The following is a 57,671-nucleotide window of genomic DNA, read 5'->3' as shown; positions in this document are numbered from 1 at the left end:
CGGTAATTGTATGCGGCTCCAGAATGTACTGATACTGCGCATCGAAACCGATATCGGTAAAGCGCGTCACACCCTGGTCGAATATCGGGAACGCGTTCGAGTCGTTTGGGTAGATCTTCGCGTTCAGCCCGAACGTACCCACCATGACACTATTCGCACCCCAGTCGTGTGTTAGCGCGAGGCGCCAATACGGGTTATAGCCGCGCAGATAGGTCTGTGGGTGGGCGGTGTCTCCTTCCTTGCTGCCCTTGCTCAGGAACGACCAGATGCCATCGGCCGTCGCGTACGCGCTCAACTCCGCATACACCGTCTTGTTCCAGTACAGGTAGCCGCCGATGCCCGCCGCCTGTTGCGCGAGACTGCCTTCGAGGACAGGCAGAAACTGCGGCGCCCCGACTGCGCTCGTCGGCGACGAGAGATATGGATAGCTCCATGAAGGAGCCGTGTTCCAGACGTCCTGCACCGACGGGCTGTTGTTCAACGTCACGCCGAGAATAAGGTCCTTCGCATCTCCCATGATTCGGTCGACGTAGCGGATGTCCGTGTTATCCGTTCCCCAGTGACCGACCCAGGTACCGCTGGCGTTCTGGTGATCGTAGTTCGTGTAGGTATACTGGGCGAAGCCGCCGAGGTGGTCGGTGATCTTGCCAGCGAGGAAGATGCTCGCCGCGTCCCACGTCAGATTGCCGTCTTTGGGCGATATCTCGTTTCCGTTGATGTCGTGGTTGTGCCGGGTCTTGGTCACGTCGACTGTGCCCATGACGGCAAGCGGAATCGTGCGTTCGCCGAACGTATAGCCATTCAGCTTGAACATGCGTCCGTAGGGCGTGAGCTCCGGAAACTGGCCGCCGGCGTGACAGGCGACGCAGCTCTGCCCCGTCTGTCTCGCGAAAATAGGCAATGCGTGCGCGGGAAAGGTCTGCAACATACACAGCGCAGCGAGCGCCGCCGGCAAGCCCATGCGCAGCAGGCAATAAAGCGCTTGGCTGCCTTTCAAAGCCTGGTTCATGGCCGTCTCTCCCCCTGCATGCCGCGTGCAGCATCCGGTTGCCGCTGTTACCTGTAAAGGCAAAGACTGAAAGGGTATCCACATCTTGCGTCCACCGGCATCGCCATCGGCGTCGCTTCCCGATGACGCCATTTTGCTTTGCACGCATCCTTATTTTCTGAGGAGTCCAATTGGTGAGACATGGGTCGATCCCCCTTTCCTGCGATGGGGTAAGCACGCCAACGTGAGGTGTATCGCTGGACTTTTGTAAGAGGGAATCGGATCTTTGTAAGGAAACGCGCACACGTGCCGGATCAAGAGCCATCCAGCGGCGTCAGCTGCATTGTCAACAGACAGCATGGCGGGACGGTAGAGCTCATAGCCGAAATCGATACTGGGAACAGCGTGAAGCTTGTTCTTCCAGCGACGTAGGTCTAACGGAGCCGGACTGGTATGCGCGAGCCCCGTCAGTGTCGTGAGTTAAAAATTCATTGAATCATTCGCTGCCTGTAGTACGGTCTGGTGGAGCCACGTACTCCGGGAGGTGGCGATGAGCGGAAGACCTAAAGCGGGACTCGTGTTTAGTGAATCGGAGCGCGAACAACTCAATGCGTTGACGTTGTGTTGCAAGACAGCGCGGGCGTTGGCACTGCGAGCCCGGATCGCGCTGGCGTGAGCTGAAGGCATCGACAACTAAGCCGTTTCGCGAATCTGGCGCGCGTTCGGCTTGCAACCGCATCGGCAGGAGACGTTCAAGCTCTCCAGCGGTCCGCTGTTCGTCGACAAGGTTCGCGATATTGTCAGCCTGTACATGAATCCGCCGCTTAAGGCGATGGTGCTGTGCGTGGATGAAACGAGCCAGATCCAGGCGGTGGATCGCACGCATGCTGCCCCTCGCACCGGGCATTGCCAAGCGGCGTACCCACATGCGCCATGACACTACTACCTTGTTCGCGGCACTGGATATTGCCATCGGGGAATTGATCGGAGAGTTGCACTGACCTCCTCGCAGCAGCGAATTTGTGCTGTTCCTGCGCACCCTCGGCGCCAGTGTTCCGCGCGGATTGGACGTCCATCTGGTGACGGACAACTACGGCACGCACAGTACACCCTCGATCAGGAACTGGTTTGCACGTCATCCGCGCTTTCATGTGCACTTCACTCCGACTTCTACCTCCCGGCTCAACCAGCTCGAACGTTGGTTTGCCACGCTGACCGGGAAGTATCTTCGGCGCGGAACTCATCGCTCAAAAGGCCAGCTCGAAGACGCGATCCGCCGCTACCTTGAGGTCTATAACGCAAATCTGCGACCGTTCGTCTGGAGCAAGTCGGCCGATGAAATTCTGGCGAGCGTCGAACGGTTTTGCGCCCGTTGTCTGCATCGGAGTGAACGCAATGGACATCGATACTGCTGCTGTTGACAACGCAGCCCTTGCGCTTCGTTACCTAACGCTTCATGATCACGATCGTGTATGGAAAAACTTCGGCGGGGATGTGATGAACTGGCTTTATAGCATGATTGACGATCCCGTCAACAAAGCGAAGTCGGTCGTGCTCATCGACGAAGGTCTGTGCGAATCCAAGCACCTCTTTAAGCAACATTTCTCCGCTCCAGCAGCAAAGGTTAGTCATGAAACAAATTTCTAACTCACTACGCTAGAGAGCGTGTTTCGAACTGGTGCTTGCGGCCAGTTTCGGCCGCTCGCATGCGCCCGCGGGAGGACGCTCGAACTTCCATTCCACTCAGATAGCCGACCGTTGCATGTGATCAATTCTGAGGCAACCGGAATCTGTGAAAACTTCCGCCTTGCGTTTTTGTCAGCACTGACCTTTCGTTAGCTCCCGAACACATGATTGATATTTTCCCAAGTATCCTCAGAAAAAGAATACTAAATGAAACGGGTCATGAAAACGATTCTTGGATATTTGGACGCAGTGAAAGACCAATTGAATTTGCGGTCTGATAACGCCATATCTAAAGCCCTCGGCATTTCGCGCGCTACAGTGAGCCGCTACCGGTGCGGGATCTGCGTATTCGACGACGAAGTCTGTTTCACAGTCGCCAGGATTCTCGACATCAATCCACTTGAGGTGATTGTCGCTGCGCACTCTGCCCGGGCCCGGGATGCTCAGGAAAAAACGAGGTGGGCCAACAACTGGAAAGACTTTTCCGCGAATTTCGTCGTTGCCCGAGCTTCCTGCAGGGACTAGACAAGCGTTCGGTCTCGAAACGTTTCCAGGGTGTCGGGAAAGTGATGCCTTCCAAGCGTCATTCGGCAACGATGGTCGCATGCGACGTCGTCCCCCGAGCCGATTGGACTCTACACAGGATAGTCTGGTGGGCAGTTTGCAGCCGTCGAACCGAACAATGCCTATGCGACAGGCATGGTGAGTCACGCGCGGCATGACTGTCACAACCCTGGCCGGCCATGACCTGCGAGTTCGCCGACGTCACGGCGTTCAAGGGACGTCGTGAATGCCGCTTGACTGGCTCGGGAAACGAGATGCCAGATCCGCTCCCAGAGCGAAGCGATGGGTGTCTTGTCAAGTAACGGGTAGACAAAGCACCTGATAGTGAATAACACCTTGTTTTCTATGCGTCAGACCGGCATGTCTAGAGATCCTGAAGTTACAACGGCTATCCCTGACTTTTGGTGCGTGTTGAGGCCCACCGTCCTGATAAGGCGGTGGTTTTTTCATTCCGACCCGCGGACACGGCAGCGGATTGCCTGAGCTCCAAACGGTCGCTCGCGGACAACAATTCCAGAGCGTGGCGCGGAAGGCGCCTATGCTGAGGTAGCACGCAATACTCGGGGAACAGACGCCGAGCTTCCCGCCCTGACAGACAGTCAACCATAGTAGCTCCCTATCAGGTCCCTGGTTGCGACGTCATCGACCTTCCGCAGGCTTGTCAACTGCGGTCGACGCCGCGTGTCCGGCTTATCGGAAGATGAAAGGCTCTCACACCCTGTGCTGAGAGGCGCCGCCGATGGATTTCCGCACTCAAAGAGCAAAAGAAAAAACGCCGGCCCGGGGTATTCGGCCGGCGAACGAATCTTCGGAATCTTCGGACAACTGGCCGCGACCTCAGACGTCACAGGGACCCAGATGTCTGGAACCTGACAGCCAGGACCTGCCCAGGGAGCGATGGGTCCGCAGCGGCGACCGCGACTGCATCTTATTTTTCCGCTCCGGTCTTAATACAAAAAAGTTCCCAGAAGGCCGGATGCATCTCGCGTTCACCAAGCTCCCACTTCTGCCACAGACGCATGTCGACATGCAGCAGGCCTGCCGCTTCGATCTGATTCAGACCCGCGCGCTCGCGTCCGGCGCGGATATCCGCAGGTGCCGGGCTACATCTGCGCTGTGTGTCGGCCTGACGGGATTTCATTCAAGTCTCCCAACTTGCATTCGGGAAGCACGGCAATCGAGCCGGCTGCGGCCGTTCCCGCACTGAACAGGTGTCGACCCGCTGCTGTCGCTGAATCACATTGTGTCCTCACGTTACGCCAGTTTCACACGCCAGCTGGGCAGTGTGCCGTTCGGGACACCACATTTCAAACGCCTTCGCTGGTGTGGTAGCGCCAGGAGTTCATTGTCAGCGGGATAATGCGACACCACTGTGCTGAGGACGTGCGCACGCTGGTGCTCGGCGTGTATGAGAAGGACAGGCTGCGCCATGTTGGCGTTGTCAAACTGAACCTGCGCCCGACCCAGCTAGCGGCATTACGGGGTTGAAGTCGTTGGAGTGGACGCGCACCGGCTGGCTGAGGCGGCCCACGCTTCAAGGCATACGCTACGACAAGAATGCCCAAAGAGAACCGTTGTGCACTTTCGCTAGTGCCAGGCGAAAAGATGCGCGACTGCCTGAGACGCTGCCGCTTCGAATTGAGCAGGCGCAATGGAAATACAGGCGACCATGAAGGCTCCGAAGATGGCAAAGGCAAGGTATTTCATGCTGGTCCCCTGATGATTCGGACGTGGCGTGCGCCGAGGCTGGAGGAGCGCACGGGCGCCCGTGCTACATATCCGCAGCACGACAAGGGCATAGCCACACCACCGAGTTGGCCAGGCCGATCCCTGTATCCCGACATTTGAATGCTATACACAAGCGATGAAAGTCGAGAATGCGTCTAGACCCTGATTCTGCAGTGGGGCAAACCCTCAACATCGCTGCATGGCGCGCGGGCCGGGGTTCAAGCAGCCGACTCGCACGCCGACGCTCCGGCCATCGCATGGTCAAAAACTACGGCGAGCGTGCTGGCTTAAGCGTCATGGCGACAAATTCCGCCAGGTCCTTCCTGACTTGCGTCGCTGCTGTCTCGTTGTATGCCAGGGTCGTGCCGCGTTCAACGCAGGAGTCGCCGTATGAAAAAGGCTGCTTGGTCTTGGCATTAACGAACTGCCCGTGGTCTCCTTCCTCCACCTGGCAGTTTCGTGTCGTCAACGCTTGTGCCAGCACTCGCGGCGGATTGTACGCTCGAGCGTCGAATGTATGCCCAGCCCCTTGATACTCGATAAGCTGAACGTCTTTTCCCGTGGCTTTCAGTCTCTCGACGTAGGCCCGGCAAGCCCCAATCGGGGTGTAGTTGTCGGCAGTGCCCATAAACACGCGCACCGGCTGGGCAGAGATGTCATCATCGTCGTGGTATCGAAAGTTACAGCTCGGATAGAAAGCAACGTAGGCGGCGAAATGTGCCTCTGACGCGCCCGCATGCATGCGCTGGAAACGCATTAGGCTCGCGTAAAGCGTACTGTGTCCGCCTCTGGAAAAACCCATCAGCATCACACGTGTTGGGTCGATTCTCGGATGTCTTGCCAACAGCGCGAGCGCACGGTACGCATCCTGGGTTTGCGCCAGCTGGCCTAGCCGCGATGGGTCGTCGTTCGTATTGGCGATGCCGCGACTTGTGAAGCTGTCAATGACGAACGTCGCGGCACCCATTGCAAGCAATTCCTTCTCCCAATCCAGAACAAGGCCGCAGACGCCGCACGCCCCATGCAGCACAATGACGAGCGGAAATCGTTCCGCGCCCGCTCGGGGCAGGCGCAGTTCCCCGGCGATAGTCACCGGCTTGCCGTCCTCGCGCCCGGTCAAAAACTCCTGGTCTGTCAGCGTCAATGATTCAAACGGGATGACTTCCATCCTGGCCACCTGCGCTTCGGTTTCCCCAGGCAGAGCAGGGACAAGCATGCAGAACGCAAGAAAACCCTCCCGAAACCAGGTGCAGTGCCATCCGGGCTTGGTCATGGCAGATTCCTTGATAAGCTCGTATCACGACAATGACGTGCCGCAGACTACGTCGTTTTTATCCGTCGCGATTGTCTTCATGGTAGCTCTCCGGTAAAACATCTCGTAATCCCTGAGTTCTTCTTTCGGACGGTTAGCGGGTTGCCGCAGCCCCTGCGTCCAACTGAATCTCGGCGGCGACGAGAACCATTGGCCTTAAGAACTGCCAGCGAAACTGCCGACCAGTTGATAGCTCAGGGGGACGCTTTTCCGTCGGGAGCGCCGCGCAGGCCGAACGTTGTAGGAGGGAGTACTGCTCACCGAGCCAAATGTTCGTCTTGGTGTTAGCAGATATGCGCTTAATGGGGGAAACGCAGAAGTCTGCTCAAGGTGACCTCGTGGGGCAGCAACCACATTAAGGTCGTGGTTGCATGCTGTGTTATAGCCAGCTGACCTGAAGGCCAGCTTAAGAAATCGCTCGCATGTCGTCTTATTCTTTGCTCGCGTGTACCGAAGTCAAAAAAACGGACGGTCTCCGCTGGACAGTTCATCCGTCGATGGGCACAGTCGTTGTGACAATCGATGGGAAACGGTCTCCGCAGCTTCCAGTCACCTAGTACCAGCGTTCCTAATTGGGCACTGCCGTTATTCATAAGACAACAGCAACCGGCACCCCGACACATACTTATCGGCAATTCACGTCGACCTTTCCACTTCGACAATAAACCTTTCGGCTATTCCCGTAACCTTTCCGCACATAGATTCGTCGGTGGTATTCAAGACGAACACACGCGGCAGCGGGAAACCGGACTGTCGCCGACAACCAATATTCTCGCGGGTTGCAACAAACAAATCGTTGGCCTACGCTTCACTGTACTTCCGAAAGTACCCTCAGCGTCGTGAGTCAGCCAGGTGTCCGGGACGGTGTAGTGAGTCAAGACGAATTGGCGACTATGGTCACTTGCTTTCCAGTACATACGCTCGATACCCGTTGAGTAGCGCCTTGGCGCACGCTCTCCGGTGTAGGCGTGCGCGTGTCTCGGTCAATGACGCACAGCGGCCGGGAGATTGCGTTCGCTCGCTTCTCATTCCAGCCGGCGATAGACGTGGCATAGCACGACGTGCGAGGTCAGCTGTCACGTCATCAATTCGCCCAAGCTGCATCCCACCACGCCTCAAGGAGGTAGCGCCATGGACATTTCGCAGGCATTTGCCGCGTTGAACGGTAAGTTCGTCGATACAGTCAACGCTCACGATACGCACAGTTGGGCGGCCTTGTTTGCCGACGACGCCATTCTCATTCCGGCGGGCCAAGAAGCTGTGACTGGCCGAAAGGGAATCGAAGGATGGGCCGAAGTGGCAACGAAAGTCTGGAATCGTTTGGAAATCCAGCAACGGTTTTGCACATCTGATGGAAATGTGGCCTGGGAATCCGGAACCTGGACTGGGAATATCAACATACCGGACGAACAGACGATGGACGTCAGCGGAAACTTCCTACTCATCGCACAGAAGGAAGGCTCCGCGTTGCGCATCAAAGCGCACGCGTGGAACGTGAATCCCACGACGCCTTGACCGGTTGCATCCCTATCACGCCGACTTGACGACCCAGTCGAGTGGCGCACTACTTGACACACTCGACGCCCGACGAGCGCCCGTTTTGCCGCTGTTGCGACGGGTCCCCGCTATGTCCCAGCGGCAGCAACTGCGCGAGGTGCCGATACCTTTGGCGTTGATTTCGCAGCGGCAACGGTCGAAAAGGCGACGCGTCTTAACCCAAAGCCCATCTTCAACCTCGGTGTAGCGGCGGCAGAATGGGGAAGAGTCTCACGGTTGTGATGACTGCGGTTGACGAGAAAACACCTGGACACAGTCGTCCAAAGACACCCATGACGTGCGTCGTCGAGCTTGCATCCACCTGTTGTAGTTCGTCGGGATTCAGAATCCACACAGCGATGTCCGCGAATGGTAATCTGAAAAGTCGCTGTTTCGCCGGCACAAATGCGTCATCAAGGTCGAGCCACAAACCAAGACTATTGCCGTTGATAGACCGACACGCGGGACTATTTCGCGGAGCAAAACGCGGAAATTCCACGGAGCGCGCTTTACAAAAGACAACCGGCAAAGCTGGAAATGTGAAACACCGAATTTGATGTGGTTATCACGACTGCTTGCGAGGCGTCACTAAGTGCGACCTCTGCCTGGCGAGTCGCTCATCGACCGGCTCCGTGTCGAGACCGTGGAATTGCAGATGCCTGTGCAAGAAATTCCGCGACAAGAGAAGGCTTACTTCACCGGTTATTCCTGAGACTCCTGCCAGAGGCGGCATTCCGTCGGCAATCCATCCCTCGGCTGCGCGAATTGGCGGCAACTGGTTAAACGCAGCCTCCCACATGTAGTGCCCAAGCGCTTCGTCTGCAGCCTCGGCATGATGTTCGCCGCCGGCGTCGACGCCATCGGTCGTGCAAGCGACCCTCAGACTGTGCGATGCAAGCGAAACAACGAGACGCGGGTTACCGTCCAGAAGCTTTCCGGAGACAACTATCTCTTTCGGACGCACGGAAACCTGGTCGGCGACACTCGCGCGGAGACAGGCGTCCACCCATTGGGCCACCTGTTCATCCGACGGCTCGGTGGGAAGATACGCAAAAAAGAAAACCGGATTGGTTGAATGGACCTCTGTCAGTACGACACGCCATGCCTGCTGCTTCGGCAGACTTTTCTGCCACACAATCCTGTCACGGCGGAAGCCAACGTGCTTGCTCAGGCCGACAAGGAGCATGAGTCGTCGCTGTAGCGTCTCAGGAAGTTCCTTCATGACAGAGTCCATCAGTCGCCCCTCTCCCAATCACCGGCCGCACGCTACCATCCGATTCGGGCAGAGACCGGCCCGTGTCAGGCGTATGTGCAGGCTAGCCTGGCCACTTAGGCTTCGTCCCGCAAATCGTTGTCGCTCTGCCGTTCAGAACGACAACAGCCAGGCGGGGTTTCGCGAACGAGTCGGCCCAGTCCGCGAAAGACCCGCTATCAATTTGCGCTCTAGTGACCGCTGTCGGGGTTGCATTGTGGCAGGTGCCCACATCCCGGACGGGTCAGACCACCGCTCGCACTGGTATTCCCGGATACACCACCGTATCCGGAGGTACCTGGAGCGGTGCTGGTCGATGTGCCGGGAGAGGCATTGGTAGACGTCGATACCGATTGAGCATCCTGCTGCCCTGACGCGTCCTGAGCTTGCACTGCGCCCGCTAACGAGAATGTGCCGAGGAGCGCTGCAGATATGAAAAACGTCGTGTTCATGGCTTACCTCCGTTACGACATCAGGTTTCAGTTTTGCAGCCGCTTCACACAGGCAATGGGTGAGCGGCCGGCATGATGGACAGACGCCGGCGATTCCACCTGTTGCCGGAACCCGGTTGTGGAGGACGTTATTCCGGGCTTTGGTCGTCGACCGGGTTCAGGTAGAGACAGATAACGCGGGAATTCCGCGATTGGCGTTCGAGGAAACAGGCGTACCAGAGGAACCGCCAAGGGGCCGGTAAGCCCTGTGCGCAAAAGGGAGGCGCACGTTTTTAACCATACGTCGTCTTGCGGGAAAGATACTAAGCCTTTCGTTATATAGCGAAAGGTTTTCGTCATATGGCGACCCGCGAACTGGCTTTGCGGTAACAATCACCCGCCATGTTTCGTTTTGCGATGCAAACGTTCGCGATTAAGCGTCATTGGGTCTCTGACCTAGGAGCCCGTCTACGCACCAAAGCGATGCATCTGTCTGGTTGATAACCGCGGGTCTACCAGAGAAAGACAATTAGACTATCCTCATATATTTCGTTCGGACTGCGACGCGTTGCGTGTCGAGGTCAGTTTCTTAAACAACGTAAACTCAGGGGTTCGCTTTACACATCCGACCTCTGTCAGCAGAGGCCATCTATTCGTGAAACGAGCCGACTATTGCGAATACCATTGAAAGTTATTCGCATGCGTCTATCTACGCTTTCATGCTCGGCGTCCTTATTCCGTAGCGACTTCAGCCATATGCCGGTGCGGAAATTTTATGCCTCGTGGGTTGCAATCAACCAGTCGCTGCCCTAGGCTTTACCCATATATTGAAAGCACCCTCGCCCTCATCGTGAATTTGCTGTGGTGTCCGGAGCGATGTACTGAATGAAGACGAACTGGAGACTATGGACATTTTGTTCAGCATGTACTAACGATACCCCGTCAGTAGCGCGCTGACGCACGCGCCCTCTTCGGTGCATGCGTGCGCCTATCTCTGGGACTGATTAACACAGGGCACGGGCGATTCCGTTCGCTTGCTTCTGGTCTATCCGGAACCGACGACGCATGGCACGCCGTGCGAAGCCCGCTGTCACTCATCAATTCGCCCAAGTAGCAGTTCCGCAACTTCTCCGGCCAACTTATTGCGCCATTACCGTCCGGCATCTCACGTTGGCCGCTATCCGCCGCGCTTTAAAGCGACCACGCGATTCCGAACCACCCAGAAACACGGCTCGGCTCATTGGAGGTCGCTATTAAACACCTGGTCTCGCTCATCAAGAGAGCAATCGTCACCGCGGTCGCAACTGCATTGACCGGTTGCAGAGGAGCCGAATGTGATGCTGCGACTGGTTCGGCGGTGGCCAGTGACTCGGCACCGCAGTCATCCTCCATCAATCTTCAGATTGCCCCACATAACGCGACCTTCCAGGGAAAAAAACACAGCCAGTGGGAGGTTTGGCCCTGGCAACGGGTACTGATGCTGTCACGTGGACTTCTCACGCATCCGTTCGCTGACTGCACCCGTCCCATCTCGGCAGAGCAATCCGGCAACGTCTGGTATTGGTCTGCGCCCGACATCACAAACGAGACTTTATGCCGTATTCGCAGCGAACGTGCGCATACGAGTGATGCTACGGGCTGCCTGAGTCAAGGCCATTGCGAACATCGATTCGCTGTAGCCATGTGCTCCGCGCATCGCTTCCGTCTCAAATTGTGCAGTTCTTCGTCTCAACCTTTACCCTTCCCGTCCGGATGACGAGCGCGGGAGGTTGTTCAACAGCATGAAACAGGAAACCACATAGTAAATAAGGACACCTATCATGAAGGCACACACTATTGTATTGACAATTTCTCTATTATGCGCCAACCCTATCGTCCATTCCCAAGGGACTGACAACCGCGTCTACGCGCCCAATGAGCTTATTCTTGGCATGACCTACGGCGACTGGTCGGCCGCTTGGTGGCAATTCTATTTGCAAATCCCCAGTCAAAATCACCCGTTCTCTCCCAACACCTCCGATACCGCCTGTCATAACGGCAACCAGCCTGCCGCGCCCGTTTACTTCCTGGCAGGCGTCCTCTCTACAATGCAAGTCATTCGAAACTGCACGGTGCCAGCAGGCAGTCCGATTTTCTTTCCCGTTACGAATGCCGAATGGTCCAATCTGGAAATTTTAAGCAAACCCAACGAGGCCGTCCTAAATAATCCGAGCGGCGCCGACCTCCGTGCGGCGCTTTGCAACAACCCGTTCCCATGTCCGCCGATATTTTCGAAAAAAGCTTTGCCAAAATCGAGTACTTTGAATGTCACGCTCGATGGCGTGAGCATTAACTTTCTGGACCGATTCCATTTCCAATCGCCTGTTTTCTCTTTCGAGCCACCTGTGCCAGTCAGCAACTTTGTTTTCTATTCGAACATCGATTCGCCACCCGGCGGTACACCGATTTCCGTGTCGGATGGTTATTGGATTGCAATCAAGCCATTGCCCGTTGGCCAGCATACCCTGATTTTTTCCGCACCCGGAATCAGCAATCTCTACTATCTCAACGTCCAATAGCGCTCAGACGAAATTGCGGTATATACGGTTCTTTTGTGAAGGCTGCAGCGGCGCTGTAGCCTTACCCAATTACATGACCAACAACAGAAGTGATGGAAATTTTTGGATAGGTCGGTGCACTGGCGATGGTGGTCGGCAGATGAGAAGCCGGCAATGATGATTCGAGAGAGCCGTCGGGGGAGCAACAGCGAACCCCGCGGTTTGACTTACGCAGTCTTCCCACATAGCCAATGGGGACAGAATGTTTGGCCGGATTGACGGCGTAGTGCAGGCAACGGCCGGTCAATCGGCCGACAAGAGGACGGTCGTGGGCAACCTCGTGCTCACGGGCCGGACTGGAAAGATGCGGGGCATTCGAGGCACGTTGCACGTTTTGACCAACGTCGACCTGTCAAAAGGTTTGAATGACACCGGGTACGAAGGCGAATACTGGATAAAGAAGATTGACACCCTGCGCATTTGGCGCAGGAAGCAACCAATTGTGGAATGGGAGATATATCGTGGCAACTTATATCACCCTGTGGAACTTCTCGGACCAGGGCATCCGTGCAGTGAAGGACACCACGAAGCGAGCCGGCATAATGAAAGAGACGGCGCAGAAAGCCGGCGTGACCGTGAAGGACATCTATTGAGCCCTGGGAACCTACGACGGCGTGGTTCTTTTCGAGGCCCCAAACGAAGAAGCCATTGCCGCTCTTGGACTGGCGCTCGGCGCGCGGGGGAACGTGCGCACACAGACCGTGCGTGCAATCTCGCTCGACGAGATGAATGGGGTCCTTGGCAAACTGCCTTGAGCGCGATCTTGGGGCGCGTCGTCCGGTCGGCGGTCCGGGCTGAGGTGGGACTGAACACCGACGCGAAGCGGCTGTCCCGCTAGCCCCCTATCAGTGGGCGCAGCCAGGAACCGCGCGGAGCACGGGTGGCGTTCTTGTAGGCCATCCACAGTGTGGGCGACAACCAGGTCGAGGTCGGCGGAAGCAGTTCGACCCTAGCCGCCCGAATATGGGGCGTGTCGTTGAGTGCCCACTGCTCTGCGAAATCGCCGAACCATTCGTCCATCGTGTGGGTGCTGTCGTACCCTCGCAGATTGACGGTTCCCGTGTAGCCATCCCTGACCAGGTCCAGAACGTTGGGCAGCTCGTTGGGTACCTGCTGGTAGGCACACTCAAGGTCGAGCACCGGCCAGCGCTCCTGGACGGGATAGCTGACGCAAAGCGCGCGGACCCGCCTGTCGACGCTCGCCCTCACCGCCGTCGTGTCGACGAGCGGACTGATTTTCTGCTCGCGCAGTGCTTCGAAGAACTACTGGACTGTCAGTCTCTCGGCCATCGGCTGCCCCCTCTCGGTTAAACGGCGACGATGTGTTCGTAGAACCAGTCGTTGAATGCGTCGAAGCCCTGGACCGTCAGCCCGAGCCGATGCGCATTCTCGCAGGCCCGCACCAGCGTCCAGCACGCGGCTTCCTCGAGGTCAGCGTCGAAGTCCGGCGCTTCGGCTTTGTGAAAGTGGCGCAGTGCGTTGCTGACTCGGTTCTCGGCAGCCGCGAAGGTCGCCTTGTCCGGCCCTTTGCCGTGCAGGTCAGTGTGCATGAGGTCCGTCGCCTCGAATTTCAAGTCGAGGACTGCCGGCTTACCGCCGTGCCGCAACGCCTGGCCGAGGACACGTTCGGCCGCGCTGGCCACGGTGATGGCCGAGGCAAAGCGATGGCGCTCCAGGAACGCGTCGAGCGCCATCTCCAGTTGTTCGTGTGCGAGGTCAATTCGGTGGCAGGTTTGTGAGGTCATGCTCAGGCTCCCGGGACGCATGCGGATGTCTCAGTCTATCGCCGCTTCCGGTGCGTTTCCGAGGAAAACTGACGGCCATTGTCGACATGACCGCACTCCTCGCAGCGTCACGGCTAATGCACCGACCGCAAAGCTGGCGGTCGCCTTCGAGCTGATGCTCGTCTCAGCGTGAAATTGAAGCTTCGAGAGACCAGTCGGGCTTCGGTGTATTGAAGATACGTTCGCAGCCGCTGGGCGCGCTTTTGTCATCGCGTTCCGGACAAACCTACCAGCAGTTTGTGCGCTCGCTGACAGTGCAGTTGGCTGCAACGAAGCAAAATGTCATTCGTGCATGTGTCCGGCACTGGTCGCCTCAGCACTTGCAGGCAGTTGCGCTGGAAACCGCATGGTCTCCCCTTTCGTCGCTTGGACTGACCAGCAAAAGACTATGACGGCGGCTCTTCGACGCATCGTGCTCATAGACACCCCGTGACGCTGAGCACGCAGGAGCTGACGGCGCTCTTGTGTCTGCGCGACGCGTCCGTCTTGACGGGCGCCGAAACGCCGGACGTTATTGCGCTACAGGAAGCAGGGCTGGTCCAGGTCATCTCGTCAAAAGACGGCGACACCGCATTGGCGCTCACCATCGATGCAGAGGTATTACTGCGCATGCTTGGTGCCGAGCCAGTTGAGCGTCGCACTTACCCATCCTAGGGATGTAGTCTCCGCCACTCAATCCTTTTCCAACCAATACTCCCCTTCAGTCTTAGATTCGTTGCTCTTGGACGGGTCGACTATGGTCATGTAGCGCCCGCCCATATTTTGGCAGTGTCGGTATGTCCTTGCACCCGGTGCCAGCGGTGGTGCCGTTCCCTACGTTATGCTCGTGAAAAAATCGGGAGCGCTCCTGAGGCTTCCAGTTCATGAGCATGCATTCGTCTCCGCAGAGTGAGGTGCATTGTGCAGACCGGTTGCCGTCCGTGCGGATGATGGTCCCATGACGTCAGCGCACGAAACGGTGGGGAATGTGCCTCAGTCGAAACCTCCTTCGTCTTTGCGCCCTACGCGAAACCCGGCCGGCAGCAGCACCAACTGCTCGCGACGGCGCGCCGCATCGAGTTCGCCGCCCGTGAGCAGTTTTGGCGTTAGCCGCTGGACATCCGCGGCGAGCGCGGCTTGCATAGCGGGGGCGTCCTTCAGGAGTTCCCTGAACTGCGTGTGGCGCTTCCAGATATGCTCGTCGTCGTCACCCTTCAGTGGCAGCGATTCATACCAGCGCGAAAACAGCGCCGGCTCCGCCAGCTCCCGGGCACAGGATTCGAGCGACGGCACATAGGGCTCAAGTTCGAACCACGCGCACAACAGGTCCATCGATTCGGCGTCGTAGCAGAACTCAATGCGCTGCCCCGACTGGCCATTGAGCGCCTGGTGCCAAACCGCCCGACGTTGCGACCACTCCTGAGGCGAAACCATGTCGTCCCGGGCGCCACTGGTCCAGAACGCATACCCAGTCGCAATGCCCGCATCTTTCAGCAGGCCAAGGATTTCCTGACCGAACGCGCCGGCTACGTAGCCGATGATGCGGTCGAGTAGTTGCGAATGCCAGCACCTAAGAACCGCACCAATGTCCACGGCCGGGTCGCGCTGGCCGGCAACGCGGGTGCGGGCCTGCCGCCTGAGAATCGCCTCCCGCAGAGTGTAACAAGGCCCTCAGTTCACGACACTGCAATGACGATCGCTATTGTTTCGCTACGTAGGGTATGGATGCGCAATTCGCGAGTGAGGTATTTCTGGAATGGAACGACGGTGTGCCGGGGTGGGAGATCAATGAATGTTTTCTACGCTGTTGACGCCGGTGCGTTTCCCGAGCCGAAGCCGCGATTTGCTGGCCAAACTTGGGCGTCAACCAGATTGACCGGCGGCTGATCAGTTCTTTCGGCTCGCTGTACCTTCAGCTTCGCGCCGACCCACGCTACAAAGGCGCCGGTGAGCGCCGTGCCAATCGGCCAGAGAGTGCAGCTCAATGTCCGCTATATTTCATTTTCCGCATGCGAAATGTGCCGCCGTCTGCGGGACGTGAGCCAGCAATAGTAATTGATGGCAAACCGCCCATATGCGATCAATGATTCAACCTGCAATTTAGCGGATTGCTTAATGCGATAGTTAACTCATGCGATCGACGCAGCAATGCTCGGCGTCAACACGAAGTAGCAACTATCTGTTTTCGTTGAAGCGCCGGCTGCGTGCCCTTTCCGTTTGGCGACCTTAAAGTGATTTCCCACAGCAGCGAGCTCTGAGAAAAGAGGCACGTTGTTGCCCCTAACCGGCCGCGCGCCGATGAGCGTTTTCAACAGCGACTTGTGAGGTACAACAGCCGGCAGGTAGACATGCAGACGCTTGGCGTTCGCGGATGGACGCCACAGGAGGCGGAACTCACGCTCTCGTGCACGTCGGGGTAACATGTCAGAATACCCCCACGGAGGAGACATGCAGAATCCCGCCCTCCTCGTAATGCTCGACTATCTGGAGTCGGTCCACGCGCCGCCAATGGAAGTTCAACGGTTTGTCGATCGATGGCATCGGTTACGACCGCACGAGTCGTTCCCCTGTCCGGTCTGCTTTCTCACGGGCGAAGAACAACCGCTGATCCCATTGAATGCACAAGGCAACGTTAAGCCCGTTGTCTGTCCAACCTGCAAAACACAATACAACGTGGCTATTGACGATTGATATGGACGCTCTCGATGACGAAGCACGAACGGAGCTGCTTTGTTACCTGGTAGTCTCGCAGTTGCTCTCGCGCATCAGAACGGACGACTGGTTGAGAACAGACCATTTTGTCGAGTGCTCACGTATCTGGTCACAAGCCAACACCGCTTCGCTCAACTGGTTCGAGAGCGTGCGCCTACGACAACTGTCCGTTGAGCTTGCTTCGTCGATCTGGGCGATCGAAATGCTGAGAGATGCTCAGGAACTCACCAGCCTCTTCACAGGCGGCTGGCGACTGGATTACCGATCACCAATCGTTCGCGGCATGCACGATGTTTGCGTTGAGCGGTTGAGGACGTGGCGCTATGAAGCGTAACGCGACACCCAGCGTGGCTCAGATCTTCCCTACGGGCTCCGTTCAGGCTGTGGCACTAGTAATTCGCGCGACAAAGCGTCAAACATTTGATCTGCTTCAATGTCCGTGGAATTTATAGGAACGGTCGGCCAGGTGGCCGCCTTGAGGGACTGCTACTGGCCCGGTCACTGCCCGACGCGATTGGCAGTGCGCGACCGAGGATTGCGGTAGGGATGCCCATGACTGAGCACCCCCGCACATCCCGGCGTGCCCAATTCGGTCACCGGGCTCCTACCTTGTGCATTTGACGGCGAAGCTCCGATCAAGCCACAGACGTTCGCTAACCGCGCCAGTTTTCCTTACGTTTGCCTGTCGAGAATATACAATCAGGGTACGTGAGGGTTTCGCGGTCAGAAGCCGCATCCATTAGGAAGGCACATATGCCACGTCCCGTTGACGACCTCAGGCAGAAGCCGGATATGTCCATGCTCAAGGCAAGAGCGTTTCCCTTAGTTGCTCCGCCTGACGGGCAGGACATGAGCAGCGGTAAGAGCCGAACGCGACGCAACGCCGCGTGTCGATCGGCCTGACGGCTCATCATGCACGCGCACTCCGCGCTTGGTCGTCAGCAACACCCGCCGAAAAGACTATAGGCACGCGTGAGCGTGCTCGCTGCCTTGGCATTCGGTAGTCGGCGCTCATTTGGAAGGTGCTTGAGGTAAGCCGAGATACGACGTTTCGTATGTGTACAGCGCTTAGTCCGAGAGTAAGGAGGCAAACATCATGAACTCAATCTGGTCCGAGCGCCGAATCGTCATTGCTTGTACGTCGGCCGCCGCGGTCCTGACAGCATCGACCACGTTCGCTGCGACCTCCGACGGATCAAACGCTGCCACTAATGAAAGCCAACGGAGGCTCTCATGAAGATGAATGCGCGTCGCGCGCTGATTGGCAAGGTTGCGCTTGTGGGCCTTGCGGTTTGCGCGGCACAAGTTGCCAGCGCGGCAAATGTCACCATCGCGACCTTCAACGGTCCGGCCATGCTGGAACTCAAGAAGCTTTCCGCGAGCTTCGAGAAGGCGAACCCGGACATCAAGCTGAATTGGGTAATCCTTGAGGAAAACGCGCTTCGTCAGCGCGCGACGACCGATATCACCACCAACAGCGGCCAGTTCGACGTGGTTGCAATTGGTACGTACGAAGCGCCGCAGTGGGGCAAGCGCGGCTGGCTGGCGCCGATGACCAATCTGCCGGCCGATTACGATCTTGACGACGTGGTAAAGACCGCGCGCGACGGCCTTTCCTACGATGGCCAACTCTACGCGCTGCCGTTCTATGTCGAGAGTTCGATGACCTTTTATCGGAAGGATCTGTTTCAGGTCGCTGGGCTCAAGATGCCGGATCAGCCGACTTACGACCAGATCAAGCAATTCGCCGACACGCTCACCGATAAGTCCAAGGGCCAGTATGGCATCTGTTTGCGCGGGAAGGCAGGTTGGGGTGAAAACATGGCCTACGTGTCGACCGTGGTGAACACCTACGGTGGACGCTGGTTTGATGAGAATTGGAAAGCGCAGCTTGATACGCCGGAGTGGCACAAGGCGATCAGCTTCTATGCCGACCTCTTGAGGAACGATGGGCCGCCTGGAGCGAGCTCGAACGGCTTCAACGAGAACCTGACGCTGATGTCGTCCGGGAAGTGCGCGATGTGGATCGATTCGACGGCCGCCGCGGGCACGCTCTACAATAAGTCGCAGTCAAAAGTGGCGGACAAGATAGGCTTCGCTGCGGCGCCGGTTGCGGTGACGCCGAAGGGATCGCGTTGGCTGTGGTCCTGGTCGCTCGCGATCCCCAGGACCTCGAAGTCGCAGGATGCCGCAAAGAAATTTGTTACCTGGGCAACGTCGAAACAGTACATCGAGATGGTTGGAAAGGACGAGGGCTGGGCATCCGTTCCTCCGGGCAGGAAGTCGACTTTTGCACGTCCCGAATACAAGCAGGTCGCTCCGTTCGGAGAATTTGTATTGAAAGCGATCGAATCGGCTGACCCGAACGACCCGTCGCTGAAGAAGGTGCCGTACAGCGGGATTCAATTTGTAGGCATCCCCGAGTTCCCGTCTTTCGGGACCGTGGTGGGGCAAGCTATTGCGGGCGTCGTTGCTGGGCAAACCAGTGTGGACGCAGCGCTGAAGGCGGGCAACGCTGCCGGCGATCGCGCTGTGAAGCAGGCGGGTTATCAGAAGTAAGCCCCAGAAATTGTCCTTGGCAGTAAACGGGCAGCGCCGCCTCCGGTCAAGGGGTGCTGCCCAACGCATCGAGAGTCGTCACGATGAGTCAACTGCATCCCCAAATCACCGATCCTCATTTGGAGGAGCTGCCGCCTCGAGTATGACAAGCGGTGCGCGACGTCGGTGCGCTGGCCGATCTCGCCATCGACTGGACTGCTCTTCCTGTGGATGGACATTCCACTCGCGATGACGATCTTGTCCTCGCTCTCGCGCTACAACCTGCTCAACCCTGATGTCAAAGGATTCGCGGGTCTCAGTCCTCTGCCATTCGTTGGCCCGCGCAGATGCGCTAACACCAAGCACCGGCCAAAGTTCGACGAGTTGAGTAACGATGTCCGCAATGACTGGAATCCGTCTGAAAGACCGTAATGCCTCTGGGAACGGCCGTGGCTGGCGCGCCTGCCCGAACGGCATTGATGGGCCGTGAGTACGCGTTCGGCTTCGGTGCATAGGAGACCGCGCCAAAGCGGGGGCTGGAATCGGGTCTGCGAAGATGACTGAACGAAGCCTTTATAGTGCCTTCGATGGACTCCGACTCTTCCGAAGCATCTTCCGTTCTCCAGTTGCGAATCAGTCTGCGGGGCGTCAGCCCGCCGGTCTGGCGGCGACTCCTGATTCCCGAGCAGATCACGATTGCGCAGTTACATCAGGTGATGCAGCTCGCCATGAGCTGGAACGACGAACACCTGCACCGGTTCGTCATCCGCGGATGGCGTTACGGTGGACATCGTGACGGTGCGTTCCAATTCTTCGACGGCCCAGACAGCCTGTCCCTCGCAGCATTTGGCCTGCACGAACATGAGCGCTTTGCCTATCTGTATGACATCACCTGCTGGTGGTTGTATGACGTGCGCGTCGAGCGGCGAACGTGCAACCAGCGGGCAAGACCACTACCACGCTGCGTCGCGGGCTCCGGGCGTTGCCCGCCAGAAGACGCCGGAGGTCCCGAGAGATACATGAACGCTCTCGAAGTTCATGGCGAGCAGGAATTTCTCGAGTGGATTGAGACTTTGCGCGAAGGCCAGATTGACGTGAACGATCTGCGCTTCGAGGCCGACGAATGGCTCATCTGGCTGGATCGGCGTTTCGACGGTCGGGCGGCGAATGAACGCCTGCAGACGCTGGTGCGATAAGCTGATCGCCCAGGCAATGTGCCGAGCGGAGGAGGCCGCCATGCAGATCAGCGTGCAGATCGTGGTTCGGACGGAAGTCGACGAGCAGCCGAGTATCACGGAGATTGCCCACTTCGAACGGGAAGGCTTCGATGCCGGCTCACTCGGCTTGCACCTTGAAGAGGCAAAGGCGCTACTGGGCCGGCTGCAGCGTTCGATGATAGAAGCCGCGTTGATGTCCTACGGGCTGACCGTCCGGGTACTGCAGGAGGTGTTACCGCTTGAGCATGTGCTCGCGGCCACCACGATCCGGAGACGCGTCGCCGCGCTCGGCCGCCGCCTTGAGAGTTCGAAGGCAACGGTCGCCGTCGAGCAACGACGATACGTCGATCTGCCTGCTGGCCGATGCGCCATTCCGCAGCACAGTTCAGTACGCGCCGTGGGCATCGACGGCGGCTGTATCCGCCTGGCCGGACACAGCAGCCGGCAGGACGGCTGGTTCGAAGTCATCGTCGGGAAATCACTGCGCGACGACGGTCGCGGACACAGCTTCGCTTACGTTCACACACTCGAGCACGAGCCTGCCGATCGGATGCTGGCGTTTCTTGCGCAGGAAGGCGTCGGCGCCGACCAGCCGGTAACTTTCCTGTCGGACGGCAGCGACACCGTGCGCCGCGCCCAGCTCGACTTTGGCTGTGGCGAGAGAGTACTCGACTGGTTTCACGTCGCCATGCGGGTACAGAATCTCGAACAGATGATGAAGGGGTTGCCGGACCGCGACGAACGGCCATGTGTCGACACACTGATCGATGCGCTGCGCATTGCAAAGTGGCACCTCTGGCACGGCTGCCCTTATCCGGCGCTGCAGCGGCTTGAACGCCTGGGCTGGGAACTCGCCAAGGATGACAGTCCCGAGGAGGCCAGACTGCTGGCCAGACTTGAGGAGTTCATCGGCTATCTCGAGAACAACCAGCGCTTTATCGTGAACTACGGGGACCGCTACCGTCATGGCGAGCCGATCACCTCGAGCTTCGTCGAGTCGGCGGTCAACCAGGTGGTAAGCAAGCGCTTTGTGAAGCGTCAGCAGATGGCGTGGCGACCGGCTCATGCACAAGACCTCCTGCAGGTAAGGACGTCCGTCCTGAATGAGCAGTTGCGATCATGCTTCGAGCGATGGTATCCGACGCTCGCAGGCAACGGAGGAGACCGCGCCAAAGCGGGGGCTTTATGCCGCGATATGATGAGTGCAATCGTCACGGGGCAAGTAATTCAGGTCGTGAAGTGGTAAGAGCAGCGCCGCGTTCGCTCAACGAACTGCCGTTGCTGCAAAGGCGTCCTACTTCAGTCTTGGTGTTTCGACGCGTAACCACACCGCTTTTCGTACTTTACCGTATGCCATGACAGGTATCGAGGAGACAACGATGAACCTCGCCGGCAAGACGATATTCATGTCAGGTGGTAAGTCGCGGTATCGGGCTTGCCATCGCACTCCGGGCGGCGCGCGACGGCGCGAAACATTGTGATTGCAGCGAAGACGGCCAACCCGGACCCGCGGCTCGAGGGAACTGTGCACACGGCAGCGGCGGCCGTGGAAGCTGCTGGCGGAAAGGCGCTTGCGCTGGTCGTCGACATTCGCGATGAGGAGCGCGTAAATGGCCCGCTCCGCAGGGGTCCCAGCCGAGGCGGTAGCACAGGCGTACAAGCGGAGCCTGTTGGAGAACGGTGCGGTTGCGAGGGCCGTTGAGGTCTTCGGCGGCGTCGACATACTCGTGAACAACGCCAGCGCCATCCGGCTCACGGGAACGCTGGATATGCCCGTCAAGCGGTACGACCTGATGCACGGGGTGAACGGGAGAGGCACGTTTGTCTGTGCTCAGGCCTGCCTGCCTCACCTCCTCAATTCGCCGAATCCACATATCCTGACGCTGTCGCCTCCGCTGGTCACAGACGCGAAGTGGTTTAAGGATTTCCCGGCATACACCATTGCCAAATACACCATGAGCCTGTTCACACTGGCGCTGGCCAGTGAGTTTAAGGATCGAGGCGTCGCCGTGAATTCGCTGTGGCCGCGAACAGCTATTGCGACTGCTGCCGTGCGAAACGAGATTGGCGGCGCCGATTTGATTGCTGCGTGTCGCACGCCGGAGATAGTCGCCGACGCGGCGCACTATATCCTGACGCGCCCATCCAGGGACTGCTCGGGAAATTTTTTCTCGATGACGAAGTGCTATTGGCGGCTGGTGTCCGGGACTTCTCGCAATACGACGTCAAGGCTGGCGCTGCATTGCAGGCCGACTTCTTTGTTGAGGCCTTGCCGGGCATGCTACGGGCGGACACCATGGTCAAGACCAAGCCGAGTACATGATGTGTGCAATTCACACACATGATGTCCGCAGCATTCGTTGAGATGCAGGACCGCTCATCAGGCGCTGCCACAGTCCAGCGTCACCAATATCGATTGTCAGGTGCCTCGTGCCACATGCTCCAGACGCGAGGCCCATTCCGCAGCTCAGAAGTACCCAATACGTCAAATCCGTACTCTGAGTAAAACGACGGGTTGCGGGGCTCTCCAGTCTCCATCTAGGCGCCTGTACCCTCTTTGTTGCACACGCGGAGTCCAGTCTTGAACTGGGCCCTCCCAAGGCCCGTGCGTTGCTCGGATGGCTCAACTCCCAGAACACCGAGATACCAGAGCCCGGTATTTCGTACCTGGTGCGCTCGCGGGAATCGACCGATGAAACGGCGGGACGCGTTTTGGTCTCACGCCGGCCCGACAGTCTCGCTGCAGCGCTCGAGCGGGAGCCATACGATGAAGCACGCACCCTCTCCCGGCGTGCTTTCCACTGAAATCTTGCCCCGATGCTTTTCGACAATACCGTAGGAAACCGACAGGCCCAAGCCCGTGCCTTGCCCGACCGGTTTCGTCGTAAAGAAAGGGGCAAATATCTTTGCCAGCACATCAGCCGACATGCCTGTTCCCGTGTCCGCGATCACAACGGCTACGCCGTCGCCATCGCGCCGCGTCCGGATTGCGATCGTGCCCCGCTCCGGAATCGCCTGCGTGGCATTAACGAGCAGGTTCATCAGCACCTGGTTTATCTGTGAGGGCATGCACTCGACCAATGGCAGATCGCCGTAGTCCTTGACGATATCTGCCTTGTACTTCATCTCGTTGCGGACTACGTTCAAGGTCGCTTCGAGGCCCGCATGAAGGTCGACCAGGCCCCATTCTTCGCTGCCCGCCCGTGAGAAGTCCCGCAGATCCTGTACGATACGCCGCACGCGCGTCGTGCCTTCGATTGATTCGTCTATCAGGGCGCCAATATCTTCGCGAAGGTAATCAATATCAGCATCCCGCCGGGCCTTGTCCACCCGGGCCCTCGTCCCTGGATCCAGTGAGGCCAGGGTCGATTCCATTAACGCAACAAACTCCAGCAAGCTGTTCATCCACGTCTTCAACGTGCCGAGGTTCGAGTTGACAAAACCGATTGGATTGTTGATCTCGTGCGCAACGCCGGCCGCGAGCTGTCCTATCGAGGCAAGCTTCTCCGATTGCAGCAGTTTCATGTGTGCGTCGGCCAGTTCATCGATCAGATGTCGCTGCGCCTCCTTTTCTCTTTCGAGCTCAATCAGTCCGCGCCGACGCTCCTCGATCTCTTGCTTCATCTGGTGTTGTGTTCTTTCGAGCGCATGCGTGATCTTCTTGTTGTCGCGCAACGCATCCTCCAGTTCGCGGGTCCGATGTCGAACCTGATCTTCGAGCGTAACCGCCATCTGGAACAGACTGAAGTCGGACCCGCAGACCACTGTGCTGCGTTCTGCACGGTCCATAAACGATTGAACGACCTTGTTCAGACGCGTGATTTCCGCCCTCAACACGATGCATTCGTCGGGAACGGCGACGGTCGTCGAGCCTTCAGGCATCTTGACCGCCTCCCCGGCCGCCGAACGCAATACCGGTCAGTGTCTGGTTCACATGCACTCCGCCGTATTGTTCGCCATAAGTACTAAAGCCCACCGACCGGTTGGCCTGGAACAACTGTCCTGCGATGTCGCGCGTGCCTTTCTGAAGCAATTCCAGGAGACGCAGAATGCAGTCCCATGCCAGCACCAGTTGAGGTTCGCCAAGTTCAGTTTGCAGTTCAGCGAACATGGCGCGCAGGTTTTCGGTGAGATCGAGTCCGCGCGCGACGCGCAAAACGAGACCTTCTTCGATCGGACAATAGAAAGTGAGACTACCATCATGGTTTAGCTTCTGGATTGAGCGGACATAGTCAGTGCCGTCGATCAGCACGACGACAGGTGCCGCTGCGAAATGGCCGGGGTTCAGGTCCTCCACTCGCGCGCCGATGAGACGGGCGTACTCCGCCGCAGCGGGCAGCCCGTTGATTTCGCTGACGGTGCGCCGCTCTGCATCGGCGCCCGTGACAACGAGCCGTTCATCGCCGGAACGGAAATGCTGCGTCTTGAAGGTTTTGAATGGCAGCGATGTCGAACCGAGCACCAGTACCGCGCAATCGTGATAAAACTGCCCGTTATGGAATACATGGGTGCGCTCGAAGTGGAGGTTGTCGCCCGCCGATCCTCCCACGAGCGGAATGTCGCCCAGTGCACTTTGAAGCGTCCGGGTGACGGGCTCCTCCCTTACTGACAGACCATCGATCGGAAGTAGTGCGAAGGTGTTGGTCGTGCCCGGTCCGGAGCCCTTCTTTCAAGGTCATGCAATGCATCCATCGCACAGGCCTGACCAGCCGCAATCGTGAATTCACGCAGGTTCTCCAGCCGCCCGGTGACCGTCGTAAACGAAGCACGCGGCAAGGCAACGGCGACGAGACTATGATCGCGATAGCCATCAGGGCCGATCTCCCCCGCCGTCGTGCACCCGATAACTTCGGTACCCTCAAAGCAGTGGCGCATCTGGTCGGCGAGTGACCCCAGGTCGAAATGGCTCGAGCAGAAGACTGTCGCACGCCTTGAGCGTTGCATGGATCTCCCGAACGGCCTCACGTGCGTCGTGGTTCGTCGACTGCGCCACCGTGGCGCCGGGTGCAGAAAGGTTCATGACACACGTCCTTTAATCAGTGCCGTGACAACCCTGCTAGCCGGAAAATGCGGCAGGATTTGACATGCAGCGCAGGCAATCGCATTGCGCGAGGATCCCAGGTCGGCGTATCGCAGTTCGATCATTGGCGGACCGTCTCTGGCGGCGCAGACTTCATCGCGACCGCCCTGGTCGCGTGAATCAGGATGGTAAAAGGCGCTTCCTCCTGCGCCTCGAAGCGCTGCACCTGCTCGACCTGGTGCGCGGACAGCACGCTATCTTTTGTCATCAGCAGCACGCCTTTGCCGGTGCGCAGATCATCCGCGAGACGCATCCCCTCCATCAGTTGCGAACTATTGATTTCGACAACGGATTTTCCGAGACCGAGCGTCGCAGGGTTCTTCATCAACGACACGAATCGCTCGATGACCCGCGGATCGTAACGCATGCCAGCTTGCGATTTGAGTAACGCGATGGCCTGCTGGTCTGATATCGGCTGCTTCACGATTCCGCCGCGACGCAAGCCTTCGAAATCCCGCGCCACACACAGGATCCGGGAGCCTAACGGGATCTCGGACCCGACGAGACGGTCAGGCGTACCTCGTCCGTTAAACCGCTCATACTGGTGGCGAATGATGTGTGCGACCTGCTGGAACTGTGCGACCGGCGTCAGAACCATCTGTGCGCGCAGCGGGTGCTCATGGTAAAGCCGACTCTCTTCTGCCGACAGACGGTCCAGCGATTTGTGCAGCAGTTCGTCCGGCAAAGACAGCCTACCGATGCCATGCAGCAGGCCGGCGAAAAAGACCTCCTGTGCCCGCAGGCCACTCTTGTCCAGCGCAAGAGCCATATGCCGCGCGACTTCACCGATGCGCAGTGACTCGCCGCCCAGTACGCCGCAACGCAACTCGATCATGCTGGCGCAAACCTTCATCATCGTGACATAGCTGGTTTTTAGGTCCTGCTGGGCATCTTCGAGGAACATCACTGTCTGACGGATCTCCTCGGTCCGTGAGAGCACCTGATCTTCGAGCCTGGCGTTGAAAGTCCTGAGCTCATCGTTCTGCCTCTTCGTAAGCGCAGTAAGCCGCACGGTTTCCTTCCGTAGCCGGCTTTGCTCGAGCGCCTGCGCAATCGTGAGCATAAGATCCTGCTCATCCCATGGCTTGTTCAGATAGCGATAGACACCGCCTTCATTGATCGCGCGAACGACCGAATCGATTTCCGAGTAGCCCGTCAGCAGAATACGGACCGTATCGGGATATCGGGCCTGCGCCTGCGCCAGGAATTCCGCGCCACTCATATGCGGCATGCGCATGTCGGAGACGATAAGGTCGACTTCGCTCGCAGCAAGCAGTTCGAGCGCTGCAGCACCGCTTTCCGCGGTTAGTATTTTATAATTCGCGTGCCTAAGCAACCGCTTGAGAGACGACAGGATGCTAGGTTCATCATCAACAAGCAGGACGACGGGTGCAACGGCACCGACGGGCTCGTCGACGATAGTAGTGCCGTCTGGTGCATGGAAGGTGGGGTGTAATTCCCTGTCCGCAAACTCAACCATGTGCCCTCCTAACCGGTTTTTGCGAAGTTCACCTGCAATATCGGCGCAACGCACTTCTTCTGTAGTAGGGTAAACAGTGAATATGGTCAAGCCATCTCCTGCCGGATCGCAGTTATCGCTCGTTTCTCGTCTGCATAGAAATACGCGCCACGCATCGAGATGTGTCATGCATCGTTGGCGAATGCTCGCGTGCTCACTGCGATAGCCACCCGGTATGTCTCGCGTATATAACCGCGCATGTCGAAGGCACGCTAACGCAGGCGACACCGTTCGTCAGCCCTCATCCTGCGACGAATATGCTGCACGGATCCAAAGTGGCACTCGCGAATCGACCGGTGAATCCAATTGCGCAACTCAGGCCCCGCCAGCGGGAGGCGGGATCCGATTCGAATCGAGAGGAGAGAGTCTGTAGGAAGTGGCGGCCGGGAGAGCGGCTTGATCTGGCTGTCGAAGCCAGGGCAGGACGGACGGGCGATAGAGAACAGTCTGTGCTTCGATGCCCGATCGGGTCGCGCCGGGCGTTCGCCGGTTGATTTGGGGCAGGCACAGCGGTCGTCCCACAGGCATATAACTTACCCGGGTTCATCCTCAGAGAAGTCGATAACACCGCCAGGCTGGCTAGCGTTTTGATCCACCAGAAGACGCAAGTCAGCAAAGGTTTTGTCGAACGCGTCATCCACCGTGCCGAACAGAACGTTTACACGCGGAACGTGAATGGATGCTCCCGCGATGGATCGACGCATTGTCTGCCGAAGAACGTACAGACCGGTATAGTCGTCACCAGCAATTTCAACGACCAGCTCGTAATCCCGATATATTTCCGTCCGAGACTCCTGCATATGTAGCCTCGCTTAAAAGCGGCTCCAATCGCCGCACGCGCTGTCAGGGATTTCGGCGGGGGCGATCACATCGCTGGCTACCCACGCGTACCCGGTGCGCATACACTGTCCGTAAAGCACCACTTCAGGAGCATGAAGGCGCAACGGCGAAGTGTAGTTCGTCCGGGAGTCTTGCAGCGCTCGCTGCGTTTGGGGACAGCTTGTGCGGGCCCACAGAAAGGCTCGCTGGTGAAAGCCCGATTGGAGACGCCCTCGTCAATTTGATCGCGGGATTCCGTTGACCACGCTCGAAGTCTGGACACTTCTCACACAGAAAGCCTACGAGCGAAATCATTGAGCTATGTCTGCATTCGGGCCAGGTCGCATGAACCACTTGCCTTGGTGCGCGATAGTCGACCATCGTGATCGCTGACGGCGATACGGGCATCCTCCGCGCATGGCGTCGGCTTCCCGTTTCGACAAGACATCTTGTGGAGACGGCGTCATCTGTGGGCAGCACACCACCGGCATTCAATTGAGATGATCCAGGTTCTTGAGCACCTGCGCGCGACGATGTTCGGGTCGATAAAGTCTTATTACATTGATCGCAGCGAAGACCAGCACTAACGTGCCGACCACAAGTCCTACCGATGACGTTTCACCCATCATGCCTCCACGTCATGATGCAATTTTGAAATTGCAGGTCGGCCATTTTTGCTAACATCCATCGCCGCTTCCTTGCGCCGCGGTATGGCCGAAACTGCCCTCGGAGCGAGGGCGAAAGCTCAACGCCGGGCGCTGCCCCAAGCCTACCAGTCGCGATGGTAATCCAGTCGTCTGAGCAGTTTTCGGTGCATCTTCTCCCGGTGATAGTGAACGGCGACGAACCCTGTTGCCGCCACCAGCACGAACGTACCTACGACGATCGCCACCGCTTCACTCATCGGAACCTCCATTGCTGATCTCTCGGGTTCACTGCAGGTGCTGCCCGCCGTTGATCGCAATGTTGGCGCCGGTTACGAAGCCCGCTTCGCGCGAGCACAGGTACAGCACGAGTGCGGCAACTTCGTCCGGCTGCCCGAGCCGGCCGACCGGAATCTGCGGAATGATCTTCGTCTCGCGGATTGCCTCGGGCACTGCCATCACCATCTTTGTCGCGATATAGCCGGGCGAGATCGTGTTGACAGTGACGCCCTTTTTCGCCACTTCGAGCGCCAGCGATTTCGTGAAACCATGCATGCCGGCCTTTGCCGCCGCATAGTTGGTCTGGCCGAACCCACCCTTGGAGCCGATGATCGACGACACGTTGATGATGCGGCCCCAGCCGCGCTCGACCATGCTGTCGCACACCGGCTTCGTCATGTTGAACACCGAATCGAGGTTGGTGCGGATTACCGCGTCCCAATTGACCTTGTCCAGTTTTTTGAAGCTGGCGTCGCGCGTGATGCCGGCGTTGTTGATCAGGATGTCGACCGGTCCGACTTCCGCTTGGATCTGCGCCATGCATTTTTCGCACGAGTCGAAGTTGGCGACGTCGACCGCGTACGCGCGGAACTGTCGTCCATCGGCTTCCATACGTGCGAGCCACTCGTTCGCACCGGTGTTGCCAGGCGAATAGGTGACTACGACCGCATAACCGGCGTCATGCAACTTGATGCTGATCGCCTCGCCCAGCCCACCCATGCCGCCCGTTACTACCGCGATCTGCTTTGTCATCGAATCGTCCTCACAAATACCAGCGGCGTGCTCGTCTGGAGCAACACTGCCTTCAGTCAAAAATTGGATGCATTGCAAATACCGGACGCTTATCCAAAGTGAATAAAAGGAATCCTACATATAAGAAATATGAAACCGATAACGCGGGCATCGCTGCCCGCGTGAGTCTTAGTGCTTCGCGCTCACGGCTACGGCAACCGATTCGTCACTGCGCCTGGCGGCCTTGGACGTTGGGGCCGTGACGGCTTCGAGATTGGTCCCGGCCATCTCCACGGCCTGTTGCCCCGTCTTCTGCAGCGATTCGCACAGAGCGGTGGTGGCGTTGATCGCGGACTTCCACGCGGCGATCGCCGCTTCGGAACCCACCGGAGCACTCTTCGCTGCTTCCTCGATGAACACCTGCACGCGTGCGTTATACCGCGCGTACTGTGTCTGTGCGAGTTGCGCGACCTCAGCCTGCGTGGTTGACACGATTTCGAAGAGTTGACGGCCGTATGACAGTGATTTCTCAGCGAAAGGCGCAGTGAAACCGGCTTGCGGTGTGAACCACTGCTGCGGGTCTGATATCCCGGGCGCCTTCGTCAGGTTTTCCTGCGACTCCGCCAGCGTGGACTTGACGACCTGCAGGTTCAGCGCAACCAGTTTTTCGACGCCTTCAAAGACCATGCTGGTCAATCCGAAGACTACGTCGAGGCTGGCCTTCTGCGATGCGGCGATTTGCTCGGGACTCGATAGAGCCATTGTTGAAGTTCCTCAGGATACATTTCGCCGCGCGAAGCCCTGATTGACCGGATGTCACGCTGCGAATGGCGATGATGAATGGACCGAAGCGCAAGGACGCCTGCCAGGCAGCATGCGTCGCGAATCCTTCGGAGGGTCGTTACAGCAAGAGGCACTACACATTAAAGTCCAACGAAAGCTGCTTCGCTTATTTTTTCTTCGGCGCGCTCACCACGTGGTGCAGCGGTGCATGCCGCAATGTCCTAGCGCCTACGAGCGACAGCCTTGAGAATGGAAGCACCTTCGCTTGTGACATGAGGACGTGGATGGCCCGACGCGAGCCTTTCCAGTGATATGAGTTGACGCTCCAGCAGCGTGTCGAGCTCGGCGCGGCCCAGTTCGATCTGATCGGGCGCGTCCTTGATCAGCATCAGGGTGGCGAATTCATGGGGACTCAGCATATCGTCTCCTCGATTTAGTCTGTCTATGCCGCAAGCATTGATTTCCCTCCGCGGCGAATGGCGGCAAATATTCCCGTCGCCTCTTTAGCGAACGTTCAGGAAATCCTTACAGATACGTCATCATAACCGCTCAATTTTCAAATGCAATATGTGGATGCCTTTTTGATTTGTCTGTTTATTTGATCTGCATAGGGAAGGCAATGCGGTGCTGTCGCCGCGTTTGTGCGGAGGCCGTGGAAGCCTTATAACGGGCGGGGCGCGGGCCGATTTAGACGAATGGCGCAGCGGCGCGCCCCTATTCATATTTGAACATGGCGTTTATAGGTCGGAATTCTCTTTCCAGACATGGCCGCTTATAACCTCAAATTGCGAAATATTTATTACATCGCATGCGAGTCGCTTATTTTCAGATTTTTGACGGAGAAAAGACTCAATAAGCATTGACTTCTCCCGCTGTCGCGAAGGACCTGGAATGTCGGCAAAACCACATCGGATCACTACACTTCACTATGTCCGGATCCGCCACTGCGACACGGGATTGCTCCAAGATGCATCGATGTGTAGTACTTTATATATTGTTTGCGTGTCGCGCCGCCATATCAAGCCAATTGAGTCTTCTGGCGTTCTCCTGAGGAAGTCAAGTATCTCTGCCTTCGGGGTCGAAAATATCGGAGGTTTCGTTATCATGGACTTCTCCGGAACCGTAACATCGGGTACAGAGCTTCCAAAGCTCTCCGTCGCATTTTGGGCACGTGATGGTGCTGGACGTCTGAGACATGTAGGAAACAGTCTCGATTTCGGTTATCTGCACCTTTCCCGTCCCGCCACATTTTTCGCACTTGATTTTTCCTTGGCCACCACATTGCAGACAGGTAGTCATGGCCCCCTCATGGTGGTTAGGTGTACATGACCATACTACTCCGAGCGCCTGAGAACACGAAGCCAGATGCTGGCCTCCACGAACTCGCGCGGTTCCGTGCCGGACGACGAGAACTTGTCGGTGTAGTGCTGGGCCAATTGTGTTTTTTTGAGAACACGTGACGCATCTACGGGGCGGTCAGCGCCACGTCGAGAATTCTGAGAGCGGAAAGGCTGCACTGCCATGATTCCTGCCGGCAGGATTGTCGTCGTCTGGACTCACGCACGAACCTATAGGCGAATCGCAACCTCGGGCTGAGCGCAAGCCCGTTTTAGCCCTCCAGCGAAAACGGTGAACCGCCAGTGTTTTCCTCGAACCATTGAAACGCATCCTCAGCGCTGATAAAGCTGACGCGCTCGCGCACGGCCTTGAGCCTGACTTGCTCCTTGATGTCGGGCGGTGGGCTGCCATACGCATTGAGTACTGCCTCGCCTGCTAATACCCGTTCCAGTCTCACATTCTTCAGTTCGAGCGTGACCGTGAAAAAACCGCGCGAGATAGGATTGTTGGTAAGGCTGTCGTCCGCGACGATGACCTGGACTGAGGTATCCGAGTCAGCAGCATCGCCCCACAGGGTCGCGGTACCGGTCAAATCTGTGCCGATAAGTTCACCAGCACGGGCATAGCCGTCCTGCACGCTGGTGACGGTTTTGTGATCCGGGTCGACGAGGAACGATACATCCACAGGGGTCTCTCCATCAGGTCAGGGCCTATGCGGACCATAATACACACACGCCGAAAGTCGGCGACAACTGCGTACACTGCTCATATGGCACCATCAGGTGCCCTCCGATGCAGCGAGCAGGGTCGGTTGCTCTTGGCAATGCATCCGGCCGGGATCTGCACTCGCCGGTTCGGCAATCATTTTTCTGAGCCAGGTGCCGGGAAGTACCCGTTCGTCCATGACAGAGATTTGCTGGCTCCTACAGCCCCCGGCGTCAGAATAGTTGTCGCCTCTGAATTTTCATCATTTGAAGAACTCAGAGGTGCAGGTTGAATGCGAAACAGACGTATTCTGTAGAATTCAGGGAGCAGGCGCTAGCCAAGGCCCTGCAGCGCGGCAACCGCTCCGTAGGAGCGGTTGCCGCCGAGCTGAACATGAACGTATTGACGTTGAGGAAGTGGATCCGGGTGTCTAACGCTGCAAACCGCAAGCCCGTGCCTGTCGATGCCAGGCGCCCACAAGACTGGTCTCTGGAAGAACGCCTGCTGGCCTTGAAGCAGACCCATGGGCTCGATGAGCGGGCACTTCATGCGTGGTGTCGCGAACGGGGTCTGTTCGCCCATCATCTGGCACAGTGGCGCGCACAGTTCTGCTCGGGTAGCGCCACTAGCGAACGCGCCAGCGCGCCAGAGCTGCGCGAGCTCAAACAGGCCAATGCGCAGTTGCAGCGCGAACTCAAACGTAAGGAGAAGGCGTTAGCGGAAGCGGCTGCGTTGCTGGTACTTTCAAAAAAGTATCAGGCGCTGTTCGGGGACGAGGACGAATGACTTCTGCCGAACAGCGCGCGACATTGACCGCATTGATCGACCAGGCCACTGCAGCCGGGGCTCGCCGGGCTCGTGCGTGCGACATGCCGGGGCTGAGCGTGCGTACCGTGCAGCGCTGGCAGGACGCCGGTCCTGACGCGGTGGATGGGCGCACCCTGCGCCGCCATGAGCCTGCCCACAAGCTGTCAGCCGATGAGCGCGCCGAGCTGCTGGCGGTGGCCAACTCTGCTGAATTTGCGCATCTGCCACCGAGCCAGATCGTGCCGCAGCTGGCCGATCAGCAACGCTACATCGCTTCGGAATCGACGTTTTACCGCGTGTTGCGCGAAGCGAACCAGCTCGCTCACCGGCGTAGCGAACGACCCGCGCGCACGCAGCAAACCGCGTGCAGTGAGTGCCGACGCGCCGAACCTGCTGTATTCCTGGGACATCACCTACCTGCCGACGACGGTTCGCGGGCAGTATTTTTATCTGTATCTGTTTCTCGATGTCTTCAGCCGCAAGATTGTCGGCTGGCAGGTCTATGCCGAGGAGAGCAGCGCGCTGGCCAGCGAAGTCCTCAGGGATCTTTGCGCACGCGAAGCGATACAGCCCGATCAGGTGATACTCCACTCAGATAACGGCGGCCCGATGAAAGGGGCGACGATGCTCGCCACCCTCCAGGCGCTGGGTGTCATGCCGTCGCTCAGCCGGCCCGGCGTCAGTAACGATAACCCGTATTCTGAATCGCTGTTCAAGACCCTGAAGTACCGGCCCGCGTATCCGCTCAAGGCGTTCGACACCCTGTTCGCCGCGCGCACCTGGGTGCGTGAACTGGTGCGCTGGTATAACCACGACCATCGCCATAGTGCGATCCGCTTTGTAACGCCAGCGCAGCGTCATGCCAGGCTCGATCAGGACATTCTGCTTCGACGCGCGGCGCTTTACGAGGCAGCACGGCAGCGTCATCCACTCCGATGGAAAGGGCCCACGCGCAACTGGCAGCGTGTGAACGTCGTGCATCTGAATCCCGATCACATCGATACCACGGGTCTCACACCACAGCAACGCCGCAGCCAGGAGAGAAAGGCCGCCTGATATTTACTCGTTGAGGCGACAACTACCTTGAAAATTTCCGCTACCTACCTCTTCGATCGCTGTGCCAACCGGTGGCGACGGCGGGAAGCCAAAGGCAACGTGATCATCCTGCGGTATGCGGATGACATCGTTGTCGGCTTCGAGCACGAAGCCGACGCGCGGCGCTTCTGGGACGCGATGCGATCGAGGCTGGAAGAGTTCTCGCTTGAGCTACATCCGGACAAGACGAGGCTGCTGGAGTTCGGCCGCTATGCAGCGGTCAACCGCCAGAGCCGGGGTCGTGGCCGACCGGAGACCTTCACCTTCCTGGGTTTCATCTTTATCTGCGGCAGATCTCGTCGCGGGGCTTTCCAGTTACAGCGGAAGACCCGAGGGGATCGCATGCGGGCGAGACTCAGGCAGATCAAGGAGGCGCTACGGAAGCGCATGCACGAACTGATTCCAGTGCAAGGGCAATGCCTCAGGCAGGTGGTTCGCGGATACTTCGCGTATCACGCGGTGCCTACCAACTCGCGGGCATTCGTCGCATTCCGACATCACGTCACCGATCTATGGCGATGCACGCTCCGTCGGCGCAGTCAGAAGGACGCCATGACGTGGGAGCGAATGAGATGAATCGCCAATGCCTGGGTTCCGCCCCCTCGAATCCTTCATCTGTGGCTTGATCGGAGCTTCGCCGTCAAATGCACAAGGTAGGAGCCCGGTGACCGAATTGGGCACGCCGGGATCTGTGCGGGGGGGTGCTCAGCAATGGGCATCCCTACCGCAATCCTCGGCCGCACAGAGCCGAATGACGACCGGCTCAGGTCGACTCCTTGCCGCCCTTCGGCATTGCACCTCCTGACGATAGCTCTCGGGTAATAATGGCCATTCACATGGGTCACATGGGACAGAAAGTGCCCCGCCAGCTAGGCCGCGACCACTTACGGTGCTCAGCTTCAATTTCGCGGCCGAAACGTATTGGAAGTGGAGATCGTGTTATCGACGCACATTCATCGCCACATAGAACAAGGCGACGGGCAACTGAAGCCACCGCGATAGCCAGCGGCACGCCAGCGGGCGAGCGACCATCAACGCACGCTCAACCCGCACTCATCCCACCTCACCTCACACGAAAAGGCGCTTGCTCACCCGCAGGCGCATTGACGACACGCTTGACGTTGATCAGGCGCCGCATCGCGCGCTGCAACGGCTTGTCAACGTAGCGATAGACGACGCAACCCACCACTGAGGCCACCACGATTGCGAGGATCACCCCCCCTGGCGAGCGCACATCGAAACCATGCACGACTTTGGGAACGAGCTTGCGCATCGCCTCGATGACGAACGGGTGGCTGAGATAGGTCGCATAGCTCGCATCGCCGAGATACAGCAATCCGCGCGTGAGCGCGCTGTCTACCACGAGGCCTTCGAGGCTCAGCGTGCTCATCAGCAGCAGAGAGGTCGGCACGCCATTTCCCACAACCGGGGAGACGTCCGGCCAGACCCGTTCGATACAGGTCATCAGCACATACATCGCGACGGCCCCGGACGCCGCCAGCGCGACCGGAATTCGTAGCCCTTTCCTCCATACGAACCATACGGCGATGCCTAACGGGAATTCGAGCAACCGGTCGTAGGCGAGGAATTCGACGAGCGCCCGGCTCGAATGCGCGAGACTCGCGATCAGGAACACCGCGGAGAGCAGCAGCGTGATCGCCGCGAATACAAACGAGACATGCCGCTGGAACCGCCACAGTGCAAGCGCCGAAGCCGCGTAGAACAGCATCTCGTAGTTCAGCGTCCAGCCGACGAACAGCATCGGGAATATGTGGCCGCTCTCTTTCCTGTATGGAACGAAAAAGAGCGACTTCAGCAGATCAGGGACGTTGGCGGTCGTCGAATTGAAGAGATCGGGCCTAAGCAGCGCGCCGAAGAACACCAGCAACGTCGCAAGCCAATAGAGCGGCACGATCCGCACGAGGCGGCTCACGACGAAGTCGCGCACGCTGGTCGTGCCGGCTTCGAGCGCGAGTGCGATCACAAAGCCACTCAGTACGAAGAATACGTCGACGCGGAATTCACCGAACACCCGACCGTCCTGTATCAGGACATGGTGTACGACGACAGTCGTCGCGGTCACTGCGCGAAGGATCCTTATTGAATTCAGCCGGCGCATCGCTCACCCATTGATGAGTAAACCATACCTGGCTGTGCCCCAGGCGTCCGGAGGCACGCGATACGGTCGCAGCAGTCACAAAATCGCCGGGGGTATCGTGTCTTTAACTGTGTTCTTTACGAAGTCGTGCATCGTCAAATCGTACATCGCTGCCCCCGCGTGGCTCAGTCGAGAGAAACACCTGACCGTCCGCTCTCACCGATGGTAATGTTTGCGCGACGGCACTACTGTTCGACGCCGTACAGACGCTAGACGAGAAACGCCAGCATTTCCGGAAGCCAGCGCTCGCAGCGCAGGATAGCTGTGTACGCAACCAATGGCATCTTTGTAGGGCGACGCAACGGACAAATCGGTCGGCAGTGTCCGTTACTTAGATAATGTCGACGTTTGAATGTCCGGGGAGAGGCGCTGAGCGAAACTGGCCGCACTCGGTCCGACGTCGAGCGGAAGCCGTGATCGTCCCGCGATCAAATCCACATCGGATAACGGTCGACTCGCTACAGTCATAGGACCCGTTCAAAAACGCTCGTGCAGCGAATCAGCGACAGCGGAAGATTCCGAAAGCGAACACGCGCAGGCCTGCGCGTCTCAAAGCTAATACCTCAACAGATCAACCAGTGTCAGGCACCGGTACGTCGACAGTAGCCCCGTGTTATCAATCCGGGGATTTACGAGCCGAAATACACCGGCTTCATCCCATCATTTGCATCCGGATGGATTGAACCTTCGATTTTGGGCACTGGTGCAAATGGCGATGTGAAATCGGTTAAGGTGTGGGATTGAACGAACTGATGCTCACCGATGAGTAAGCTGAAAAGTCTTGACGAGTTGTTCGATGGGCGACACTTTGATCGCGAAATCATCATTCTTTGTCCGCTGGTACCTGCGCTACAAACTCAGTCTACGGGATCTCGTCGAGATGATGGCTGAACGGGGTATGTCGCTCGCACACACGACGATCCTGCGCTGGGTGCAGCGCTATGCGCCGGAGTTCGTCAAGCGCTGGAATCGTTTTGGCACGCCCGCGGGACAGTCGTGGCGTGTCGACGAGACCTACCTGAAGATTCGGGGCAAGTGGGCGTATCTCTACAGGGCGGTTGATCGGGCTGGTCCGACGGTGGACTTCATGCTGCGCGCGAAGCGCGACGTGAAGGTGGCCAAAGCCTTTTTCAGCAAGGCCATCAAACATCAGGGCCACCCCCCAAAGACCATCTCGCTCGATGGTTATGCCGCCTCGCACAGCGCGGTGCGCGAAATGAAGGTCGACGCTCTGCTGGCCCGAGGATACCGCGATTCGATCCTCGAAGTATCTGAATAACCTGATCGAACAAGACCATCGTAACGTCAAGTCCAGAACGAATGTCATGCTCGGTTTCAAACGTTTCGGGAACGCTGCGAATACGATTTCAGGGATCGAATTGTTGCATCGCATTCGCAAACGATAATTTGGCCTTGCCGGCTTGCGATTCAAAGATACGGCCGCTCCCGCACTGGAATGCCGTCCCATCCGTTCAATAAGATATCCTATCTATAGACATAACGTCGTTCCGACCGGCTATTTGCACCAGATCCGGCGTAAGTTTGTTCATACTTTCATGCTCAGCTGCGTCGTAACCGCGTCGAGATTACCGGCGGGCGGCCCCCATCGTTCTTTTTTGTCATGCAAATATTTGCATGATCGCCGCAATGTCATATGCTGAAATCCCGATCCCTCGATCACCTAACTGATGGCTTCCCATGTCGCCCTGCTTTTCGCCCCGATAAATACACTAGACGTGCTCAAGCGAGCCGGCCTGTTGGGCACATCCGCGCAGATTGCCGTCCTCGACTATCTGCAGCAGGCGGAGCACGGACATTTCGGCGCCGAGGAGATTCACCGCCGGATCGCCAAGAACGGCGAGCGAATGAACCTTTCTACCACCTATCGCGTGCTCAATCAGCTGGTGAGGGCAGGCTTCGTCGCGAATGTGCCACTTGGGAAGCATCACAGCCTCTACGAGCTGAATACTGGCATGGCGCACGATCATCTGGTTTGCGTCTTGTGTGGCCGCGTCGAAGAATTCTCCGACGTGACGATTAATCGGCGGCGCGCCGCCATCGCGAAGGAGTTCGGCTTGCGCGTCGTCGGCAAAACGCTGGCTTTGCGGGGTGTCTGCGCGGATTGCGCAGCGCGTGCGCATCCGGCAGGACCGCGTGTGAGGTAACAGCGCGATTCTCGCAGCAAGCTTCTCCGTGACCGTGAGCATTGCCCGCGGCGCTCCTTTGCGCGTCCGCGAACAAAGCGTCGTGAGTCGCGCGGTCTTCCGCTCAACATTCGCCACTCACGCGCCGCATTTCCCCGCTAGGCCGCCGCCGTGTCGCTCATGCGCGGCAACGCGCCGTTCTCCGCTTCGCCCGCCGGGCTGTCCACCTGCGCGCCTGCAACGGGCAAACGATACAGCCCGTCGTCCGTCTCCGGCTCCGCGCATTTCGACGCGAGTGAAGTCAGCAGGCCCATGCTGATCGCCGCGAGCACGAGTTCCGTCACGTTCTCGATCGCAAGCTTGTGCATCACGCTCGCGCGATACTTCTCGATCGTCTTCGGACTCAGGTTCAGATACTGGCCCACCTGCCGGTTGGTCCGCCCTTCCGCAATCAGCTTCAACACGCTGCGTTCGCGGGCCGTCAAGAGGTCCCATGCCTTCTTCGACGCCGCGATCTCGCGCCCCGTCACGAACGAATCGACCATGAAGCCATAGACGTCCGCGCTCAGATGCTTCTTGCCCTGCATGACCGTGCGCATCGCGAAGAGCAGTTCGTCGAACGACACGTCCTTCAGCACGTAACCGTCGACACCCGCGCGCAACGCCTCGCGCACATATTCCTCGCTCTGATGCACGGTCAACGCGATGATATGCACGAGCGGCGAGCGACGCTTGATTGCCGCCGTCGCGTCGATGCCGTTCATGCCGCGCATCGACAGATCCATCAGGATCAGGTCAGGTGCCAGCGACATGGCGAGCTGACACGCTTCCGTCCCGTCACGCGCCTCGCCCACGACTTCATATTCGCTTTGCGCCGACAGCATCGAGCGCAACCCGTTGCGCAGCAGGTCGTGGTCCTCTGCGATGATCACGCGATGTTTGATGTTCACGGTCGGCTCCTCGTGTCGTGAGTGTGCATGCCATAACATGGCGAGCACAAAATTCTTCTTCTTTCGATTGTTACTTTCTTTAACATTACGTATATATTTCGTTATGCTAACGCATAGCGGTGAAACCCTACCAGGCCTGCGCCCGGCTCAGAAGCAGCAAGGAGCTTGCCATCCTCGCAAAACCTGTAGGCATGCCCGGCCACTTAAAAACTGTCAAAGATCGGTAATTTTTGCACGCAAAAATGTTTCATTCCTGATCGGTTTCTTTCCGTTTCGCGTGCCCGTAATACTTTGGAAAAAGTCCCGTTCCGCAGTGAAGCATGAGTTATCCGGCAGTTTTCACCCCCACGGCATGCTCCGCTTTGCGATTCCTTCTTTGCGCGTGCCTGCACGCCGAAACACCCGACGAATTCGCCCTCGCCGCAGCCGCCTCACCTGTAACGTTTCTGTACAGTGGGTGAAAGCCCTCCGCGTTCCCCGCAGAAAAAGGGGAGATCGCCCCATTGCCGCCATCTGGACTGCGCACCACAATCAGAGCACGAGCGGAGATCCATCATGCGCGTGCATGCAGCGACACGACCGGCACCTACAGCATCCGCGCCATCTGTTCTGTCAGCCGTCGTGCTCGGTCCGGTTCTGGCGCAGTCCGCACACGCCGATATTTTCGGCAAGGTCGACAGCACGAGCGCAATCGTGCTGACCTATATGCGAGGACGGCAGCACGGGCCGCATCGCCTACATGCTGCAAAAGGACCTGCTGATGCCGTGGCGCACGGTATTGCAAAACGCCGTGCTCGGCATCGAGCTGTAACGTAAGGTCAAGCCGCCCGAGTGTAAGCGCTCGATCTGTACCGTTGCCTCGTTCTACCTAGAAGATGCAATCATCAGCCGCGACGGGCACGAGTGACCGACAGTGTCCACAAACTGCGGAGAATGGACACAGTGTCTCAGACAGTCGAATTGCCGGCCCAGCGACAGAACCGGCGGCATCCATTGGAGTGGAACCGATCGGTCGTCGAGCAGACATTTGAACCAGGAGCCTCGGTCGCCATCCAGACGATGAACAATAAGGCACCCGCATTGCACATGGCTAACACACACTTCGACGATCCGACCGGACTTTCGCGGGACAAGCTACCGCGCGTGACGTAGTGAAAATGGCGGCTGCCGCGTCGCACTATCCGGTGATCGGTTCATTTGCGACGCTCCCGCGTTACGAAGAAGTCGTCGGCAGCAGAACGAGGTTCTATCACAACACCGACCCGGTCGTCCTGCAGTCAGACTGGGACGTTCGGATCGCGAAAACCGGCTACACGCGCGAGGCTGGACGATGCATCGTGGTCGACGTCAACATGCCAGATGGCCAGTTGATCATCGCGCTGCTCGGCGCGCGCTCATCACATGCACGCTCCGCAGGCCTCGTCACGATTCGCCGTTGGCTTGATGGCGACGAGACGCCCGTTGTCACGCCGCGCAGGTACCATGCAAGCACCCAGATGCTACAGGACTGGATCGTTATCCGGCTCAAGACGGCCAAACATCGGGCAACATGCCGGTTACCATCCCCGCCATGCGCCTTTCGCCGCGACGCTGCCGGCCATACATTTCAGGGCGTCACGGCAGGGCACCTGATTACTCGCCCGGGCGCCGGGCTGCAGCCCCCGCTCCCTGCACGCGTGCCGTCAGATGTGACCTGAAGCCCATCGGGGACCATCGCGCCGCGAGCGTGGCTGCCTGGCCCCCAGCCGCCACCGCGCCCAACTGGAAGGCGATACCCGACTCGTCCAAAAAGACCAGTTTCATGCATTCCTCATCAGTTGCCGATGGGATTTATTGCGCGGCGATGCGGAGACCGGCCGTAAGCTCCACAACAGCCTGGGGAAAATGCCGCCTCGTGTTCGTCGCCAGGCAGCAATGCATGCCAGACACGGGCGGACGAATCCGCAGCACCGCGAATCCGGGTTGCACGATTTGCGCGTCGACATTCCTTTCCCTTCGATCTTTGTATCCTGCGGTTATCAACAGATTGCGGGATAATTAGCTGTACGATTCGCTGCTCTCGCATAGAATGTCGTTTTTCGCCGCGGCGGTTACGGAAAGCCGCTTGCCTGAAGGCAGACGCTCTTGGCGAAACTCGGAGAGTTGGGATTCCCGCGGGACGGGCCGGAACCACGGGATATTTTTGAGATAGCAGGAATCGGCGTGTCTGTGTCCCGGCTACGCTGCCCCACAGACTGACTGTCAACAACCAACGAAAGACTATGAGCGAAAGCGTATATGGAGAGCAGGCAACCGGGCGGGTGACCCACAGCCTGCTGCGACTCAGCACGGCGATGCGGAGCCAGGCATGGGAATGGGCGGAAGGCGCGGGTCTGACGCCTACCCAGGGCGAAATCCTCGTGCTGCTGATGCAGCGCAAGGGGCCGATGCGGCTCGGTGAGATCGCACGCGAAACCGCCTTGACAGCCGCGACCACGAGCGATGCCGTGAGCACACTGGAAACCAAGGGCCTCGTGGAAAAGCGCCGCGCACTCGATGACGGACGCGCACTTGCCGTGCGTCTGACGGCACGCGGGCGCACCGCGGCCAAGCGTGCCGCGCAATGGCCGGACTTCCTCGCGAAGGCAGTCGGCACGCTGCGCGACGAAGAGCAATCGACTTTCTACCGCACGCTGCTGAAGACCGTGCGCCAGCTCGAGATGCAGGATCATATTCCGCCGCACCGGATGTGCGTGACGTGCGTGCACTTCGAACCTGGCAAGAATCCGAAGAAGACACCGCACCATTGCGAACTGCTCGATCTGTCGATGGCGGATACGGACTTGCGGCTGGACTGCCCGGTGCATGAAACGGCCGACACCGCAACGCAGAAAAAGACCTGGAAGATCTTTGCGCAACAAGGCTGAGTTCGCCGGCGAAGCCGGCCGCCGGTGGCGCGCTGTCGGGCCGGCGGATCTTGCGCCGCCTGCGGTTGGGACGCTGCGTCTTAGTCAACCTGACGGTGCGATTTGTCGACGAATCGTGAAGCTCTGGCCATCCGGCAAACTTCACCGTCGCCCGCTCCCGGCCTCTGATGATGGACGACTCCCGTTAGATGGCAAGAGATGCCAAAGTGGACGAGTCGCGGAGTCACGACAGAGAAGCGTTAAACACGTCGGAACCTCATTGTTCACGGCGGCGCCTGAATTCCCGAAAGAGGCCTGTGCGGCCAGATGTTCTGGCCTGACCAACCGGCCCGTCACGTCTCAAGATTCTCGAGCCCGATTTCGGCATACCATTGCCTCAGCGCTTTTTCAACAGAGTCAGTTTCAAACGGATGCTCGATGTGACGCAATCCACCGGTGAACACATTTCGGCCTTATTCTTCGTCAAGGGACAACGCAGGATGGTACCTCAGTTCGCATCAGAGTTCTGTGGCGTTACCTACCGTCGCCGCGTTCGCTCTATCGGTCGGTGATTTGCGGCCACGACTGACCAGCGATGACAGGCCGTGCTCCGAGATGATTTTCCACATATGCGAGTGCGAATAGCTGACTCCGTACCGTGCCTCCACAGCCAGCCGCAATCGAGCATTTGTCCAACGTTCGGCATCGATACCACATACACGCGGAGACTGTTTCAGCACAGCGAGGAGCCAGACAAAACCTTCGGCCTCGAGCTTGGGTGGCTTGCCGGGTACGTTCGACAGATTGATAGTGCGCAACCGGTCACCGAATCCGAGATCAATGATGAGTTGCCGCACATAAACACGCGAAAAGGATAACCCGAACTCTCGCTGGATTAGCTGTCCGACGGCACCGATCGTCCAACGCTCACAATCGACCGCGTAGTCTCGAGGCCGACGTGCGAGCGCCTCGGTGAGCTTCGCCCTCGCCTTTCCATCAAGAGCCGATCGCCTGCCCCCCAAGGGGAGCATCCGAAGGCCTGCAATTCCTTCGCGTTCGACAATGGCTCGATACTTCCGGACCGTATTCTCGGAAAGATCGAGTGCTCGCGCGACATGCGCCACATCATGTCCATCCGTCAACATCTCGCCAGCCTTTATCCGAAGGGAAATTGTCGGTAACTCACGTGTCGGCATAGGCTCACTCGAGTAACGATCTCAGCTGATTGTGCCACAAAGCTCATGCATTGGATCCGAGGTCTTTGCGAAGACGAATCGCGATAGACTGACACCCGATGATATTTTGGCGAGAAGATATGAGGCTCAACAGGGTGGCAATGGAACATTCCACTTTCCGACATCACGCCTGGGAATGGCTCGCGCAACATGCGAGGCCGGCGTCGGTATGGCGCTTGATGACGTGCCCGCGCGGAGTGTGAAACTTGCATGCTCCGTTCTTCGGGGCTTCTGCGTCCATGAGGGCGTCGGGCAACTATCCAGGCTCGGGTCGTCCAATATATCCCGTCGTTGATCCGTCCAGCCGTGGCCTCGTGGGCGTACAAAACAGCGCGCTGGCGCGTTTCGCGATGTTCGCGCCATGTCCGGAAACTCTCGAATGCCTCGTTTGGCAACGCAAACGACGTCTGGACGAATGCTCATTGCATCGCATCCCTTCCTGTGGCGCATCGCCCAGTTCAATCGTTACGTTCAATCCTTATTCGCTGATGTCGGCCTGCGTCATCAGGTCATCGACGACGGTGCGAATGGCTTCATCCAGCCGCTCCGTTTCCAGTTGCGTCCGGATGCTGTCGCGCAATGTTTCAAAGCTGGGAATCCGCCTGTCTCCAGTCGCACCGGGCTCGCGCAATCGCTGATCATTGCCTTGTTTGGCGGGTGTATTGGGCGCGGTGTTCGCAAAAGATACAGGCGTTGACGGGTTGACCGGCGGCGATACGTTCCGTCTGACTTCGCTGTTTGCTTGCGGCGCCACCAAATCCCCGTCCGGCGCGGCGCGGCGAGCGAATGAAGTCAGCCGGCCGGCCGTTAGCGGACGATCAGCGGTCTCTGCGGAAACCGTCGATCTTTGCATGCTCGTCTCCAGGCTTTTCATGACCTGCGCATAGCGAGCCCAGACATCGGCCTCGGTCACTGCCGAGGGACGCACCGTATCGCGCAGGTACTGCCGGATAACTTCGATGGTTCCACTCGCTTCAGACGCTTGCCGGATACCCCGCGTCGCATTGACATGCCGCGGTTTCTCCGCAGCCTGCCGCAATAATTCCATTGCGATGAGGCGGTGCCTGAGCGTGCGGCGCAAGACAGTCGTGTCGCGCGCACCGGACACGGCAACCGCGTTATCGAGGTCCGCTTGCGTGATGATCTCATCGTTGACGGTCGCGACGACTGCGGATGACGGTGGTCGTGATCCACTCGTGGCAGCCAACGCCGATGTGCCGCCCTCTGCCATCACCCCAAGAGGACATGCACAGGCGACAAATGCGGCAAACCTGGTGAAGAAAGAATGGATCCTGCACGTCATCTGTTCGACCCTTTCGGCAGCATTTTTCAAACTGCCATCAGCACGAATTTACAAGGTCACGACGGATCCAGAACCTATCAAACAGGATAGGGATTTTTGCCCGGACTTTTTGGTAAAACTTCGGCTACCCTGGCTGAGTTGCACGCGGCGATCCGACATCCATCTGCGCAACATCCGCAGACGTGGCCTCGCGCAAATGGCCAGGGCGACGTGACACATCAATGTATGGCGAGTGATCGCGTCAATAAATCACCTCGGGGTGCGGACCATGCGCGTGACTACTGCGATGCAGACAGAAGAGCCGTTTGCGCTCATCCGTTTGATTACACAGAGCTATGCGAGGCTGGTACTCGTGGCCTTCGCGCTCGTTCCTGCTTATCTGATCGGCTACCTGTACTTCTTTCAGGACCGGACGCTCAAATTCGAGAATCACGCGTTTCATGAAATTGCTATCGCGGTGGCGACGCTTGAGGGTCTCTTTGTCACGTATGTGACGTGGCAGTGTTACCGCTCTTCCGGTGAGCCATTGCTGCGATGGATGATGCTAGGCTTCTTCGGGTTCGTCCTGATCTACGCGCTGCATGGAGCGTTCACGGGATTCGCGCATCACGACATCTGGCTCTTCCTCGCGTACGGGCCGGCGTCGCGGCTGGCAATGTCGGTTTTGCTGCTGGTCGCGCTGTTATCGTACCGGCAACCTGCAGACCCCGCCGGCCGGCGCGTGGGTAGAAGATACTGGCTGACCTGGACTATCATCTTCCTTGTCGTGGACGTCCTGGTCGCACTTCTGGCGACCTCGAGGTTTGCCGGCATTGCTCCGCTGCGACTCATGGAGAGCACCGCGCTCACTCTCTCAGTACTGAATGTCGCCGTCCTGATGTTGCGCCGGATCCGTTCCCCGCTGATGGTGATCTACGGCATCTCGGTGACGTCGTTTGCGCTGTCGTCGCTTGCGTTTCTTCTGGGAAGCCCGTGGAACCACATGTGGTGGCTGGCACATGTCATCTTCGCCAGCGGATTCTTTCTGCTCAGTTATGGCGTCGCCCAGGCCTTTCTCACGACCCGGTCATTCGCCACGATCTACAGTCATGAGGAATTGACAGCGCGGCTCGCCGAGGCGATGGCGCGCACGGAAAGCGCGTTGCAGGAACTGCAGCGCACTAACCAGAAGCTCGAGCATCTGGCAGCGACCGACCCGTTGACGGGAGCGGCGAACCGGCGTCATTTTATCGAACGTGTCGAAGCAGAAGTTGCACGCGCCCGGAGAGACGGTGTCCCGTTTTCCCTGCTCGCACTTGATCTCGATAACTTCAAATGGGTTAACGACGCCTATGGGCATCAGGTCGGTGACACAGTCCTGCAGGGATTTGTACAGGCATGCCTCGACGCGATCCGGCCATACAATGGCGTCGCTCGGGTTGGCGGTGAGGAGTTCATGGTGCTGCTGTCCCGCACGTCGCTAGATGCTGCCCTCGCGATCGGCGAGCGTATCCGCGCGGCGACTGCCGGCACCACATTCGCGGGTGAAACCGGACGCAAGGTTTCCATCACGGTCAGTATCGGCATCTCCCAGTTCGGCAGTGATGGCGACACGATCGATGCCCTTCTTCGTACCGCCGACCAGCGGCTCTACCACGCGAAGCGTCATGGCCGCAACCGTGTGACGGCTACATAGCAGGTGAATACGCGTGCAAGGATGGACGTGCGGATGAGATTAAACAACAAACAGGTCGCACGTTCGACTCGTTTTGCCACCCAATGACATTCAAGCCGCCCGGCGTATCCTGTCCTGTGGGGAGTGGGTCACCGCCGTCTTCCGTCGCATGTCCCGACTGATCCAGTCCATGCATGCAACAGATCACCCTGCTGGCCGGAACCCCGATGATGCCGGACGTGCCTGTCATGGTGATCTATGCACCGGTCGACAACCGACGCGGCATCCTGTACGTCGTAGAGGGCGCCTACATCGCAGACATTCTCGCGCGCGCCAGGACGTCGGGTGCAAGGAGCGCGTCGGTCTCAGATGGGACGGGCGGCACAATCACGAGCGACGGCCGGTTCGTGAAAACCGATGCACATGCGCCAGACATGAGTGAGATCCTCGTCCGGGTGGAAGCAGACGCCGCGCGGCTACGAGCAGATCTCATCCTGACCGAAATCTTTGCGTTACTGGCCGGCACTCACTGCCTGTGCGGTGCCGATTGGCGGGTATCACGCGGGTTTCACGCCGCGTCAGCGACTGGAAAGACAGGTTCGTGCAGGCCTGCGGCGCAATGAATTTTACGTGGAGTATCAGGCGATCGTCGACCTGGAAACGGGGGCGTGGACGGGTGCCGAGGCGCTGCTGCGCTGGCGGCATCCGCGGCTGGGTCTGATCATGCCGGGTACATTCATCGGCGAGATAGAGACAACTTCTGTCATTGCGCCGCTGACCGATTTCGTACTGGCGACGGCACTCACAGAACTGGAGTCCTGCAATTTTCCGGACGGCTTCAGGGTCAACGTGAATCTCGCACCGAAGCATATTGAAATGCACTGCTTTCCGCATGACATCGCTTCGACTCTCAGACATCGGCCCACGCGCTTCCAGGTTGTGCTCGAGATCACCGAGCGCGGACTGCTCAACGGCCTGGCCGCCAGCCACGGGAACCTGACGAGCCTCAGGCGCTATGGCGTGAAGTACGCTGTCGATGTTTTCGGCACGGATAACAGTAACCTCGCCCTGTTGCAACGTTTTCCGTTCGACTACATCAAGATCGACCGGCAGTTCATCATCGGAATAGCCGGTCACGGCCGACAGCTGGTTGAGGGAATCACCTATCTTGCAGACAAGCTTCACCTGACCGTGGTCGCAGAAGGTGTCGAGGAACCCGGGCAACGCGACGCGCTGAAGGAAATCGGCATCAGGTATGCACAGGGTTACCTGTTCCAGAGGCCGGCAGGCATCCTGGAGTTCGAGCGGATGTACCATCATTTACTTCACAACCCGTCGCAAGAACCGATGGATGAGCCAGGCCGATAACAAAGCCGTTCTGGCTCCGATACCCGATCTCCCCACACAGACCCTATCCTCCATAGCGCGGGTTCCATCCGGCATCTGTAAAGCCGGTTTCACTGCGTCGATCGCCCTCGTTGCCGCCCCCTGCTTTAGGAATGCCCGGGGCTGGACCTTTCAGAGGAGCTGGTGACAACATCACCATGATCCCAAGCCATCACGCGTCCCTTCCCGGACTCACGGTTCATCAGAGTTACCCGATACATGACGGTCGCCGTCTGCAGCCGACTGTTCCCATACGGGCGCATGGCAACAGTTGCCCGGGCGGCGCTGCGGGAATGCGTTGACGCCTTCACGTCACTCCCGCTAGCCGCTGCCCTCCAGATCCTCGTTCATGCGACGCCCGGCAGAATAGCCACCCATCAGGGCGTCGACCTCATTCAGAAAAGGTCTCCTATCCGCCGCTCCCAGCCGCAGGGGAGCGGCTGGCGAAGCGGGCAAACCAGCTCGGGTGATCCTCTCGACAGCGACATAGCCTGACCCATATCCCGGCGTGACGGAACGCTCGCCGCTGGTATCGATCTCGACGCTGACCTCGATTTGCACGGCGTGGTAGATATAGACACGCTTCACGTGATCTCCCGCATTTCCGGCCGCTGGCACGACGGGATCGCCGGACGTGTCCGGCCGGGTCGAGCGGAGTCGGCGAGGTCTCGGTAGCCCCCGTGCTATCCGACCGCGCTTAACCGGCTTCCATCACAATCCGGTACACAACGCGAAGCCGATCGCACCGGCCGGCCTCTGCATCATTCCAGAACGCCAAGCAGATCCTCGATGTGATCTTCGATGCGCGCCCGAGCTTCGGCCACCGCCTGTTCGGTCGTCCGGGAAACAAGCGGAAAGACCAGACCATTACCCTTGAATATCCCCGCATGGTGCATGCACCCATGCCTCGTAGGCAAACACGCCCGAATCCCGGCGTACGAGATTGACAGTCACATCGTATGTACGTTTCATTCCCGCTGATCGGGTGTAGGAGAACCGGTAAATCTCGGAATGGGCCATGAATGCCGCTTCCTCGCTGATAGTTTTATTTCTTTCCAGGACAGGCCGTTGGACGTCAACCAGCCCGCGCCGGACACACATCCCTGCGTATTCCACGCAAATCGAACAGCCATTCCACAGTAAAGCGAACGCCGATTCCACTGCAAAGCGAACAGCGATTCCACGCCATCGCGAACAAACAGGATGCAGCGACGCGGGTGTTTTGCCTTTTTACTCGGACTGCTACTTCGCGGTCAACTGACTCCGTGTCTTGCGCATCGATTCGCCGGCAAGCGTGATGCGATGAGCGTTGTGCACCAGCCGGTCGAGGATCGCGTCCGCGACCGTCGGTTCGCCAATTGCGTCATGCCAGAGGTCCACGGACAGCTGGCTTGTGGCCAGCGTAGATCGGTTGCCGTGACGGTCATCGAGGACCTCAAGCAGATCACGCCGCGCCGAGTCGCTCAGCGGCGTCATCGCCAGGTCGTCGAGGATCACGAGATCTGTCTTGGCGAGTTGCGCAAGCCAGCGTGCGTAACGGCCACTGCCGTGCGCGATGGCCAGTTCTTCACTGAGCTTTGGCACGCGCAGGTAACAGGCAGAGAAGCCCTGCCTGCAAGCTTGAACGGCGAAGGCGCAACCCAGCCAGCTCTTGCCGAGGCCGGTCGGCGCGACCAGGATCAGATTCTGGCGCTCCCGAATCCACTCACAGGTCAGCAGCCGCGCGGTGAGCGCGCGATCAAGTCCGCGGGCAGTTCGGTAGTCGATGTCCTCCGGCGAAGCGCTGGAGAACTTCAGTTTCGCGCGCCGCAGGCGCGCAGCCGTCTGTCGCGATTCCCGTTGGCTGGCTTCGCGCTCGACCAGCAGGCCGAGGCGCTCTTCGAAGCCAAGCCGGTCAATGCCCTCCTGAGCCTGCTGTTCGGCAAGGGCGGCGGCCATGCCGCTCAGGCGCAGTGCATGCAGTTTGTCGATGGTCGGATGATGAAGCATAAAATTCCTTCTTGATTTCAGTGATAGTAGGAAGGCCCGCGCACGTTGGCGTGCATGAGCGGCAGGTCGGCCTGGACCGTAGCCGTTTCTGGCTCCCGGTCCAGGCCGTTCTTCAGCGTCGAGGCAATAAACTTGTAGTTCGGCGCTTTCAGATCGATGGCACGGCGGCAGGCAGCCTCGAGCCGTTCGCGCCCGTAGTCCTTGCCCATGCGCAGCACGCCCAGACAGGCGCGGTATGCCTGCTGCGGATGCTTGCGCGCGCCCAGCAGGTGCTGGATGACGGCGGCGGTGTGCGGGCCAATGTCGGCGGCCCAGTTGGCCAGCCGCTGCGGGTCACAGCCCTTCACGACGGCCTGATGTTCCGGCGGCATGTGCGTGTCGATGGTGGTGTGGAAACGACGGCGGGAACTCTTGCCGTGCGCGGCAATGCGCTGGCCACGATGGAATATCTCGACGGTATTGGCCGTGACGCGCACATCGACTTGCTCGCGTGCATAACGGTACGACACGGAGTAGTAGTGCTGGTCTACTTCGACGTGATAGTCCGGCCCCACGCGAGCGACGATCCACTCCGCGTACTGGTAGGGTTTGTCTGGAAGCGGGCGCAGCGCTGGCCGATCGATTTCGTCGAAGACGCTACGGCGCGAGCCAGGCAGCTTCTTGAAGGGCCGGTTGTTCAGATCGACCAGCAACGCGGCGACAGCCCGGTTGGCCTCATCGAGGCTAAAGAAGCGCTGGTTTCGCAAGCGCGCGAGAATCCATCGCTGGACCAGGAGTACCGAGAGCTCGGCTTTCGGCTTGTCACGGGGTTTTCTCGGGCGCGCAGGGATGATGGCAGTGGAGTAATGCCTGGCCATCTCCTGGTAGGTCGGGTTGATCTGCGGTTCGTAGAAGTTGGCCTTGTGCACGCCGGACTTCAGGTTGTCGGGCACAAGAATCTCGACTGCGCCGTTGTAAAACGCAAAGGCGCGCACATGCGAGCCGATCCAGTCGGGCAGCTGCTGCGTCCACGTCAACTCGGCGAATGTGTAGCCGGACACGCCGAGCGCCGCAACGAACAGCTCAGCCTCGCGGATCTCACCCGTGTCGGGATTGATGATGCCGAGCTTCTTGCCGGAGTAATCGACGAACAGCTTCTGCCCCGGCATGTGCGTTTGCCGCAGCGTGACCGGCAGCCGCTGCGCCCATTCCTGATAGGCTCGGCAGAACCAGCTATAGCCGTAGCCCTCCGGATGCTGGGCCCTGTATTCCTGCCACAGCAAGTCCAGCGTCACGCCCGGTTTGCCGATCTCTCGATGTATCGTCGGCCAGTGCGGCATGCCTCGCGGCAGCTCGCGTGGCGCCGGCGGCGGATACAGCCGGGCTTCGAGTGCGGCGTCGTCGTTTGCCAGTGGTGCCGGCAGGGGCCACTGCAGCCCTGCCAGCTTTGCCCGATGCAGGTATTGCCACACCGTGGAGGTCGACGTGCCGATCGCATCGGCGATTTCCCGATGGGTGCGGTCGCACTCGAGGTGCAGCCGAAGGACTTCTCGAATTTTACGCATGGTCAACCTGATGTTTGCCATCCGGCACTCTCGACAAAAACGTCGAGCGTGCCATCGTTGACCCGCGTCGCTGCTACAGCGCCTTGCTGTTCGCTTTCGCGTGGAATCCCTGTTCGTTTTACCGTGGAATCGGCGTTCGTTTTGCCGTGGAATTCATGTTCGCTTTCGCGTGGAATTCACGTTCGATTTGGCGTGGAATATTCATCAATGTCGAACTACAACATCCTGTTTGATGCGGAGGCCGCCGTCCAGGAGATCGTGCCGCGCGTCGTTGAGCGGCATCGTGCAAAGGGAATCCTGACTTGGAATCGGCTGCATCGGCTGGAGGAAGAGGTAATGTCAGAAGTCTCGTCGAGCGGGCGATTCAGCAAGCGCCTGCTGGAAATAATCTTTGCACCTGCTGCAGTATCCTATCCTAACGATGATCGTCTCGCTTCCTTCGATGGCCATGACTTCGTCCCGGTTGTCTTTGGACCGATCGAGAAGGCGTGGCATCACGTCCATTGACGATCGTAGTCGCCGTAACCAAGCACTCTCCTGGAAAGACTCACCGAACTGGTCGACGTCTTGCGTTCCTAAAGGATCGGCTATTTTCAGGAATCAGTGGTCAACTAAAGAAAGCGATGAACAACCTGATTATCGGGCGATGGGAGTCGCCGTGGCCATCCGAACCCTATCTCGCGATACGCCTTGCGATCGATGTCCAAGACCGGAAAATCGTTATCCTTCACCAATTCGTCGAGCAGTCGTGGATTCCTTTTGAGGCGAGCGACGACGAATGCGTGAGAAATGAGATCGCCGGTCAGCTCGACATGGTCATCGAAGACCCGAAGTCATATGGCATGCGCCGCGCCGACCAGATTCCTGCTGCCTGGCAGTATGACGAGGCGCATCCCGGTGAAGTGAATATCGGCTGTCCGGTCCCAATCCCAGTCCAGGAACACGTTTTCGATAGTGCATTTGGACATTCAGGGCGGCGCAAAAAAGCAGCCAAGACTCGCCAATCAAAGGGAAAGTAGCAAACGCGGACGGATATCTGTTTTGATGCGCTCACGTTATGTCTTCCCTAGTCTTCGAAGGGAATGTGCTGGCCCGCGCGAGACTGCATTCCGAGCTTGCCGTCACTCCCCATTGCGTCCTGCCATGCGATCATCGCGTCTGCAACGGCATCCCGTTCGCCGCTGAACGCGAGCACGGTTTCACCGCATGATGGGCAGATGCCGCCAAATGCAGCACGGATGCCCCGCATGTTTCGAGTATCCATTGCGTCAAAGTCGGTGAACTCCGTTTTGCAAGCACCACACACCAGCTTTTCCGGGCGCAGCGCGTCCGTCTTTGCCTTCGCTTGTGCGACGCGCTGCTCTTTCGTACCACGCTGTTTTGCTTGCCCCATCAAAATCGCCCGTTCCCGTTTTCCAGTGCAGCGTTCAAAGCTTTTGACCAAAAAGATCGAGGCTATTTAGACATTTCTTAACGACTTCGTCGATCGACCGTTCGTCTGCGAACGTCACCACAGTGACAATGCGCGAGTTCACATCGGGCTGATCCTGCGGCGCTTCGACCGTGGCATCCCGGTCGAGGACGTGCTTCAAATCACTCGGGAAGCGCGCAAGCGCGACGGCCACTTCATCCTTTGTCTTCTCCGTACGGAACGGATCAGCGTGTGAAGGTCCGTTGTATTGGTAGCAGGCGCGGTACGTGAATCGGTTCTGGTTTTCTCCGTTTCCTCCGTGTTGCTTCGGGCTACATGTCGCGTGAGGCTGCGGCCGTGTTTTCCTGTGTCCTGTGAGCCGGTTCGCGGTTGCCCAACTGGCCGGGCAACGATCAACCGGCTTCTAAGCGCCGTCAGTGATGTTTCGTCATCGCTTGGGCAAACTCAACGAACTTTGTCTGCGGGCTTGAAACATCGGGCACCGCTATCAAACCGCCGATCGGTCCCAGCCCTCCGCAATGGCGTGGTTCACCCGCTCGGATAGTTGAACGGCAGCCTCGGTTGCGCTATTCCCACCGCCAGTCAAAACCTTGTAGCGTTTGATCATGCTCTCTCACTTGTTGCCGGCAACTGGCCAGCCTGCTTTCACGCCTTTTGTTTTCCAGTTTATCGGCTTGTGCCGTGATTACTTAAGCAACTGCATCCCTGCGACCTTCGAGGCCGTCACATCGAAAGTTGCCGTGTACTCGCACTCGGCATCGTACCCTGAACGCTCGATCATGCAGTCCGCGAAATCCGCCTTCGCGGATGCCACGAAAACGCGAAGCGCCTTTCGCACCGTGTCAGCAGCTTCAACGACCAGTTCCTTGGTACCGATCATCGACTCGATGATGTCCTTCATCTGCTCGCGCTCGACGCCGTAGCACCGCCCGAGCACCCACACGACCTCAACCAGTGCGACCTGCGAAACGTAACCCGGCCGTTCGGCGGACAGTGAATCCATCAGCGCCGTAGCCTTCTTCGACTGCACGGCGTCGTCCTGTGCGAAGTAACGGACCAGCACGTTCGTATCCAGTCCGATCATCGCGCGGATGCCCCCTGCTCGGCGATGGCCCGGTTCATGTCCTCAACGGACACCGGTTTCACGGGCTTCTTCACGATGCCCTTGAGGGACGCAAGCGAGCGCGTGGCCGGGTAGACCTCATACCGACCCGTTGCCTCGTTGAGGCTGAATTCGATCCGGTCGCCGGCCTTCAGGCCAAGCTGATTGCGCACGTCCACGGGGATCGTGACCTGGCCCTTCGAAGTGATAGTTGCTGCTGTCATCGTGGCACCTCCAATGCTCCTTACTTTAAGGTAAGGAAAACAGAAAAGCAAGGACTGAAGGTGGCGGAATTTCGCCCGGTGAGGATTTTGGCGTGCTTGGGTTCCCTGCGCGTCACCGAGGCGACCAGTCGCTTTCCCGAACGCGACACCTTCACCTCCTCGGAAAAATCGATGCAGCGGTTGGAGGACGAGGCCCCGACTCGCACCTTCTGTTAAACGCGGTTCTACGCGGGTTACACTGGAAAGGAGCGCCAAACGCGTTCTCTCTCGTAACAAGCTCGATTTTCAAGCGCATTACGAGATACGAAGCATGGAGAAAATGAAAAAACCCGCGGTTCCGAAGAACGCGCAGGCTGTAGAAAGGTTGCAAACGGCGAAGGAAGCCGAAATTGATCGCCGGCGGCAGACGCGACGCGCCGACTCCATCCAACGGTCGACCTCCGCAAATACGGTGGGCGATCGTATTTGACACCCCGGCCTTTCGAGCCTTCACGCGCGCAGCGAAGTCGGCGGCCATCGAGTCAACGCTTGCCACCCAGTCGTACATCTTCACCCGCTCCAGCGCTTGCCCTTTCACTCCGAAGAGATGAAGACGCGCACCGGGCGGCAGATGTCCCTCTAGCCCTTCAAGAATCGCGAAGAGACCGGGTCGTGGGTCAGTCAGATGCCGACGGCATACCGAACCGAGACCGATCAGCGCCGGCGGCGCAAGCCACGGCATCCAACGCTCCCAGACCTGCATCATCAGGTCGATGCTTCTGCGGTAATCGTCGGCCGACCCCTGCGCAACCGGTACAGGAATGCGGACCATGTTCTGAACTGAACGAGTATTCATGGTTTTTGCCAGTTCGTTTTGCCACGCGTAGACGACCTGTAGCATCCCTTCGAGCAACGTGGCAGTTGCGTTGACACGGTAGTCGATCGCATCCTGATTGGGCGCAATAGCCGGCTCTCAACACATATCCGGCTGTGCAACTGCGTATTTCGGACGAACGTGACCGGCCGTTTCGGGATGGTGACCGGCGATTTCGGCAACGTGACCGGGCATTTCGGGAACGTGACCGAGCGGACCGGAAGGCAGGATTGGCGTTGCGCATGACATCAACTACGCGGGCTATGCTCGCCGGCTTTTGCCGGAGAGAGCATGCCCGCGCACCGGATGAACATGCGCATGATCAAGGACGTTATACGACTTAAATTCGACGGCGGTTTCTCGCACGATCGGATCGCCGCGTCACTGGGCATATCCAAGGGCGTGGTCACGAAGTACATCGGACTGGCCGGTGCCGCCGGGCTGGACTGGGCAAGCGCCTGCGATATGGATGAAGGCGAACTCGAGCGGCGGCTTCTCGGCAAACCCACCGGGCCGGCAGGCTACGCCCAGCCCGACTACGGACGCATCCATCAGGAGCTGCGTCGCAAGGGCATGACGCTGACGTTGCTGTGGGAGGAGTACCAGGCCGAGTTCGCGGACCGGCAGACCTACCGCTATACGCAGTTCTGCGAGCACTACAAGGCGTTCACGAAACGCCTGAAGCGCTCGATGCGTCAGATTCACCGCGCCGGCGAGAAGCTGTTTGTCGACTTCGCCGGCCCCACGTTGCCGCTGACGACTGGACGCCGCGCGCACATCTTCGTGGCGGCCATGGGCGCATCGAGCTACACATTCGCCTGTGCGACGCCGGCCGAAACGATGGAGGACTGGCTGGGCGGCATCGCACGTGCGCTGACCTTCTATGGCGGCGTGCCGCAGCTGATCGTGCCGGATAACCCGCGCGCGATGATTGCCGATCCCGATCGCTATGAACCTCGCGCCGGCGACACCGTGCTGGACTTTGCGCGTCACTACGGCACGTCATTCCTTCCTGCACGCGTATATCGTCCGCAGGACAAACCGAAGGTAGAGGTTGCGGTCCAGGTCGTCGAACGCTGGATCATGGCGCGCCTGCGTCATCATCGGTTTGAGTCGGTCCACTCGGTCAATGAGGCGATCCGCCCGCTGCTCAGGAACCTGAATGAGAGGCCGTTCCAGAAGCTGCCGGGATGTCGCGCCAGCGCATTCGCCCAGCTGGACGCGCCGGCACTGCAGCCGCTGCCGGCACAGCCCTATGAGCTCGCGCGCTTCAAGACAGTGACGGTTCACATCGACTATCACGTCGAGATCAACAAACACCGCTACAGCGTGCCGCACGCGCTTGTCGGTCTCAAGCTCGATGCGCGCATCACGGCGGGCGCTGTCGAACTGCTGCATCGCGGTCGCCGTGTCGCCAGCCACGCACGCAACGACCGCGCAGGCGGCTACACCACCGTCGTCGAGCACATGCCGGCGGCGCACCGCGCTCATCTGGAATGGACGCCGCAGCGGCTGATTCATTGGGGACAGCAGATCGGCGCGGCAACCGGCGCGCTTGTTACCCGGCTGCTGCAGGAGCAACGCCATCCGGAACACGGCTATCGGGCGTGCCTCGGATTGCTCTCGCTCTCACGTCGCTATGGCCGCGAACGTCTCGAAGCCGCCTGTGCGCTAGCACTGGAGCTGGGCGTGCACCGTTACCGCCACGTGCGCGACATCCTGATCAACAACCGCGACCGCGCTGCAGTGGCAACGCCTGCCGACTGGATCAGCCCGAGCCACGCGCATGTACGCGGCCCCGGCTACTACCAATAAGGAAGATCCACCATGATGATGCAACAGACACTGACGCAACTGCGCACCCTGAAGCTGGACGGTTTCGCTGACGGCCTGGAAGAACAACTGACGCAGCCCGGTGCGGCCAGCCTGAGCTTCGAGGAACGCCTGTCACTGCTGGTCGACCGGGAAGCCAGCTGGCGTGATGATCGCCGTCGTACCCGACTGCTCAAGCAGGCGCGCCTCAAGTATCCGCAAGCCGCCATTGAAGATCTCGACACGCGCGCTGGCCGTGGCGTCGATCCGCGCTCACTCACGAGTCTCGCGCTCGGTGACTGGGTCGAAGCCGGCTACAGCCTGCTCATCAGCGGTCCAACCGGCGCTGGGAAATCGTGGCTCGCTTGCGCCCTGGCCCAATACGCTTGCCGGCGCGGGCATTCAGCCTTGTATCTGCGCGTGCCGCGACTTGGCGAGGAGCTTCGCGTTCTGCACGGCAATGGCGGCTTCACAAAATGGCTGCTGCAGGTCGCCCGCGTTGACGTGCTCCTGCTGGACGATTGGGGAATGGCTCCCCTCGACGCGATGGTCCGAAACGATCTGCTCGAGATGATCGATGACCGCTCGGCGGGAAAGGCGACCATCATCACCAGCCAGTTACCGATTGAGCACTGGCATGGATGGATCGGCGACGAGACCATCGCCGACGCAATGCTCGACCGTCTCATGCAGCGTCATCACCGGATCACGCTCACCGGTGAATCCCTCAGAAAGGCATCCCCAAAACCCAACGTCCTGGAGCCCGAACTCGACCAGAACTGACAAGAAAATCTACAATCAACACCGCGCAACGCCCAACCCCGCCGAATCGGTCACGTTCCCGAAATCGGCGGTCACGTTCGCCGAAATACGCA

General features: G+C 58.7%; 49 protein-coding genes and 8 pseudogenes (1 of these 57 running past the window's edge). 28 read left to right on the top strand and 29 right to left on the bottom strand.

The window, feature by feature from the left end; translation table 11 throughout:
- On the bottom strand, window positions 1-1,009 hold the 5' portion of the coding sequence (locus BLT65_RS41810) for a cytochrome C (protein ID WP_091789858.1). 377 nt of this gene lie to the left of the window's left edge; only the first 1,009 of its 1,386 coding nucleotides appear in the window; its start codon is at window positions 1,007-1,009; its stop codon lies off the left edge, out of view.
- A gap of 679 nt (window positions 1,010-1,688) precedes the next feature.
- Between BLT65_RS41810 and BLT65_RS41805 the strand changes: the two are divergent.
- The 3 genes and pseudogenes from BLT65_RS41805 to BLT65_RS41795 form a co-directional block, all read left to right on the top strand.
- A pseudogene (locus BLT65_RS41805) lies at window positions 1,689-2,409 on the top strand (IS630 family transposase); the annotation flags it as partial.
- Window positions 2,384-2,635 (top strand): DUF6429 family protein, encoded by a 252-nt coding sequence (locus BLT65_RS41800; RefSeq protein WP_208545890.1) that lies wholly within the window; start codon window positions 2,384-2,386, stop codon window positions 2,633-2,635. The pseudogene BLT65_RS41805 and the gene BLT65_RS41800, both read left to right, overlap by 26 nt.
- A gap of 258 nt (window positions 2,636-2,893) precedes the next feature.
- A complete protein-coding gene (locus BLT65_RS41795; protein ID WP_091789852.1) occupies window positions 2,894-3,199 on the top strand; it encodes a hypothetical protein in 306 nt (101 codons plus the stop codon).
- A gap of 967 nt (window positions 3,200-4,166) precedes the next feature.
- On the opposite strand, the gene BLT65_RS41790 is transcribed toward BLT65_RS41795, so the two are convergent.
- Window positions 4,167-4,379, bottom strand: coding sequence for a helix-turn-helix domain-containing protein (locus tag BLT65_RS41790; protein WP_091789849.1), 213 nt, complete (start codon window positions 4,377-4,379; stop codon window positions 4,167-4,169).
- An 855-nt stretch (window positions 4,380-5,234) separates the two neighbouring features.
- A complete protein-coding gene (locus BLT65_RS41785; protein ID WP_244187016.1) occupies window positions 5,235-6,239 on the bottom strand; it encodes a dienelactone hydrolase family protein in 1,005 nt (334 codons plus the stop codon).
- A gap of 1,170 nt (window positions 6,240-7,409) precedes the next feature.
- Between BLT65_RS41785 and BLT65_RS41780 the strand changes: the two genes are divergently transcribed.
- A complete protein-coding gene (locus BLT65_RS41780) occupies window positions 7,410-7,793 on the top strand; it encodes a YybH family protein (protein WP_091789846.1) in 384 nt (127 codons plus the stop codon).
- 586 nt (window positions 7,794-8,379) lie between these two features.
- Here the strand turns inward: BLT65_RS41780 and BLT65_RS41775 are convergent.
- Window positions 8,380-9,036: a hypothetical protein gene (locus tag BLT65_RS41775; RefSeq protein ID WP_143036669.1), complete on the bottom strand. Its 657-nt coding sequence runs from the start codon at window positions 9,034-9,036 to the stop codon at window positions 8,380-8,382.
- A 2,281-nt stretch (window positions 9,037-11,317) separates the two neighbouring features.
- Between BLT65_RS41775 and BLT65_RS46875 the strand changes: the two genes are divergently transcribed.
- Together BLT65_RS46875 and BLT65_RS41760 are read left to right on the top strand one after the other, a co-directional pair.
- On the top strand, window positions 11,318-12,055 hold the full coding sequence (locus BLT65_RS46875) for a hypothetical protein (protein WP_143036668.1): 738 nt from the start codon (window positions 11,318-11,320) through the stop codon (window positions 12,053-12,055).
- Between the two features lie 500 nt (window positions 12,056-12,555).
- A pseudogene (locus BLT65_RS41760) lies at window positions 12,556-12,849 on the top strand (GYD domain-containing protein).
- Between the two features lie 79 nt (window positions 12,850-12,928).
- On the opposite strand, the gene BLT65_RS41755 reads toward BLT65_RS41760, so the two are convergent.
- Together BLT65_RS41755 and BLT65_RS41750 are read right to left on the bottom strand one after the other, a co-directional pair.
- A complete protein-coding gene (locus BLT65_RS41755; protein ID WP_143036667.1) occupies window positions 12,929-13,234 on the bottom strand; it encodes a hypothetical protein in 306 nt (101 codons plus the stop codon).
- A 167-nt stretch (window positions 13,235-13,401) separates the two neighbouring features.
- Window positions 13,402-13,839: a hypothetical protein gene (locus BLT65_RS41750; protein ID WP_091789876.1), complete on the bottom strand. Its 438-nt coding sequence runs from the start codon at window positions 13,837-13,839 to the stop codon at window positions 13,402-13,404.
- Window positions 13,840-14,307: 468 nt separating this feature from the next.
- Between BLT65_RS41750 and BLT65_RS41745 the strand changes: the two genes are divergently transcribed.
- Complete coding sequence (locus BLT65_RS41745; protein ID WP_091789833.1) at window positions 14,308-14,532, top strand: hypothetical protein; 225 nt, start codon at window positions 14,308-14,310, stop codon at window positions 14,530-14,532.
- A 318-nt stretch (window positions 14,533-14,850) separates the two neighbouring features.
- Here the strand turns inward: BLT65_RS41745 and BLT65_RS41740 are convergent, their stop codons facing one another.
- Entirely contained in the window at window positions 14,851-15,450 is a 600-nt protein-coding gene (locus tag BLT65_RS41740; RefSeq protein ID WP_091789829.1) for a hypothetical protein, read from the bottom strand.
- Window positions 15,451-16,305: 855 nt separating this feature from the next.
- Between BLT65_RS41740 and BLT65_RS46870 the strand changes: the two genes are divergently transcribed.
- The 7 genes and pseudogenes from BLT65_RS46870 (at window position 16,306) to BLT65_RS41710 (ending at window position 22,669) form a co-directional block, all read left to right on the top strand.
- Window positions 16,306-16,548, top strand: a complete 243-nt coding sequence (locus BLT65_RS46870; protein ID WP_143036666.1) for a hypothetical protein — start codon at window positions 16,306-16,308, stop codon at window positions 16,546-16,548.
- 1 nt (window position 16,549) lies between these two features.
- Entirely contained in the window at window positions 16,550-16,903 is a 354-nt protein-coding gene (locus tag BLT65_RS41735) for a hypothetical protein (protein ID WP_091789826.1), read from the top strand.
- Window positions 16,904-17,808: 905 nt separating this feature from the next.
- Window positions 17,809-19,128, top strand: a complete 1,320-nt coding sequence (locus tag BLT65_RS41730; protein ID WP_091789873.1) for an ABC transporter substrate-binding protein — start codon at window positions 17,809-17,811, stop codon at window positions 19,126-19,128.
- 83 nt (window positions 19,129-19,211) lie between these two features.
- Window positions 19,212-19,443: pseudogene (locus tag BLT65_RS41725) on the top strand (sugar ABC transporter permease); the annotation flags it as partial.
- 251 nt (window positions 19,444-19,694) lie between these two features.
- Window positions 19,695-20,303 carry a plasmid pRiA4b ORF-3 family protein gene (locus BLT65_RS41720; RefSeq protein WP_091789823.1) on the top strand — a complete coding sequence of 203 codons (609 nt, stop codon included), beginning with the start codon at window positions 19,695-19,697 and terminating at the stop codon, window positions 20,301-20,303.
- Between the two features lie 40 nt (window positions 20,304-20,343).
- A pseudogene (locus BLT65_RS41715) lies at window positions 20,344-21,480 on the top strand (ISKra4 family transposase); the annotation flags it as partial.
- A gap of 454 nt (window positions 21,481-21,934) precedes the next feature.
- Window positions 21,935-22,669 carry an SDR family oxidoreductase gene (locus BLT65_RS41710; RefSeq protein WP_341865853.1) on the top strand — a complete coding sequence of 245 codons (735 nt, stop codon included), beginning with the start codon at window positions 21,935-21,937 and terminating at the stop codon, window positions 22,667-22,669.
- 373 nt (window positions 22,670-23,042) lie between these two features.
- Here BLT65_RS41710 and BLT65_RS41705 read toward each other — a convergent pair whose 3' ends face one another.
- From BLT65_RS41705 to BLT65_RS41670, 9 genes and pseudogenes are all read right to left on the bottom strand, one after another.
- On the bottom strand, window positions 23,043-24,206 hold the full coding sequence (locus tag BLT65_RS41705) for a histidine kinase (RefSeq protein WP_244187014.1): 1,164 nt from the start codon (window positions 24,204-24,206) through the stop codon (window positions 23,043-23,045).
- Window positions 24,199-25,344: pseudogene (locus BLT65_RS41700) on the bottom strand (FIST N-terminal domain-containing protein). The gene BLT65_RS41705 and the pseudogene BLT65_RS41700 overlap by 8 nt, the downstream one beginning before the upstream one ends.
- Before the next feature lie 121 nt (window positions 25,345-25,465).
- On the bottom strand, window positions 25,466-26,884 hold the full coding sequence (nosR, locus tag BLT65_RS41695) for a response regulator c-di-GMP phosphodiesterase, NosR family (protein ID WP_091789820.1): 1,419 nt from the start codon (window positions 26,882-26,884) through the stop codon (window positions 25,466-25,468).
- A 572-nt stretch (window positions 26,885-27,456) separates the two neighbouring features.
- Window positions 27,457-27,723, bottom strand: a complete 267-nt coding sequence (locus BLT65_RS41690; RefSeq protein ID WP_091789817.1) for a hypothetical protein — start codon at window positions 27,721-27,723, stop codon at window positions 27,457-27,459.
- Between the two features lie 788 nt (window positions 27,724-28,511).
- Window positions 28,512-28,646 (bottom strand): hypothetical protein, encoded by a 135-nt coding sequence (locus BLT65_RS48525; RefSeq protein ID WP_279634515.1) that lies wholly within the window; start codon window positions 28,644-28,646, stop codon window positions 28,512-28,514.
- 28 nt (window positions 28,647-28,674) lie between these two features.
- Complete coding sequence (gene phbB, locus BLT65_RS41685; RefSeq protein ID WP_091789815.1) at window positions 28,675-29,418, bottom strand: acetoacetyl-CoA reductase; 744 nt, start codon at window positions 29,416-29,418, stop codon at window positions 28,675-28,677.
- A 168-nt stretch (window positions 29,419-29,586) separates the two neighbouring features.
- On the bottom strand, window positions 29,587-30,159 hold the full coding sequence (locus BLT65_RS41680; RefSeq protein ID WP_091789813.1) for a phasin family protein: 573 nt from the start codon (window positions 30,157-30,159) through the stop codon (window positions 29,587-29,589).
- A gap of 242 nt (window positions 30,160-30,401) precedes the next feature.
- Window positions 30,402-30,599: a hypothetical protein gene (locus tag BLT65_RS41675; RefSeq protein WP_079495315.1), complete on the bottom strand. Its 198-nt coding sequence runs from the start codon at window positions 30,597-30,599 to the stop codon at window positions 30,402-30,404.
- 1,190 nt (window positions 30,600-31,789) lie between these two features.
- Window positions 31,790-32,203, bottom strand: coding sequence for a hypothetical protein (locus BLT65_RS41670; RefSeq protein ID WP_091789810.1), 414 nt, complete (start codon window positions 32,201-32,203; stop codon window positions 31,790-31,792).
- Between the two features lie 308 nt (window positions 32,204-32,511).
- On the opposite strand from BLT65_RS41670, the pseudogene BLT65_RS41665 reads away from it, so the two are divergent.
- Together BLT65_RS41665 and BLT65_RS41660 are read left to right on the top strand one after the other, a co-directional pair.
- A pseudogene (locus BLT65_RS41665) lies at window positions 32,512-34,086 on the top strand (IS3 family transposase).
- A gap of 27 nt (window positions 34,087-34,113) precedes the next feature.
- On the top strand, window positions 34,114-34,701 hold the full coding sequence (locus tag BLT65_RS41660; RefSeq protein ID WP_244187013.1) for a reverse transcriptase domain-containing protein: 588 nt from the start codon (window positions 34,114-34,116) through the stop codon (window positions 34,699-34,701).
- 487 nt (window positions 34,702-35,188) lie between these two features.
- On the opposite strand, the gene BLT65_RS41655 is transcribed toward BLT65_RS41660, so the two are convergent.
- On the bottom strand, window positions 35,189-36,244 hold the full coding sequence (locus BLT65_RS41655; RefSeq protein ID WP_091789807.1) for an acyltransferase family protein: 1,056 nt from the start codon (window positions 36,242-36,244) through the stop codon (window positions 35,189-35,191).
- Window positions 36,245-37,045: 801 nt separating this feature from the next.
- Here BLT65_RS41655 and BLT65_RS41650 point away from each other — a divergent pair.
- Window positions 37,046-37,762, top strand: a pseudogene (locus tag BLT65_RS41650) (IS6 family transposase).
- Window positions 37,763-37,971: 209 nt separating this feature from the next.
- Complete coding sequence (locus tag BLT65_RS41645) at window positions 37,972-38,448, top strand: Fur family transcriptional regulator (RefSeq protein WP_091789804.1); 477 nt, start codon at window positions 37,972-37,974, stop codon at window positions 38,446-38,448.
- A 137-nt stretch (window positions 38,449-38,585) separates the two neighbouring features.
- Here BLT65_RS41645 and BLT65_RS41640 read toward each other — a convergent pair whose 3' ends face one another.
- Window positions 38,586-39,377, bottom strand: coding sequence for a response regulator (locus tag BLT65_RS41640; protein WP_091789800.1), 792 nt, complete (start codon window positions 39,375-39,377; stop codon window positions 38,586-38,588).
- 709 nt (window positions 39,378-40,086) lie between these two features.
- Here BLT65_RS41640 and BLT65_RS48220 point away from each other — a divergent pair.
- The 3 genes and pseudogenes from BLT65_RS48220 to BLT65_RS41625 form a co-directional block, all read left to right on the top strand.
- Window positions 40,087-40,185: pseudogene (locus BLT65_RS48220) on the top strand (ABC transporter ATP-binding protein); the annotation flags it as partial.
- Between the two features lie 349 nt (window positions 40,186-40,534).
- Window positions 40,535-41,074 carry a D-alanyl-D-alanine carboxypeptidase family protein gene (locus tag BLT65_RS41630; protein WP_244187009.1) on the top strand — a complete coding sequence of 180 codons (540 nt, stop codon included), beginning with the start codon at window positions 40,535-40,537 and terminating at the stop codon, window positions 41,072-41,074.
- A 564-nt stretch (window positions 41,075-41,638) separates the two neighbouring features.
- Window positions 41,639-42,283, top strand: coding sequence for a MarR family winged helix-turn-helix transcriptional regulator (locus tag BLT65_RS41625; RefSeq protein WP_091789797.1), 645 nt, complete (start codon window positions 41,639-41,641; stop codon window positions 42,281-42,283).
- Between the two features lie 497 nt (window positions 42,284-42,780).
- Here the strand turns inward: BLT65_RS41625 and BLT65_RS41620 are convergent, their stop codons facing one another.
- Both BLT65_RS41620 and BLT65_RS41615 read right to left on the bottom strand, forming a co-directional pair.
- On the bottom strand, window positions 42,781-43,458 hold the full coding sequence (locus tag BLT65_RS41620; protein ID WP_091789795.1) for a winged helix-turn-helix domain-containing protein: 678 nt from the start codon (window positions 43,456-43,458) through the stop codon (window positions 42,781-42,783).
- Between the two features lie 517 nt (window positions 43,459-43,975).
- Window positions 43,976-44,800 carry a SurA N-terminal domain-containing protein gene (locus tag BLT65_RS41615; protein WP_091789792.1) on the bottom strand — a complete coding sequence of 275 codons (825 nt, stop codon included), beginning with the start codon at window positions 44,798-44,800 and terminating at the stop codon, window positions 43,976-43,978.
- Between the two features lie 274 nt (window positions 44,801-45,074).
- On the opposite strand from BLT65_RS41615, the gene BLT65_RS41610 reads away from it, so the two are divergent.
- The 3 genes from BLT65_RS41610 to BLT65_RS48210 all read left to right on the top strand — a co-directional run bounded on the left by BLT65_RS41610 (window position 45,075) and on the right by BLT65_RS48210 (window position 47,822).
- A complete protein-coding gene (locus BLT65_RS41610; RefSeq protein WP_091789867.1) occupies window positions 45,075-46,475 on the top strand; it encodes a GGDEF domain-containing protein in 1,401 nt (466 codons plus the stop codon).
- Between the two features lie 173 nt (window positions 46,476-46,648).
- Window positions 46,649-47,077: a hypothetical protein gene (locus BLT65_RS48215; protein WP_244187007.1), complete on the top strand. Its 429-nt coding sequence runs from the start codon at window positions 46,649-46,651 to the stop codon at window positions 47,075-47,077.
- Between the two features lie 7 nt (window positions 47,078-47,084).
- Complete coding sequence (locus tag BLT65_RS48210; RefSeq protein ID WP_244187005.1) at window positions 47,085-47,822, top strand: EAL domain-containing protein; 738 nt, start codon at window positions 47,085-47,087, stop codon at window positions 47,820-47,822.
- A gap of 339 nt (window positions 47,823-48,161) precedes the next feature.
- Here the strand turns inward: BLT65_RS48210 and BLT65_RS41600 are convergent, their stop codons facing one another.
- From BLT65_RS41600 to istA (BLT65_RS41580), 4 genes are all read right to left on the bottom strand, one after another.
- Window positions 48,162-48,428: a hypothetical protein gene (locus tag BLT65_RS41600; RefSeq protein WP_091789789.1), complete on the bottom strand. Its 267-nt coding sequence runs from the start codon at window positions 48,426-48,428 to the stop codon at window positions 48,162-48,164.
- A gap of 173 nt (window positions 48,429-48,601) precedes the next feature.
- The gene (locus BLT65_RS48520; protein ID WP_279634514.1) at window positions 48,602-48,736 is read right to left on the bottom strand and encodes a hypothetical protein; all 135 of its coding nucleotides are present in this window, start codon (window positions 48,734-48,736) and stop codon (window positions 48,602-48,604) included.
- A gap of 346 nt (window positions 48,737-49,082) precedes the next feature.
- Window positions 49,083-49,829 (bottom strand): IS21-like element helper ATPase IstB, encoded by a 747-nt coding sequence (istB, locus tag BLT65_RS41585; protein ID WP_091789783.1) that lies wholly within the window; start codon window positions 49,827-49,829, stop codon window positions 49,083-49,085.
- Window positions 49,830-49,846: 17 nt separating this feature from the next.
- Entirely contained in the window at window positions 49,847-51,394 is a 1,548-nt protein-coding gene (gene istA, locus BLT65_RS41580) for an IS21 family transposase (RefSeq protein WP_091789780.1), read from the bottom strand.
- Window positions 51,395-51,580: 186 nt separating this feature from the next.
- On the opposite strand from istA (BLT65_RS41580), the gene BLT65_RS41575 reads away from it, so the two are divergent.
- Window positions 51,581-51,880, top strand: a complete 300-nt coding sequence (locus BLT65_RS41575) for a DUF2471 family protein (protein ID WP_091789777.1) — start codon at window positions 51,581-51,583, stop codon at window positions 51,878-51,880.
- A 116-nt stretch (window positions 51,881-51,996) separates the two neighbouring features.
- A complete protein-coding gene (locus BLT65_RS41570) occupies window positions 51,997-52,392 on the top strand; it encodes a hypothetical protein (protein ID WP_091789774.1) in 396 nt (131 codons plus the stop codon).
- Window positions 52,393-52,439: 47 nt separating this feature from the next.
- On the opposite strand, the gene BLT65_RS41565 is transcribed toward BLT65_RS41570, so the two are convergent.
- The 5 genes from BLT65_RS41565 to BLT65_RS41545 all read right to left on the bottom strand — a co-directional run bounded on the left by BLT65_RS41565 (window position 52,440) and on the right by BLT65_RS41545 (window position 55,023).
- Window positions 52,440-52,766, bottom strand: coding sequence for a transcription initiation factor IIE subunit alpha family protein (locus BLT65_RS41565; protein WP_091789771.1), 327 nt, complete (start codon window positions 52,764-52,766; stop codon window positions 52,440-52,442).
- Window positions 52,767-52,800: 34 nt separating this feature from the next.
- Window positions 52,801-52,998, bottom strand: coding sequence for a hypothetical protein (locus BLT65_RS41560; RefSeq protein WP_091789768.1), 198 nt, complete (start codon window positions 52,996-52,998; stop codon window positions 52,801-52,803).
- A gap of 492 nt (window positions 52,999-53,490) precedes the next feature.
- The gene (locus tag BLT65_RS41555) at window positions 53,491-53,889 is read right to left on the bottom strand and encodes a PIN domain-containing protein (protein ID WP_091789765.1); all 399 of its coding nucleotides are present in this window, start codon (window positions 53,887-53,889) and stop codon (window positions 53,491-53,493) included.
- Window positions 53,886-54,131: an AbrB/MazE/SpoVT family DNA-binding domain-containing protein gene (locus BLT65_RS41550; protein ID WP_091789762.1), complete on the bottom strand. Its 246-nt coding sequence runs from the start codon at window positions 54,129-54,131 to the stop codon at window positions 53,886-53,888. Before BLT65_RS41550 ends, BLT65_RS41555 begins: the two co-directional genes overlap by 4 nt.
- A 151-nt stretch (window positions 54,132-54,282) precedes the next feature.
- Window positions 54,283-55,023: a deazapurine DNA modification protein DpdA family protein gene (locus BLT65_RS41545; RefSeq protein ID WP_167306647.1), complete on the bottom strand. Its 741-nt coding sequence runs from the start codon at window positions 55,021-55,023 to the stop codon at window positions 54,283-54,285.
- Window positions 55,024-55,275: 252 nt separating this feature from the next.
- Between BLT65_RS41545 and istA (BLT65_RS41540) the strand changes: the two genes are divergently transcribed.
- Window positions 55,276-56,799, top strand: a complete 1,524-nt coding sequence (gene istA / locus BLT65_RS41540) for an IS21 family transposase (RefSeq protein WP_091789756.1) — start codon at window positions 55,276-55,278, stop codon at window positions 56,797-56,799.
- A 12-nt stretch (window positions 56,800-56,811) separates the two neighbouring features.
- Complete coding sequence (gene istB / locus BLT65_RS41535) at window positions 56,812-57,579, top strand: IS21-like element helper ATPase IstB (RefSeq protein ID WP_091789752.1); 768 nt, start codon at window positions 56,812-56,814, stop codon at window positions 57,577-57,579.
- Window positions 57,580-57,671: the final 92 nt, after the last annotated feature.

Origin of the sequence: Paraburkholderia steynii (assembly GCF_900100565.1) — a bacterium.
In the GTDB taxonomy this organism is placed as follows: domain Bacteria; phylum Pseudomonadota; class Gammaproteobacteria; order Burkholderiales; family Burkholderiaceae; genus Paraburkholderia; species Paraburkholderia terrae.
Note: the sequence above shows the minus strand (reverse complement) of the source record. Positions and strands in the feature narration are given on the sequence as shown.

Excerpts from the sequence above, each read along its gene's own strand:
- BLT65_RS41565 (WP_091789771.1), bottom strand. The coding sequence starts at position 52,766 with ATGGGGCAAGCAAAACAGCGTGGTACGAAAGAGCAGCGCGTCGCACAA.
- BLT65_RS41775 (WP_143036669.1), bottom strand. The coding sequence starts at position 9,036 with ATGAAGGAACTTCCTGAGACGCTACAGCGACGACTCATGCTCCTTGTC.
- BLT65_RS41790 (WP_091789849.1), bottom strand. The coding sequence starts at position 4,379 with ATGAAATCCCGTCAGGCCGACACACAGCGCAGATGTAGCCCGGCACCT.
- BLT65_RS41655 (WP_091789807.1), bottom strand. The coding sequence starts at position 36,244 with ATGCGCCGGCTGAATTCAATAAGGATCCTTCGCGCAGTGACCGCGACG.
- BLT65_RS41785 (WP_244187016.1), bottom strand. The coding sequence starts at position 6,239 with ATGACCAAGCCCGGATGGCACTGCACCTGGTTTCGGGAGGGTTTTCTT.
- nosR (WP_091789820.1), bottom strand. The coding sequence starts at position 26,884 with ATGGTTGAGTTTGCGGACAGGGAATTACACCCCACCTTCCATGCACCA.
- BLT65_RS41690 (WP_091789817.1), bottom strand. The coding sequence starts at position 27,723 with ATGCAGGAGTCTCGGACGGAAATATATCGGGATTACGAGCTGGTCGTT.
- istB (WP_091789752.1), top strand. The coding sequence starts at position 56,812 with ATGATGATGCAACAGACACTGACGCAACTGCGCACCCTGAAGCTGGAC.
- BLT65_RS41680 (WP_091789813.1), bottom strand. The coding sequence starts at position 30,159 with ATGGCTCTATCGAGTCCCGAGCAAATCGCCGCATCGCAGAAGGCCAGC.
- BLT65_RS41710 (WP_341865853.1), top strand. The coding sequence starts at position 21,935 with ATGGCCCGCTCCGCAGGGGTCCCAGCCGAGGCGGTAGCACAGGCGTAC.
- BLT65_RS41645 (WP_091789804.1), top strand. The coding sequence starts at position 37,972 with ATGGCTTCCCATGTCGCCCTGCTTTTCGCCCCGATAAATACACTAGAC.
- BLT65_RS48215 (WP_244187007.1), top strand. The coding sequence starts at position 46,649 with ATGCAACAGATCACCCTGCTGGCCGGAACCCCGATGATGCCGGACGTG.
- BLT65_RS41800 (WP_208545890.1), top strand. The coding sequence starts at position 2,384 with ATGGACATCGATACTGCTGCTGTTGACAACGCAGCCCTTGCGCTTCGT.
- BLT65_RS41730 (WP_091789873.1), top strand. The coding sequence starts at position 17,809 with ATGAATGCGCGTCGCGCGCTGATTGGCAAGGTTGCGCTTGTGGGCCTT.
- BLT65_RS41620 (WP_091789795.1), bottom strand. The coding sequence starts at position 43,458 with ATGCCGACACGTGAGTTACCGACAATTTCCCTTCGGATAAAGGCTGGC.
- istA (WP_091789756.1), top strand. The coding sequence starts at position 55,276 with ATGCCCGCGCACCGGATGAACATGCGCATGATCAAGGACGTTATACGA.
- BLT65_RS41780 (WP_091789846.1), top strand. The coding sequence starts at position 7,410 with ATGGACATTTCGCAGGCATTTGCCGCGTTGAACGGTAAGTTCGTCGAT.
- phbB (WP_091789815.1), bottom strand. The coding sequence starts at position 29,418 with ATGACAAAGCAGATCGCGGTAGTAACGGGCGGCATGGGTGGGCTGGGC.
- BLT65_RS41795 (WP_091789852.1), top strand. The coding sequence starts at position 2,894 with ATGAAAACGATTCTTGGATATTTGGACGCAGTGAAAGACCAATTGAAT.
- BLT65_RS41570 (WP_091789774.1), top strand. The coding sequence starts at position 51,997 with ATGAACAACCTGATTATCGGGCGATGGGAGTCGCCGTGGCCATCCGAA.
- BLT65_RS41750 (WP_091789876.1), bottom strand. The coding sequence starts at position 13,839 with ATGACCTCACAAACCTGCCACCGAATTGACCTCGCACACGAACAACTG.
- BLT65_RS41675 (WP_079495315.1), bottom strand. The coding sequence starts at position 30,599 with ATGCTGAGTCCCCATGAATTCGCCACCCTGATGCTGATCAAGGACGCG.
- BLT65_RS46875 (WP_143036668.1), top strand. The coding sequence starts at position 11,318 with ATGAAGGCACACACTATTGTATTGACAATTTCTCTATTATGCGCCAAC.
- BLT65_RS41735 (WP_091789826.1), top strand. The coding sequence starts at position 16,550 with ATGGACGCTCTCGATGACGAAGCACGAACGGAGCTGCTTTGTTACCTG.
- BLT65_RS41625 (WP_091789797.1), top strand. The coding sequence starts at position 41,639 with ATGAGCGAAAGCGTATATGGAGAGCAGGCAACCGGGCGGGTGACCCAC.
- BLT65_RS41575 (WP_091789777.1), top strand. The coding sequence starts at position 51,581 with ATGTCGAACTACAACATCCTGTTTGATGCGGAGGCCGCCGTCCAGGAG.
- BLT65_RS48520 (WP_279634514.1), bottom strand. The coding sequence starts at position 48,736 with ATGCACCATGCGGGGATATTCAAGGGTAATGGTCTGGTCTTTCCGCTT.
- BLT65_RS41705 (WP_244187014.1), bottom strand. The coding sequence starts at position 24,206 with ATGCCTGAAGGCTCGACGACCGTCGCCGTTCCCGACGAATGCATCGTG.
- istA (WP_091789780.1), bottom strand. The coding sequence starts at position 51,394 with ATGGCAAACATCAGGTTGACCATGCGTAAAATTCGAGAAGTCCTTCGG.
- BLT65_RS48525 (WP_279634515.1), bottom strand. The coding sequence starts at position 28,646 with ATGAGTGAAGCGGTGGCGATCGTCGTAGGTACGTTCGTGCTGGTGGCG.
- BLT65_RS41630 (WP_244187009.1), top strand. The coding sequence starts at position 40,535 with ATGGCGGCTGCCGCGTCGCACTATCCGGTGATCGGTTCATTTGCGACG.
- istB (WP_091789783.1), bottom strand. The coding sequence starts at position 49,829 with ATGCTTCATCATCCGACCATCGACAAACTGCATGCACTGCGCCTGAGC.
- BLT65_RS41720 (WP_091789823.1), top strand. The coding sequence starts at position 19,695 with ATGGACTCCGACTCTTCCGAAGCATCTTCCGTTCTCCAGTTGCGAATC.
- BLT65_RS41550 (WP_091789762.1), bottom strand. The coding sequence starts at position 54,131 with ATGACAGCAGCAACTATCACTTCGAAGGGCCAGGTCACGATCCCCGTG.
- BLT65_RS41615 (WP_091789792.1), bottom strand. The coding sequence starts at position 44,800 with ATGACGTGCAGGATCCATTCTTTCTTCACCAGGTTTGCCGCATTTGTC.
- BLT65_RS46870 (WP_143036666.1), top strand. The coding sequence starts at position 16,306 with ATGCAGAATCCCGCCCTCCTCGTAATGCTCGACTATCTGGAGTCGGTC.
- BLT65_RS41555 (WP_091789765.1), bottom strand. The coding sequence starts at position 53,889 with ATGATCGGACTGGATACGAACGTGCTGGTCCGTTACTTCGCACAGGAC.